The 52,117-nt window shown below is 64.1% G+C and carries 45 protein-coding genes; 23 read left to right on the plus strand and 22 right to left on the minus strand.

The genetic code is table 11. The annotated features are described in order from the left end of the window. On the minus strand, positions 1-1,667 hold a 1,667-nt coding region (locus K1X71_14280), incomplete at its 3' end, for a hypothetical protein (GenBank protein ID MBX7074309.1). Positions 1,668-1,781: 114 nt separating this feature from the next. Between K1X71_14280 and K1X71_14285 the strand changes: the two genes are divergently transcribed. Next, positions 1,782-2,546, plus strand: coding sequence for a YdjY domain-containing protein (locus tag K1X71_14285; protein ID MBX7074310.1), 765 nt, complete (start codon positions 1,782-1,784; stop codon positions 2,544-2,546). Positions 2,547-2,671: 125 nt separating this feature from the next. Here K1X71_14285 and K1X71_14290 read toward each other — a convergent pair whose 3' ends face one another. Beyond that, positions 2,672-3,874, minus strand: coding sequence for a DUF1559 domain-containing protein (locus K1X71_14290; protein ID MBX7074311.1), 1,203 nt, complete (start codon positions 3,872-3,874; stop codon positions 2,672-2,674). Between the two features lie 338 nt (positions 3,875-4,212). On the opposite strand from K1X71_14290, the gene K1X71_14295 reads away from it, so the two are divergent. The 5 genes from K1X71_14295 to K1X71_14315 all read left to right on the plus strand — a co-directional run bounded on the left by K1X71_14295 (position 4,213) and on the right by K1X71_14315 (position 13,209). Further along, positions 4,213-7,497 carry an exodeoxyribonuclease V subunit gamma gene (locus K1X71_14295; GenBank protein ID MBX7074312.1) on the plus strand — a complete coding sequence of 1,095 codons (3,285 nt, stop codon included), beginning with the start codon at positions 4,213-4,215 and terminating at the stop codon, positions 7,495-7,497. Continuing rightward, complete coding sequence (locus tag K1X71_14300) at positions 7,473-10,940, plus strand: UvrD-helicase domain-containing protein (protein MBX7074313.1); 3,468 nt, start codon at positions 7,473-7,475, stop codon at positions 10,938-10,940. Before K1X71_14295 ends, K1X71_14300 begins: the two co-directional genes overlap by 25 nt. A 73-nt stretch (positions 10,941-11,013) precedes the next feature. After that, positions 11,014-12,417 (plus strand): CCA tRNA nucleotidyltransferase, encoded by a 1,404-nt coding sequence (locus K1X71_14305; protein MBX7074314.1) that lies wholly within the window; start codon positions 11,014-11,016, stop codon positions 12,415-12,417. A 50-nt stretch (positions 12,418-12,467) separates the two neighbouring features. After that, entirely contained in the window at positions 12,468-12,977 is a 510-nt protein-coding gene (locus K1X71_14310) for a DUF4413 domain-containing protein (protein MBX7074315.1), read from the plus strand. Positions 12,978-13,035: 58 nt separating this feature from the next. Further along, positions 13,036-13,209 (plus strand): hypothetical protein, encoded by a 174-nt coding sequence (locus K1X71_14315; protein MBX7074316.1) that lies wholly within the window; start codon positions 13,036-13,038, stop codon positions 13,207-13,209. Positions 13,210-13,218: 9 nt separating this feature from the next. Here K1X71_14315 and K1X71_14320 read toward each other — a convergent pair whose 3' ends face one another. The 6 genes from K1X71_14320 to K1X71_14345 all read right to left on the minus strand — a co-directional run bounded on the left by K1X71_14320 (position 13,219) and on the right by K1X71_14345 (position 19,757). Continuing rightward, the gene (locus K1X71_14320; GenBank protein ID MBX7074317.1) at positions 13,219-14,232 is read right to left on the minus strand and encodes a hypothetical protein; all 1,014 of its coding nucleotides are present in this window, start codon (positions 14,230-14,232) and stop codon (positions 13,219-13,221) included. 31 nt (positions 14,233-14,263) lie between these two features. After that, on the minus strand, positions 14,264-15,142 hold the full coding sequence (gene murB, locus K1X71_14325) for a UDP-N-acetylmuramate dehydrogenase (protein ID MBX7074318.1): 879 nt from the start codon (positions 15,140-15,142) through the stop codon (positions 14,264-14,266). After that, positions 15,099-16,523, minus strand: a complete 1,425-nt coding sequence (locus K1X71_14330) for a hypothetical protein (GenBank protein ID MBX7074319.1) — start codon at positions 16,521-16,523, stop codon at positions 15,099-15,101. The genes murB and K1X71_14330 overlap by 44 nt, the downstream gene beginning before the upstream one ends. Before the next feature lie 146 nt (positions 16,524-16,669). Then, positions 16,670-17,587 carry a haloalkane dehalogenase gene (locus tag K1X71_14335; protein MBX7074320.1) on the minus strand — a complete coding sequence of 306 codons (918 nt, stop codon included), beginning with the start codon at positions 17,585-17,587 and terminating at the stop codon, positions 16,670-16,672. A 15-nt stretch (positions 17,588-17,602) separates the two neighbouring features. Continuing rightward, positions 17,603-18,769, minus strand: a complete 1,167-nt coding sequence (locus K1X71_14340; GenBank protein MBX7074321.1) for a DUF362 domain-containing protein — start codon at positions 18,767-18,769, stop codon at positions 17,603-17,605. A gap of 64 nt (positions 18,770-18,833) precedes the next feature. Beyond that, positions 18,834-19,757: a cytochrome c3 family protein gene (locus K1X71_14345; GenBank protein ID MBX7074322.1), complete on the minus strand. Its 924-nt coding sequence runs from the start codon at positions 19,755-19,757 to the stop codon at positions 18,834-18,836. 320 nt (positions 19,758-20,077) lie between these two features. Between K1X71_14345 and K1X71_14350 the strand changes: the two genes are divergently transcribed. From K1X71_14350 to K1X71_14365, 4 genes are all read left to right on the plus strand, one after another. Continuing rightward, the gene (locus K1X71_14350; protein ID MBX7074323.1) at positions 20,078-21,034 is read left to right on the plus strand and encodes an alpha/beta hydrolase; all 957 of its coding nucleotides are present in this window, start codon (positions 20,078-20,080) and stop codon (positions 21,032-21,034) included. Positions 21,035-21,100: 66 nt separating this feature from the next. Beyond that, positions 21,101-22,087, plus strand: a complete 987-nt coding sequence (locus K1X71_14355; protein MBX7074324.1) for an alpha/beta hydrolase — start codon at positions 21,101-21,103, stop codon at positions 22,085-22,087. Between the two features lie 78 nt (positions 22,088-22,165). Continuing rightward, on the plus strand, positions 22,166-23,050 hold the full coding sequence (locus tag K1X71_14360) for an SDR family NAD(P)-dependent oxidoreductase (protein MBX7074325.1): 885 nt from the start codon (positions 22,166-22,168) through the stop codon (positions 23,048-23,050). A gap of 15 nt (positions 23,051-23,065) precedes the next feature. Then, positions 23,066-23,641: a tRNA-(ms[2]io[6]A)-hydroxylase gene (locus K1X71_14365; protein MBX7074326.1), complete on the plus strand. Its 576-nt coding sequence runs from the start codon at positions 23,066-23,068 to the stop codon at positions 23,639-23,641. A 22-nt stretch (positions 23,642-23,663) separates the two neighbouring features. Here the strand turns inward: K1X71_14365 and K1X71_14370 are convergent, their stop codons facing one another. Next, entirely contained in the window at positions 23,664-24,314 is a 651-nt protein-coding gene (locus tag K1X71_14370; GenBank protein MBX7074327.1) for a DUF1080 domain-containing protein, read from the minus strand. A gap of 149 nt (positions 24,315-24,463) precedes the next feature. Here K1X71_14370 and K1X71_14375 point away from each other — a divergent pair, with 149 nt between their 5' ends. Together K1X71_14375 and K1X71_14380 are read left to right on the plus strand one after the other, a co-directional pair. Next, entirely contained in the window at positions 24,464-25,516 is a 1,053-nt protein-coding gene (locus K1X71_14375) for an Ldh family oxidoreductase (GenBank protein ID MBX7074328.1), read from the plus strand. Positions 25,517-25,743: 227 nt separating this feature from the next. Beyond that, positions 25,744-25,896, plus strand: a complete 153-nt coding sequence (locus tag K1X71_14380; GenBank protein ID MBX7074329.1) for a hypothetical protein — start codon at positions 25,744-25,746, stop codon at positions 25,894-25,896. A gap of 241 nt (positions 25,897-26,137) precedes the next feature. Here the strand turns inward: K1X71_14380 and K1X71_14385 are convergent, their stop codons facing one another. The 5 genes from K1X71_14385 to K1X71_14405 form a co-directional block, all read right to left on the minus strand. Then, the gene (locus K1X71_14385) at positions 26,138-27,562 is read right to left on the minus strand and encodes a DUF1501 domain-containing protein (GenBank protein MBX7074330.1); all 1,425 of its coding nucleotides are present in this window, start codon (positions 27,560-27,562) and stop codon (positions 26,138-26,140) included. Then, entirely contained in the window at positions 27,559-30,726 is a 3,168-nt protein-coding gene (locus tag K1X71_14390) for a DUF1553 domain-containing protein (protein ID MBX7074331.1), read from the minus strand. The genes K1X71_14385 and K1X71_14390 overlap by 4 nt, the downstream gene beginning before the upstream one ends. Positions 30,727-30,814: 88 nt before the next feature. Continuing rightward, positions 30,815-31,291 carry a glutathione peroxidase gene (locus tag K1X71_14395; protein ID MBX7074332.1) on the minus strand — a complete coding sequence of 159 codons (477 nt, stop codon included), beginning with the start codon at positions 31,289-31,291 and terminating at the stop codon, positions 30,815-30,817. A 300-nt stretch (positions 31,292-31,591) separates the two neighbouring features. Then, the gene (locus tag K1X71_14400; GenBank protein MBX7074333.1) at positions 31,592-32,929 is read right to left on the minus strand and encodes an oligopeptide:H+ symporter; all 1,338 of its coding nucleotides are present in this window, start codon (positions 32,927-32,929) and stop codon (positions 31,592-31,594) included. A gap of 95 nt (positions 32,930-33,024) precedes the next feature. Then, a complete protein-coding gene (locus K1X71_14405) occupies positions 33,025-33,906 on the minus strand; it encodes an SDR family oxidoreductase (protein MBX7074334.1) in 882 nt (293 codons plus the stop codon). Between the two features lie 200 nt (positions 33,907-34,106). On the opposite strand from K1X71_14405, the gene K1X71_14410 reads away from it, so the two are divergent. Both K1X71_14410 and K1X71_14415 read left to right on the plus strand, forming a co-directional pair. Then, complete coding sequence (locus tag K1X71_14410; protein MBX7074335.1) at positions 34,107-34,601, plus strand: hypothetical protein; 495 nt, start codon at positions 34,107-34,109, stop codon at positions 34,599-34,601. Between the two features lie 18 nt (positions 34,602-34,619). Beyond that, a complete protein-coding gene (locus K1X71_14415) occupies positions 34,620-34,970 on the plus strand; it encodes a Flp family type IVb pilin (protein ID MBX7074336.1) in 351 nt (116 codons plus the stop codon). 37 nt (positions 34,971-35,007) lie between these two features. On the opposite strand, the gene K1X71_14420 is transcribed toward K1X71_14415, so the two are convergent. Beyond that, positions 35,008-35,559 (minus strand): YqgE/AlgH family protein, encoded by a 552-nt coding sequence (locus K1X71_14420; protein MBX7074337.1) that lies wholly within the window; start codon positions 35,557-35,559, stop codon positions 35,008-35,010. Between the two features lie 97 nt (positions 35,560-35,656). Beyond that, positions 35,657-36,064: a VOC family protein gene (locus K1X71_14425; protein MBX7074338.1), complete on the minus strand. Its 408-nt coding sequence runs from the start codon at positions 36,062-36,064 to the stop codon at positions 35,657-35,659. Between the two features lie 73 nt (positions 36,065-36,137). On the opposite strand from K1X71_14425, the gene K1X71_14430 reads away from it, so the two are divergent. Continuing rightward, complete coding sequence (locus K1X71_14430) at positions 36,138-36,467, plus strand: YbjQ family protein (GenBank protein ID MBX7074339.1); 330 nt, start codon at positions 36,138-36,140, stop codon at positions 36,465-36,467. Between the two features lie 108 nt (positions 36,468-36,575). On the opposite strand, the gene K1X71_14435 is transcribed toward K1X71_14430, so the two are convergent. The 3 genes from K1X71_14435 to K1X71_14445 form a co-directional block, all read right to left on the minus strand. Then, complete coding sequence (locus tag K1X71_14435; protein MBX7074340.1) at positions 36,576-37,529, minus strand: mechanosensitive ion channel; 954 nt, start codon at positions 37,527-37,529, stop codon at positions 36,576-36,578. A gap of 478 nt (positions 37,530-38,007) precedes the next feature. After that, positions 38,008-38,247: a hypothetical protein gene (locus K1X71_14440; GenBank protein MBX7074341.1), complete on the minus strand. Its 240-nt coding sequence runs from the start codon at positions 38,245-38,247 to the stop codon at positions 38,008-38,010. Beyond that, on the minus strand, positions 38,247-38,819 hold the full coding sequence (locus K1X71_14445) for an RNA polymerase sigma factor (GenBank protein MBX7074342.1): 573 nt from the start codon (positions 38,817-38,819) through the stop codon (positions 38,247-38,249). Before K1X71_14445 ends, K1X71_14440 begins: the two co-directional genes overlap by 1 nt. Positions 38,820-39,197: 378 nt before the next feature. Here K1X71_14445 and K1X71_14450 point away from each other — a divergent pair, with 378 nt between their 5' ends. Further along, a complete protein-coding gene (locus K1X71_14450) occupies positions 39,198-41,072 on the plus strand; it encodes a tetratricopeptide repeat protein (GenBank protein MBX7074343.1) in 1,875 nt (624 codons plus the stop codon). A gap of 7 nt (positions 41,073-41,079) precedes the next feature. On the opposite strand, the gene K1X71_14455 is transcribed toward K1X71_14450, so the two are convergent. From K1X71_14455 to K1X71_14465, 3 genes are all read right to left on the minus strand, one after another. Then, a complete protein-coding gene (locus K1X71_14455; protein MBX7074344.1) occupies positions 41,080-42,039 on the minus strand; it encodes a fumarylacetoacetate hydrolase family protein in 960 nt (319 codons plus the stop codon). A 93-nt stretch (positions 42,040-42,132) separates the two neighbouring features. Continuing rightward, positions 42,133-42,690: a hypothetical protein gene (locus tag K1X71_14460; GenBank protein MBX7074345.1), complete on the minus strand. Its 558-nt coding sequence runs from the start codon at positions 42,688-42,690 to the stop codon at positions 42,133-42,135. A 65-nt stretch (positions 42,691-42,755) separates the two neighbouring features. After that, positions 42,756-43,169: a DUF4430 domain-containing protein gene (locus tag K1X71_14465; GenBank protein MBX7074346.1), complete on the minus strand. Its 414-nt coding sequence runs from the start codon at positions 43,167-43,169 to the stop codon at positions 42,756-42,758. Between the two features lie 200 nt (positions 43,170-43,369). Here K1X71_14465 and K1X71_14470 point away from each other — a divergent pair, with 200 nt between their 5' ends. The 7 genes from K1X71_14470 to K1X71_14500 all read left to right on the plus strand — a co-directional run bounded on the left by K1X71_14470 (position 43,370) and on the right by K1X71_14500 (position 51,313). Next, entirely contained in the window at positions 43,370-44,518 is a 1,149-nt protein-coding gene (locus K1X71_14470; protein MBX7074347.1) for an alanine--glyoxylate aminotransferase family protein, read from the plus strand. A 205-nt stretch (positions 44,519-44,723) separates the two neighbouring features. After that, entirely contained in the window at positions 44,724-45,461 is a 738-nt protein-coding gene (gene rpsB, locus K1X71_14475; GenBank protein ID MBX7074348.1) for a 30S ribosomal protein S2, read from the plus strand. A 218-nt stretch (positions 45,462-45,679) separates the two neighbouring features. Next, a complete protein-coding gene (tsf, locus tag K1X71_14480; GenBank protein ID MBX7074349.1) occupies positions 45,680-46,525 on the plus strand; it encodes a translation elongation factor Ts in 846 nt (281 codons plus the stop codon). 42 nt (positions 46,526-46,567) lie between these two features. Then, positions 46,568-47,332 carry a UMP kinase gene (gene pyrH, locus K1X71_14485; GenBank protein MBX7074350.1) on the plus strand — a complete coding sequence of 255 codons (765 nt, stop codon included), beginning with the start codon at positions 46,568-46,570 and terminating at the stop codon, positions 47,330-47,332. Between the two features lie 9 nt (positions 47,333-47,341). Next, the gene (gene frr, locus K1X71_14490) at positions 47,342-47,902 is read left to right on the plus strand and encodes a ribosome recycling factor (protein MBX7074351.1); all 561 of its coding nucleotides are present in this window, start codon (positions 47,342-47,344) and stop codon (positions 47,900-47,902) included. A 9-nt stretch (positions 47,903-47,911) separates the two neighbouring features. Beyond that, a complete protein-coding gene (locus K1X71_14495) occupies positions 47,912-48,496 on the plus strand; it encodes a hypothetical protein (protein ID MBX7074352.1) in 585 nt (194 codons plus the stop codon). Positions 48,497-49,552: 1,056 nt separating this feature from the next. Beyond that, positions 49,553-51,313, plus strand: coding sequence for a hypothetical protein (locus K1X71_14500; protein MBX7074353.1), 1,761 nt, complete (start codon positions 49,553-49,555; stop codon positions 51,311-51,313). Positions 51,314-52,117: the final 804 nt, after the last annotated feature.

The raw sequence follows: 52,117 nt of genomic DNA on the forward strand, positions 1-52,117 counted from the left end.
CGCACCCGAAAGCCCACCGCCTCGTCGCGCGCCAGCACCCGCCGATCCTCGGCAACTTCCAGTCGTCGCCAGGTCTGCGCCATCAATCGTTTGTGTTGCCGCAAGTCAATCCACAAGGGCGCCGCCACCCCGCGCGCTGTGGCGGATACGCTGTATTCCAGGTTTTCTCCCTTAGCGCAAAGGTCTCCGTCGCGCGTGTCGCCGCGCCACTCGCCCAGCGCCACCGGCAACACCATAGCGGTCGCCTTTGCCCCTTCCAATCGCACTTCGCGGTGTTCCACGTGCGGCTCAATCGCCACGCCGGCGGCAACAGGCAGCACCGATCGGTAGCGGATCGCTCCGCTGACTGGCGAAAACACCAGGTCGTTGAGCCACAAGAATTGGTCCTGCCGGGCCAGCAAGATTTGTCGCTGCGCGCGGTAGTTGCCCGCCAACTCGGCCTGTAGTTCCATGTACACCACATCTTCGTCGGAGGTCCAGCACACCGCTTCCCAGTCAGACACGGGCGTCGCCGGCGCTCCGTTGACCTGCGCCTCGAACTTCCAGACGCCGTCGAGCAACGTCTGCCTCGCCACCTTCAATTCGATCAACACATCCGACTGCGAATAGTCGACGGCCAGCACTGTGCTTTGGCGCTTCCAATCCACCCGCAGCACCGCGCAGTTTGCGGCGTCCGACTGGCTGGCCGCGTCGGGCAAACACTTCGCGTGCTTGCGGCTACCCGGTTGGCTCCAGCCAGCGATCAGCTTGCGCGATTTGCCACTGGCCGCCTCGTACAAAGCGCCCCGCAAAGAGGCCGGCCAGATGCCTTGATTGCTCCCGAGCAATTGCTTGCCTTCGCCGTCGAGCAAGCGCAGCGCTTGGCACGCCACGGCCTGATGCGAGGCCCGCATCTCCGCATCCCAACTGCCGTTCTTGACGCGGCCAGCCAGCCAGCGCGAACGGGACCAGGTGGCCAACAATCCGCGCAGGTGCGGCAACAAGCCGCCATGGGGTAGCCCCTCGGCGCTAGTCAACTCCGCAAAGCTCTGCCGCACGCAATCGCGCGCCCCGGCCGCCAACGCCCGGCATGCCTTCAATTCCGGAAACAAATACGCCAGCGTGGTTCGCAGTTCCCCGCGCAGCAGCAGGTGGCGCTCGCCATGCCGTTGCCAATCCGTCGGCTCGTCATCGTTGGTCAATTCAAAAATGCGCCCTAGCAAATCCCACCAACAGCCGGCGGTCAGCACACTGGCCAAGCGCGGTAGGGCATAGGCCCAGGACAACGCCTCAAGCGCCGGCTGCGCGCTGTGCGACAGCCAGGCCGGCGACGCCAACCAGGCGCTCGCGCTGTCTAGCACGCGACTTTGCCCTTTCTCGCTGAGTAGAGCGCTTTGGCGAGCACCGCATAGTTCCAGCGGCCGCAAAAAAGGAGAATCGTCCCCCTCTGCGTCGACCGACCAGCCAAGCCATTCCGCCAGCCGCGGATGCGCCAGATCGGGCGACCGCTCACCGCGCTTTTTCAAGTGTCGCGACCAAAGTTTCCAGCCCGGCGTGTCGTCGGTCCACTCGCCGGCGGCCACAATCGCCTGCGGGGTCGATTTGTGCCAAAGTTTGCGGCCGCGCAATTCGATCGGCAGATCGGCGAGCGGTCGCGATTCACAACGCAAGGCGCCAGGTGTAGCCATGGAGTTGAGTTGATCCAGAAGGAAATCCCCAGGGCGGCGCGCGTTGGCCGGCGCCGCGACAAGCCGGTATCTTATCAATATCGAGCTTGTGGCAAACAGGATGGAGCCCCGACGATGCGCGACAATCCAAAAACGCTGCGATCCGCGGCCCGACTCAGCCGCCGTCAATGGCTGTGGCTTGGCGGCTGTGGCCTCTTGGCGGGCGCCGCTCGAGCGCTGGCTGCCCCCGCCGATCCCTCTTCTAAACAGCCGCAAAGCAAACTTCGCCGGTTGGCGCCCGACTCCGAGGCCTGGCTCGACTTGCAGCATCAACGGGTTGTCTTGCGCGGCGAGGTCGTCTTTCGCGAAGGACCGTTGGAACTGTTGGCGTGTTGGAAAGGCACCAAGGAACACGAGGCGATCATCGCCTGCCCCGCCAAGGCCTACGTGGTGCATGCCGGTCTGATGGCGCTCGGCGCCGTGCCCGGCGCCCCGGTCGCCTTTCGCCCCAAGTACATTGCCGCCACCGGGCCCGAAGTCGATGTAACAATCTATTGGAAGGACGAAAAAGGAAATCAACAGCGGGCGCGCGGACAAGATTGGGTGCGCTCCGCCAAGACGGGCAAGCCGCTCGCCGAACCTTGGGTGTTTGGCGGCAGCGGATTTTGGAAAGACGAAACGACCGGCGAAGAGCACTACATGGCCGAAAGCGGCGACTTCATCTGCGTATCGAATTTCCCGAGCGCCATGCTCGACCTGCCGGTCGAAAGCTCACAATCGAACGAATCGCTGGCTTACGACTGCTTTACCGATCGCATCCCGCCCATTGGGACCAAGGTGACACTAACGCTGACTCCCAAGCTCAAGCCAGTTAGTGGCAAGGTCAGCCCGGGCAAGTGACGCGCTCAAGTTACTGAGCCAATCGCCTTGCGTTGGCAACCAAGCCGCGCATCTCAAAAAAACAGCCGCCGGCACGCGAGCGCCGGCGGCTGATCGGATCTGGATTGTCAACTGAGGCAGTTGGCTCAGCCGCCACCACCCAAGTTGGCGTCGGCCGGTTCCTTGCCCGATCGGGTCGACAACGCGTAGTAAACGTTCGCCGGCATCGTGTCGTTAAACGATTGCACGCTGCCGTCGGCCATCACATGGTTGACGACCCCCGGATGCTGGCTGCTGGGGCCCCACGACCAGGTGGCGGCGCCAAAGTTTCCCCAGCCAGTCAGATTGCCGCCCCCCATCTGCGCGAAGAAGACTTTGGGCTGCGTGGCGCCAGAGCGCGGATCCTTTTGGGCGCCGCCAAAGTTCAGGTTCGGCACCGGGGTCGGTGTCAGCGTCGTATTGATGACCGGATACGGGAAGGTGTTGGGCGCGATGTTGGCGCCGATCACCATCATCGGGTCCTGGCCATCGCAGTGCAGGGCCCACACGGCGCCCACGCTGCCATCGTACCACGACGAAAACCCTTGTTCGCGCGTTTCGGACACGGCAATCGTGTTGCTCAAGCCGTCCAGCACGTCGCGAAACTTCACCCCGCCCTGCCGTCCGGCGCCGGGGGGGGTCATCACGCCGTCCGGATTGAACGTCGAAGCGCCGCTGACCGTGCTGCCACCCAGCAACTTCATCTGCAAACTGGCGCCCATGCCCACATAATTGGAAATGGCCACCGAGTTCACATTGTCAAGCTGAGCGCCCGCCTGAGTACCACCGTACGCAAAGGCGTTCGAGGTGCGGTTCCCCTTGTACGAGGGGCATTGATAACCCGGAATCTGCTTGAGCCAGGCGTTGCCATTCCAAGGGGTCGTCTTGATGTTCACGCCCGACGGCGGCCAAGTCAGATTGCGGAAATTGATCTGCCGATAGATCGCCTCCTGCTCCATTTGTGGCAGGATCAGCGCCATCCAGCTATAGGTGTGGCCGCTGGCCGTCATCTGCTTGCGGCCATTAAAGGTGGGATAGGCGGCGACCAAGTCGCGCTTCCCGCTCTGGCTGGCCTGTGGTCCCGTCAGCCAATCGGTCGAAGAGGGGGGCAGGCTGCCATAGGTGTTGGCGTAGTTGTGCAGCGCCAGACCGATCTGCTTGAGGTTGTTCTTGCAGTTGTTGCGGCGGGCCGCCTCGCGCGCGGCCTGCACCGCGGGCAGCAACAGCGCGATCAAGATGCCGATGATCGCAATCACCACCAGCAACTCGACCAGCGTAAAGCCGCGCCTTTCCTTGCTGTGACTGATCATGAAAGACTCCTCGGAATGAGAAAAATAAGAAAGAAATGAGACACAAGCACGACGCCGATCGACGCCGCGGTTATCTCCAGGCGAGTAGAAACCTCTTCGTACGCAGGTGTGCAGACCACCGGGCTGTTCCGAACCCTTGATCTGATTTCGGAGTTTAATATTCGCGTAACTCCCTTGTCAAATGATTATTTGCGCCGCGGCGCCTTTTTTCCATCCCTGCCTTGCCTGCCGGTCGCAAGTGTGGCTAAATCAGGCGTCTAGTCCGCCAATTCACAATGTCTGGGCTCTGCTTTTCGGCTAGAGGGCAGATCGCGGTTTTCACGGAGGCGCCCCGTCCCATGGCTGCTCGGGTTGTTGTGGTCGCTGGACCCGCCGCCAGCGGAAAGACGCGTCAACTGCTCCAGGCCCATCGTGCGGCCCTGGCTAGCCGGCAGCCGGGCGTGGCGCTGTGGCTGGCTCCAACGGCCCGCGGCGCCGGCGCAATTCGCCAGCAGATCATTTCGCCGGACCTGCCGGCTTGCTTCAGCCCCGGCGTCTCCACCTTTGAGCAATTCGCCGAGTCGGTGGTGCGATTCGCCGCCACTCCGGTTCGCCCACTGACTCCCTTGTTAAAGCGGCGCCTGCTCGAGTCGATTGTCTCGGCCGCCGCCGAGCAAGGAGAGTTGCGCTACTTCGCCGCCATCGCCGACATGCCCGGCTTCATCGACCAACTGGACCAGTTCATCGCCGACCTGAAGCGGCAAGAAGTCTGGCCCGATGACTTTGCCAAGGCGTGCCGCGGCAAGCGCATGCGCGACAAGGATCGCGAGTTGGCCGCCATCTATGTCGCCTATCAGGAGCGTCTGCGCGATCATCAGCTTTATGACGCGCAGGGCCGTTTTTGGACCGCGCGCGAGTTGCTCCACGGCGGCCAACGCCGCCCCTACGATCGCTTGCGCCGAGTCACCGCCGACGGCTTCACCGATTTCACCCGCACCCAGCGCGAGATTCTTGACCTGCTCACACAGTGGATCGACGAGCTGTGGATCAGCTTGCCGCTGGAAGGCGAGTTGCGCCGCGCCGATTGCTTTCGCAAGTCGCACGACACGCTCGACCACTTGCGGACGCTCTTCCCCCAGCTTGAGGTCGTGTGGACCGAGCGCCGCGCCGAGCCTCTGCCGGCTGCTTTGCGCCGCCTCGAAGAACAGATTTTTCTTCCTCCCGCCGCGCAGTCGTCCATTGAACCTGGATCAGAAGTGGTTATCACCGCCGCCGCATCCGAAGTGCGCGAATTGGAATGCGTGGCGCGCGACGTCAAGCGATTGCTCTTGGGAGACGGCCAGCAGCCCCCCGTAGCGCCTGGCGATATCGCCGTGGTCTTTCGCCAGTTGCCGCCGGTGGCCGATCTGGCGCGTGAAATCTTCACGCGGATCGGAGTGCCGGTGGCCATCGACGCCCGTGAAACGCTCAATCGCTCCCCGGCCGTGCGCGCGCTACTGGGTCTGCTCCGGCTCGATTCGCAGGATTGGCCCTATCGACAAGTCATCGCGGCGCTGGGCAGTAGCTACTACCAATTGGCTAGCGACGAGCCCGCCAGCGACCGCTTGCTGGCCGACGTCGAATGGCTGATTCACGATCTGCAAGTTCTCTCCGGCCGCGCGGAATTGCTCGATCGCGTCGGTCGCCAGGCGCAGCGCGACATCGATGAGCTTCCGCCCCCCAGCGGCGACAATCCCGAAAGCGGCGCCCGCGTGCGGCGGCGCATTCTGACCGCGCGCCGCTGCGCCCCGGCGCTGATCGAACTGGCGCGGCGCATCGACGCCCTGCCGGCCGACGCCACCCCCAGCCAGTGGGCGAAAGCGCTCAACCACTTCGCCCGCGACATCGGTATGGACGCCAAGCTGCAAGACGCCGACGGGGCGCGCGACCGCGCGGCCTTGCGGCGGCTGTGCGAGGCGCTCGAAGACGAAGATCGCCTGGCGAACCAATTGGGGCAGGCCCCCCCTCGATTCGATCGCGCCGAACTGATCGATTGGCTGACCGAAACGGCCAGCCGCGAAGAAATTCCGCTTTCGATCGACGACACCGGCCGCGTGCGGGTGCTCGGCGCCGCCGCCGCCCGCGCGGTGCGAGTGCGTCATCTCTTCCTGGCCGGCATGTCGGAAGAGAGCTATCCGCATCGGCGCAGCTCTGGCATTTGCCAAGACGCCGACATCGATCGTTTGCGCGACGCCAAGATCCGCCTGCAAACCGCCGCCGAGTTCGACGACGAAGAGATGCTGCTCTTCTACGAGTTGGTCACCCGCGCCGACGAGTCGTTGCACTTGTCCTACGCGGCGCTCGACGATCGCGCGCGGCCGCTGCTGCCCAGTCCCTATCTGGACGAAGTCTCCCGACTGGTCGGGGCCGCCGCTCGGCGCGACGCCACCGATCCACGCCCGGTCTACGACCTCGATCAGCCCCCCTTGTGCGTGGCCGACGCGCGGTGCGCCTCAGTCCATCGACTGGTGGAAGATGGCGACGACCAATTGCTCGCCTCGGTTCTGCAAAGCGGCGCCGAATCGGGGATGGCCGCTGGGCTGGTTGCGGTGCAAAACCGCCGCGGGCGTGACTATGGTCCCTTTGAGGGCCTGTTCGACAGCGTTGCGATCGCGCGGCGCTTGGCGAGCCAGTTCGACGAGTCGCGCGTCTGGAGCGCCAGCCAGCTAGAGCAATACGCCACTTGCCCGTTTCAGTTCCTGCTGGATCGTGTCCTCAAACTGGAGCCTTTGCCCCCCCTCGGCATCGAAGTCGACTTGGCCCAGCGCGGCTTGTGGCTGCACGCTGCGTTGGCGCGGTTGCACTCCCGGCTGAACCAGGAGCACAACGGACCCTATCAGCCCACAGAGGCCGATGAAGAACGCATTGCCGAATACCTCCGCGATGCACTGCGCGACATCGCCGCCGCGGCCGATTATGGCGCCGAACTGGAAAAAGGCCTCCGCGACATCACCCTCGGCACGTTGCTCCGCTGGGCAGAACGTTATCCGCGGCAATGCATCGACTTGAAGTCATTCGGCATCGGCGACCAACCGGCGCCGGCCCACTTTGAAGTGTCGTTTGGCTTGGCGAAAAAGAGCGACGACCCCGCTTCGACCACCGAGCCGCTCATCTTGCGCCACGATGGTCAGTCGCTCAGCATCTCCGGGCGCATCGACCGCGTTGATCTGGGAGAGCACGCTGGCGTCCCAGTGTTCCGCATCATCGACTACAAGTCGGGCAATCCCCCCACCGCAAAAGATCACGCGGCCGTCGACGGCACGACATTGCAACTCGATCTGTACACGCTCGCCGCGCGGCAGATCTTTCCCGCGGCCCTCCCTGGCTCAATGGGTTATTGGCAGGTCAAGGGCAAGGGTTACCAGCAGATCGCCGAACTGGTCACGATCGAAGACGGCGACCTCGTGATCGATCCCGGTTGGATCGAGCAGATGGAACAGCTCACCCAAAAGTTGTTTGAGCTTGTGGCCGGGATCCGCAAAGGTCAATTTCCGGTCCACAGTCTGAACGACAAATGCACTTCGTACTGCGACTACCGCACGGTATGTCGCGTCGGTCAAACGCGCGCATTGGAAAAAGCATGGCCACCGACGCCCAAACCATAAATCCCACCCCCCAGCAGGTCGCCGCGATCGAAACACGCCATGTTTCGATCGGCCTTTCGGCCGGCGCCGGTTGCGGCAAGACCGCGGTTCTCACGCGGCGATTGTTGTCGCATCTGGGGCCAGACGGCGTCGACCTGCCGAACTTGATCGCCATCACCTTCACCGATCCTGCCGCGCGCGAAATGCGCGACCGCCTGCGCAAAGAGGTGACGCGCCGCCTGCGCGAGGCGACTACCCCAGCAGAATGCGACTACTGGCTGAAACTGCAGCGCCGCTTGCACACCGCGCGGATCAGCACCATCCACTCGTTCTGCGGCAACCTGCTCCGGGCGCATGCGCCCGAGGCGGGGCTCGATCCTAACTTCGTCATGTTCGACGAAGTGCAATCGCGCAGCCTGCTGGCCACCGCCGCCGAGACCGTGATCGAAGCTCGCCTGCGCGCGGACGACGCGGAGTTTCGCGATCTGGCCGTGCAGTTCGGACTCGTCGGACTGCGCCAAAAGGCGCAGGCGATGATCCGCGGACGCGGCCGCACCAGCATCGATCGGTTCATTCAATTTACGCCAGAGCAATTGGTCGCCTGCTGGGAAGACTATTTCAATCGGCACGGCCGCGCCGCCGTGATCCGTTCCCTGTTCCAATTGCCTTGTGCGCAGACGGCGCGGCGTATCCTGGCGCAGCAGACGCCAGACCACCAAGTCATGGCCCAGCGCTGCGCGATCCTCTTGAGCACGTTCGACCAACTGGCCCAGGGTCAGCTATCCGCCGATGCGCTCGACCTCATCGAAGAGAACGCGAAGGTGCAAGGCGGCGGGGGCGCCAAGGTCTGGTCTTCTCCCGAGGTGTACGAGTCGATCAAGAAAGCGTTCACGGAGCTTCGCAAATGGGTAAACGAAAACTGGAAACATTTTGCGTGGCATTCTCCCGCGGCGCTGCCGGCCGCTAAAAGCGGCCTGGCGGTGCTCCGCCTGGCCCAACAGGTCAAAGCCGAGTACGAGGCCCGCAAGGCGGAGGCGGGCGCCCTCGATTTCGATGATCTGCTCATTCACGCCTGGCGCTTGCTCCGCGACGACAACAGCGGCGAACTGCGCAAGCAACAAGCCGAGCGAACCCACCTCTTGTTGATCGACGAGTTTCAAGACACCGATCAAATGCAGGTCGAAATCGCCAAGGCGCTCTGCGACAACGAGTTTCAACTCGGCATGTTGTTCATCGTCGGCGACGCCAAGCAGTCGATCTATCGTTTTCGCGGCGCCGAGCCCGAGGTGTTTCGTCAACTGCGCGACGAACTACCCGCGGAAGGGCAGTTGCCGCTGACAGAGAACTTTCGCAGTCAGCCGGCCATCATCGACTTCGTCAACGCCCTGTTCGACCACGAGATCCAGCACTACGAGGCCTTGAGCGCCAAGCGCGAGCAGGTGGTTCAAGGACCGACGATCGAGTTCTTGTGGTCGCTCGCCGAGGATCCCAATGAGCCAGTCGCTGTTTCACGCCCGCGCGAGGCCGATTGCGTCGCGCGCCGCATCGCGGAACTGGTCGCGGAGCAGGCGCCGATTGTCGTCGGCAAGGACGCCAGCGGCGCGCCCTTGGCGCGCCCGGTTCGCTATGGCGACGTCGCCATGCTCTTTCGCGCCCTCCCCGATGTTCGCTATTACGAAGAGGCCCTACAGCGCCATGGCGTTCCGTATTACCTGGTCGGCGGACACGCCTTCTACTCTCAGCAAGAGGTCTTCGATCTCTTGAACGCGCTGCGCGCCATCGCCCATCCCGCCGACGAAGTGAGCCTGGCGGGCGCGTTGCGCAGTCCGTTCTTCGGCCTCAGCGACGAGGGACTCTACTGGCTGGCTCAGCCTCCCGCGGGCCTGAGCGCGAATTTGTTCGCGGCCGAACTCCCGCCAGAACTTAGCGCGGCCGACCGCCAGGTTGCGACCCGCGCCCGCGATCTGTTGCGCGAATTGCGCCAGCGCAAAGATCGCGACAGCATCGCCGGTCTCATCGCCGAGTTGCTCGACCAAACCGCCTACGACGCCGTGTTGCTCGGCGAGTTCCTTGGTCAGCGCAAGCTCGCCAATCTGCACAAGCTGATCGACATGGCCCGCCAGTTCGATGCCGCCGGCGTGCTGACCCTGTCGGACTACATCGCCGAAATCGCCGATTGCGTTGGCGACCCTCCCAAAGAAGCGCTGGCCGCCACGCAAGCCGAAAATAGCGACGTGGTTCGCCTGATGACGATTCATCAGGCCAAGGGTCTGGAGTTTCCGGTGGTTGTCGTTCCAGACCTCGCCCGCAAAGAGCCTCCTTCGCAGCCGCCGGCCATCTTGGATCGCGAGCTAGGACCCCTGGTCAAACTCGACGCGTTAGACCCCGACCGAGACGCCAACTGCGGCATCGATCTGTATCAACAGCGAGAGCGGCCGGCCGACGAGGAAGAATCGACGCGTCTCTTCTATGTGGCCACCACGCGCGCCGCCGATTACCTGATTCTCTCCGCCGGCCTCAAGAACCTGGACGAACAAAAGACGCATTGGATGAGGTTGCTGCAAGACCGGTTCAATCTCGTAAATGGCGATTATTGCGGCGCCGGAGCGGGGCCGATCCCACAGATTCGCGTCACTCAATCGCCACCCGATGCGAAAGGCGAGCACGCGCGGTCGCATCCGCCCAATTTCATTCAAGCCATCGCCGACGCGCGCGCGAAGCGCGGACGGCCACTGGCTGGCGTCGATCCCATCGCTCCCGATTTGTCCGCGCGGCGCCGGTTTTCCTTTTCGCAGATTTCCGGTTTGCTCCTGCCGCTGGAAGCGACCGAGTCCGAGGAAACCGATGCGCCTGAGGCCGGCGCTGATTCGCCCGAAGAGACCCGGCCGTGGAACGTCGATCCTCGCCGCTTTGGCACGATGGTCCATGCCGTGCTGGCCGAGTTCGACGCCGTGGCGCCGCTCGATGTGGCGGCCCGCGCTCGCCACCATGCCGAAATGCTGCGCGGCGCTGCGGCCGACGCCGACGAAGCGGCGCGACTCATCGAGCGCTTCTTGGACACCCCCCGCGCCCAGGCCATGCGCCAAGCGCGGCAAGTCTTCACCGAGCTGGAGTTTCTCTTGAGCTGGCCTCCGGCCGACGCCGGCGCTGGCGGGCCGCTGTTGCACGGTTTCATCGACTGTCTGTACCAGGACGATGCCGGCCGCTGGCATCTGCTCGACTACAAAACCAACCGGGTCGCTGCCGGCCAAGTGAAGACGGCCGCCGCCGCATACGAGTTGCAGATGCTGGTCTATGGAATCGCCGCCGAGCAGATTCTCGGCGAACCTCCGGCCAGCCTCGCGCTTCATTTCCTGTATCCCAATCGCGAACGAGAATTTTCCTTGGACGACGCCAGCCGCCAGCGAGCGCGGCAGTGGATCGACCAGGCCATGGCGACCATGCGTCAGCCGGCCTTGGCCTGACCGGCGCTTGGGAGCGGGTCGCGTTGCTCGTAAGATGGCTCCGGCCCTCGTTCAGCGCGCGCGAACCTTTGCAATGCAGTCCAACGACCTCACCCAGCCCGATCCCGCCAAGCAGCGCGAGTTCGCCACGCGCGTCGTCGAGCGTTTGCGCCAAGCCGGGCACATCGCCTATTGGGCCGGCGGTTGTGTGCGCGACCAGGTGTTGGGGCGCGTCCCCAAGGATTACGACGTCGCCACCAGCGCGCAGCCCGAGGCGGTGCGGCAACTCTTTGGGCCGCGCCGCACCTACGCCATCGGCGCCGCGTTCGGAGTGATTACCGTCGTCGGTTCCCCCGGCGCCGGGCAGGTCGAGGTCGCCACCTTCCGCCGCGATGTGGAGTATCGCGATGGCCGTCGCCCCGAGGCGGTGGTCTTCTCCGAACCGCGCGAGGACGCGCTGCGCCGCGACTTCACCATCAACGGCCTGTTCTACGACCCCGCGACCGGCGAGGTGATCGACTTTGTGGGCGGACAAGCCGACCTCGCGGCGCGCGTCGTGCGCGCCATTGGCGACCCGCGCGAGCGCTTTGCCGAGGACAAGCTGCGCATGCTGCGCGCCGTCCGTTTTGCCGCGACCTTCGATTTCGCCCTCGATCCCGCGGCGCTAACGGCCGTGCGCGACATGGCCCGCCAGATCGAAGTGGTCAGCGCCGAGCGCGTGGCCCACGAGATGCGCCTGATGCTGATCTCGCCCGGTCGCGTTCGCGCTCTGGAGCTGCTGGCCGAGAGCGGCCTGCAGGAGATGGTGCTGCCCGAGGTGGCGGCGATGCGTGGTATTCCGCAGCACAAACCGCTCTATCCGCAGCACGATCTCTGGGATCACACGCTCTTGGTGCTCGGCCTGCTCCGCGAGCCGACTTTCGAGCTGGCGCTGGCCGCGCTCTTGCACGACGCTGGCAAGCCGCGCGCCATGGCGAAATCTCGCGGCAAGCTCACGTTTTACGAACACGAAACCATCGGCGCGACGATCGCCGCCAGGCTTTGCCAGCGCTGGCGGCTTTCCACGCGCGAGCGGCAACAAGTCACTTGGCTGGTGCGCCATCACCAATATCTGAGCTGCGCCCGGCAGATGCGCTGGGCCAAGCTGCAGCGCACGCTCACCCACGCAGGCGCTTCCGAACTGCTCGACCTGCACGAGGCCGACGCGCTCGCCTCGACGGGCGACATCGCAGACGTCGAGTATTGCCGGCACTTGCTCCAAATGCCGCTCGCAGATTTCAACCCGCCGGCGCTCGTCACCGGGCACGATCTGATCCGACATGGGCTTTCGCCCGGCAAGCAGTTCCAGCGTCTGCTCGACCTGGTCCGCGACGCCCAGTTGGAAAAGCGGATTCGCAGCAAGCGCGACGCCTTGGCGCTGGTCGATGAGTTGCTGCGGGACGGTCTTCCGCCAACCGACGAAGCGCCCCCGGTGGACAAACTGGACCATGGCGCCTAGATTCAACGCGCGGCGATTAGCGCTTTAGTCCATCATTCGAGGAGTCCATCGTGGAGTTGATTCTGCCGATCCTGTTTCGCTGGATGCACATCCTGGCCGCGATCACCGCCGTGGGGGGCACGATCTTCATGCGCCGGGTGCTGCTCCCCACCGTGTCCGAGCTGCCGGCCGACACTCAACAAAAGGTGCACGACGGCGTCCGCGCTCACTGGGCGATTCCGGTGCACGCGTCGATTGGCTTTTTGCTACTCAGCGGATTGTTCAACTTTGTTGGCGCATTGCAGCATCATAAGGGCGACGGCGCCTATCACGGGTTTTTTGGCGTGAAGTTCTTGTTGGCGCTGGCCGTCTTTTTCATCGCCACCATGTTGGTGGGGCGCAGTCCGGCGGCCGAGCGCTTTCGTCAAAACCGCAAGTTCTGGCTCACGCTCAATATGTGGCTGGCCATCGCCGTGGTCTGCGTCTCGGGCGTGCTGCGTAACCTGCCAGAGAAAAACAAGCCCGCCGAAACCGCGCCCCCCGTTGTTGCGCCCCCTGCTGCCGAAGCGCCCGCCAGTTGATTCGCTGGCCAATTGTTTGCCCCGATCGGCAACCCACCTTGCGACAGGATCTCGCCGGATGGACAAGAAAGCGAAAAAACGCTGGGACGTGCTGACGCAAAAGCTTCAGAAGCTGCGTCAGCAGGTGGCCGGAGCGCGCAAGCAGAATGACGACCCGCAAGAACTGGCGCAGCTAGAGAAAGAAGTCGCCGCCACCGAAGCCGAGTTGGCCCGCATCAAGGCCGAGGGCTGACCAGCGACCTTACTTGGTCTTGGTCGCGGCGCTCTTCTTCGCCGTCCGCGGCGCCACGCTCACGCCCGTCTCGTAACGAATATCCAAATCGATCGCGGGGCTGGGGTTCGCCGATTCGGTCCCCCCTTGCGACAAGTGTTTGTGCAGCCGGCTCACTTTTTCCGTCGCCGACACTTCGTCGCCAAACGTGCTGGATGGCCGCTGCCCCCACACAATGCGCGTGCCATCGCGCGCAATGATGTCGTAGCTGTAGTCGTCGCTGGAGCCCCCCGACTGCGGCTGCTCGGAGGGCGCGATGCGGTGCAGTTTCAGGCGTTCCCAGTCGTTGGCTAGCGCCGCGGCGATCTCGGCGCCTCCCGCCACCCGCGCGTCTCCCCAGGCCGTGCCGACCGGTCCCAGCGGCAGCGTATGAATGTCCGATAGCCGCGGATAGCGCCGCGCCTGCGCGCGAGAAAAGTCAGCCGTCGGCAGCAGCACGCTCCCCGCGTCGACCGGATACAGCCCGCCGTGCCGCGCCGGACGCGCGTCGCCAGGAGCGAAGTTGGGGTCTTCCTCGTCGGGCAACTCATCCATCGCCAGCGGAACTTCCACCATGCACACTGGGCGGCGATAAATCACTTCGGCCCGCACGCGCGCCGGAAATTGCTTCTCCACGCGCACGACCTTGGCGATCCAAGGATGCACCGCCAGCGCCTGATACACGCGCTCGGGCAATCCCTCGTCGAGCACCGACACCGGTCCCCCCGCCGTCAATTGCCGCAGCACCTCATCGGCGATGTTGGTATGAATCCAACTCGGCAGCGGCGTCAGCTCCAAAGCGTCGCTCGTCAATTGATATTCCGTCCGCGCGGCGACGCGCGGGCCAACCTGCCGCCACAGCAGCGCCGTACCGCCGACCATCGCCGCCAGGCAGAGCGCCGGCAACGTGACGTAACGCAGCGGCCGGCTAAACAGCGGGCGGATCAAGGATGACAACCCGCCGGTCGCCTTCGGCTTGGGGGGCGGTTGTTTCGGGGGCTTCATGCGTTCAACCTTCCTTGGCTGAAATGCGTCGCTACCAGACTTCGATTTCCTGTTCGAGCTCCACGCCCAATCGCTCGGCGACCCGCGCGCGAATCAGGTCGATCAGCCGCAGCACGTCGTTGCTGCTGGCCCCTGGCTCGGCCACGATGAAGTTCGCGTGCCGGCCACTCACCTCAGCGCCGCCGACTTTGGCGCCTTTAAGCCCCGCTTGCTCGATCAACTCCCCCGCGCTCATGCCACGCGGACTCTTGAAGATGCAGCCCGAGTTCTGATGCCCTAGCGGCTGCTGCGCCTTCTTCACGATCCATTGCCGCTGCATGCGCTTGGTCAACTCGGTGGGATCGTCTGGCTCCAGTTCAAATCGCGCCGAGACAATGGCCAGTTCGTCCAGGCTGCTCTGCCGATAGGCGAACACCATGTCTTCGCGCTCGCGGGTGATCAGTTCGCCGGTGCGGGTCATCACCACCGCCTGCGAAGCCCATTGACCGATATCGCCGCCGCGGCTGCCCGCATTTCCATGCAGCGCGCCGCCGACCGTGCCCGGAATGCCCACCAACGTCTCCATGCCCCCCAGTCCTTCGCGCACTGCGACCGATATCACATGCCCCAGCTTGGCGCCGCTGCCCGCGGTCACCTGCCGACCGCTGGCGTGGATCGCGCTAAAGTCCCCCGCCGAGAGTCGAATGACGACCCCCGCAACCCCTTCGCTGCGCACCAACACATTCGAGCCGCCGCCGAGCATTCGCAACGGCAGGTTTTCCTCGCTGCAATGGCGCGCCAGCGCCTGCAACTCGTCCAGGTTACGCGGCTCGGCAAAATACTCGGCCGCTCCCCCCAGGCCCAGCCAGGTGTGCGGCGCCAACGGTTCAGCCTGGCGCAAGATCTCTTCGAAGCCGCTTAGCAAGGGCATGAGCAATGTTTCCTATGTCTCCCGCGCCGATCAGCGCCACCACGTCGCCCCCCACCGCTTCGCGCGCCAGCCGATCCACCAGTCCCAGCGGGCAAGGCTCGGCCACGGCGGCCGCATATGTGGGCAATCGCCGTACCAAGGCGTCGGTCGCCGCCAGGCGCTCGTCCGCGTCGCCACCGCCTGTGGCATCGGTCACCAGCACTCTGTCGGCATTGTGCAGGCTTGCGGCAAAGGCGTCCAGTCGGCTCATCATCGCCGCGGCGGAATCTGGCTCGAACACGCACCACAGCCGACGCCCCGGCAGCATTTCTCGAATCGTCGCCAGCGCCGCAGCGATCGACGCCGGATCTTGGGCATCGTCGCGCACCATGGCCACACCGCCAGACTCCGCGACAAGGTGCGCTCGATTCCGCAATCCCGCGTGCCGACTGGCGGCGGCCAGCATCGTTGCCGGTTCGATCTTGAGTTCGCCCGCCACGGCCAAGGCGGCTAGCGCGGCTTGCGCTTGATGCCGGCCAGCAACTCGCAATCGGCACTCTCCCAGCGGCTGATCGTGTCCCACGAGCGTAAACGAATAGCAGCCGCGCTCCCCGCGCAAGTTTTCCGCTCGCCACTGGCCACCAGCGCCAAACGTCGTCGTGCGGCATTGCGCCGCCTCCGCCGCCTGCAGCGCGGCCGGGCATTCGGCGTTGACCGCCAGCAGTCCCTCCGGCGCCACGCTGCGCGCTAGTCGCAGCGCGCCCGCGTAATCGTCGGCGTCCAACAGCGCCGCGGCCTGGGGTCTGGCCGTGCAGGTCTGCGCCAGTGGCGCCTCGACCACCAGCAAGGGCCCCGCGCCGTAGCGACCGCCGCTTTGCCAATCGAGCGGCGTGGCGCGCAGCAGCACGCAAGGATCGCGCTCGGCCTCGACCAAGATGTTTGCCAATATCGCCGCCGCTGCGCTCGCCGGGCGGCCGCTGGCGACGACGATCCCCGCGCGATCGTGCAGCAGTTGACTCACAAACTGCGAGTGGCTCAGCGTGGGCGCTCCGCGCTGCGCGGCGGCGCGCCGCATGCCATTGTCCCGCGATACGTCGTCGGCGTAGATCACACAATCGGCGCTGTGCGGCAAATGACGCGCCGAGTGACCGGCCACGATCCGCAGCCGCGCGCTGCGCAAATACTGCGCTCGATACAGGCTGGCGTCGGAGCCCGTCAAGCGCCAACCAAGTCCCGCAAGCACCACCGCCAGCGACTGCATCTCGGGCCGGCACGCCCCAATCAGATGTGCCTGCCCAATGTCGCCAAGCGGCAAGCGCTTGGGCGCTGCCCGTTGGTGTGGTCCGGCTAGGCGCACGTGCGCGCCGTCGATTCGTCGCAGGGTGCTCGTCGCGGGTGTCACTGTCTTGCCCTTTGCTGATTGGCCGCTGTGCTGCACTAGCCCGCCGTTCTCAGGCAGCTAGGGCTGGGGAGCATAGGCCAGCAAGGCAAAAAACGTCAATCGACGCTGGGCGGTTTGGGTGGTCTGCGAAAAGATGCGGCTTGCGCCTACCCGCGCGTGCGCTCCAGAAACGCCAGAATTTGCTCGGCGATTTCCTCCCCCTTGTCCTCTTGGAGGAAGTGACTGCCGCCGGCGATCTCGATCTCTGGTTGTTCCACTGCCGACGGGATCAACTTGCGGAAAAAGCGATCCCCCCCGCGCGTGATTGGGTCGCCATCGGAGAACATCACCAAGGCGGGCTTTCGCCACTCGGCCAGTCGCCGCCGCGCCGCGCGCATCGACTCCGATGCCGGGTCGTCGGGCGTCACGGGCACCAGCAACGGAAATTGCGCCGCCCCCGCCTTGTAGCTTGCGTCCGGAAACGGCGCCTCGTAAGCGGCGATAATGCGCGGGTCGAGCGCGTCCCCGCCCACCAAGGTCCGCAGCATGATGAAGCCAACTGGCAAGTCGTCGATGCTGGCGGCAAAGTCGCGCCAACGTTTGAAGCCCTCGCTCATCGGCTCGTCGCCCGTTGGCAAGCCGGTGTTCATGATGACCAGTCGGGCAAATCGCTCGTCCATCTCGGCCGCCAGCCGCAGACCGATCAATCCCCCCCAATCCTGGCAGACCAGCGTGATGTCGCGCAGATCGAGCGCCTCGACAAAGCCCGCCATCAGGTCGCGGTGCATTTGAAACGTGTACGCCGCGCGCTCGGCCGGCTTGTCGGAACGGCCAAAGCCAATCATATCGGGCGCCACCACGCGATGCCGGCGCGACAGCGCGGGGATCATCTTGCGATACAAAAACGACCAGGTTGGCTCGCCATGCAGGCAAAGAATCGTTGCGGCTGAGCCAGCGGCGCCCTCGTCCGCCGGCCCTTCGTCGACATAGTGCATCCGCAGGCCGCGCACCTCGACGTAACGCGGCGCGTATGGAAAATCGGGCAGGTCGGCAAACCGCTCGTCCGGCGTGCGCAGTACCGTCATCGCGCGGCGCCTTGCTTAGATAAGCATCTCGCGGATGCTGGCGATATCGTCGTCCAGGCCGTGATGCTTGAGGTTCAACTTGTCCAATCCATCGATCCCCAGGCCAATGGCGATCGCGTGCTGGATGAACGGCGCCTCCCACACGCTATGGCGCTGCAGGCGATACTCGGTGCCGTAATGTTTGAGCACCGCCACGCCGGTGGCGTCCGCGGCGATACGGTCGCGACTGGCAACGATCAACTTGGGGTCGACCGTGTCGCCGCTCGACGGACCGCCAAACACAAAGCTGCGCGTGCCGTCCAAGATGTTCATCGCAGGCGTGATGCCCAGGTTCAACTCCGCGACCCGATTCACCAGCGGCTTCACCTCCTCCACGTCCTTGCGTCGTCCTTCGGGGCCGCGCCGCCGCCGGCTGCCCGAGCGCTTCTGATCCATCAAGTCGTTGCCGCCGGCAAACGAATTGTGAAACTCGCGCCGCGCGCGGTGATGGCTCATGCCGACAAACGCCTTCATCGACATGGTGAACCACGCCTGAAAGTGCGTCTTGATCACCGGCACGTTGATCACGTGATCCACCGCGAACAACAACTCCGCCAGCTCAAACCCATCCGGCCAGTGCGTGGCCTTTTCGGGCTTGATGCGGCGCCAGTGCTGTGTGTCGCGCGGCAACCCCAATAGTTCAAACTCCGCCGCGCAGTCTTCCAAACCCACCGCCACCACCGGCGCCTTCACATCCGAAATCGCCTGGTTCACCGCGTCCACATGTCCCACGCGCTTCATCACGTCGATGGTCTTGGGCGTGCTGGTGTCGAAGATCGGAGAAAAGCTGCGGTCGGCCACAATGATCCGCTTGGGCCCCTTTTCGGCCACCAGCTTGATCACCGCGTAGAGCGTCTCCGGATTGGTTGTGGTGGGGTTCGGCGCGGCGCCGGTCACATTCGGCTTGATGAGGATCGTCTGATCCGGCTTGATGAAGTCCATGCCGCCCGCCAGTTCCACCGCTTTGCGAGTGGCGTCTTCCATGCTCGACGCGCGCGCGATGCCGACATCGGCCTTGCCCGATCCAGTCGCCGCCTCGCCGGCGTACAAGGTTGGCAGGGCGATGCGGTTCGACAGTCCCGCGGCGAACCCGGCGGCGCCCGCCTGGCGCAAGAATCGGCGTCGATTGCAAGGGTGGATCATGACTTCCTCCTGAGATGCGACGGTCGCAGCCGCCGAAACCTGGTGCGCGGAGATGTTATTCAATCTAAGATCGACCGGCCGCCCCTTTCAACCAATTTTGCAACTCTTTTTGCACGGCGTCGGTCCGCTCGCATAGCCCCTTGGCCTCAGCGGCCGTTATTTCCTTCGATTGGTGCATCACTTGCATCGTGTCGTGACGCAACGCATCGACTTTGGGCTGCAACTCTTTCGGCACGCGCTCGGTCGTTTGTCCCAGCTTTTCTTCCCGAATTTGCTGAATCGTTTGCCAAAGCCGGTCGTTGGCATGCACCACCGAGGCAAGCTGCGGGAATTCGCCATTCAGGTCGCGATGACAGTCTTCACATACCTGCGCCAGCGTGAAATCCCCCGGCGGGTTCCCCACGTCGTGATTGCCGTGGCAATCGATGCACATCGGGTACCGGGTGTTGATACGCTGCGAAAAATCCCAGTGATGTGGGCCGCCGGCCAGCATGTCGGCCTGCTCTTGATGGCACTCCGCGCACTTGGCCAGGTGCGCGCTGAGCTTGGTGCCGATAAAGCCAAACTCCTGTTCGTGCGCCTCCACGTTGTCCTTGGTGTTGCCGCCGTGGCAATCCACGCAAGAAAGCTCGTTGAGGTCATGCACGCTATGGGCAAAGTCGACCACCGCCGTCGTCAACTCGCGCCCCGCCGTCAGGTGGCAGCGCGCGCAGTTCGAGGCGACTTGCGGCAGCGGATGATCCTTGGGCCAGTTGGCCGGCCGCTCCAGCGGAATGCTCGGATCGACCGGAATCGCGCGCTTGGCCGCGTCTTCCGCCTCTTTGGCTTTTCGCTTTCGCTCCCGCAAGCTGCTCCGCCGCTCGGGCTTGGCCTGGCCGGCCGCCGGTTTCTCAGTTGGCTCGTCGGCATGCAGCCAGTAGTCGGCCATCCCCAACGAACAAATCGCCATCAGCACATAACCGAACCACGCGCGCCGCATATGCCGCATCGCGATATCCTCAAAGCCGCTGATTAAGAGAAGAAGCAAGACGAGCGCCGCGCCGCGTCATTCCACACCGCTGCGCGAACCGAACACCTACATTGTCGATTGCTAGTCGAGTGGGGACAGCCTGCTCGCCCCCTGTCGCCACAGCCCGAAAATGCGCCCGTCAGACTAGGAGCGAGCCGGCGCAAAGTCAAGCGCGCTCGCTGCTTGACGCCTGCTGCCAGCGCCGTTAGTCTCGCCTGTTCATCGCGCGTCAAATCAAATTCGGTCGCCCCGGCAGGCGGTTCTCCTTGCCGCGGGCGCTCAGCTTGGGAGTATCGGTCATGCGCTTCATGTTTCGCACTTTGCTGTGCGCGCTCGTCCTTGCTACTGCGGTCATCGGAGTCGCCACCATGTCGCACGCCGCCGATCAGACGCCGGCCGAAATCGAACCCACCGATCTCGGCGAACATGGATTCGCAGATTCGGACGGTGTGAAGATCCACTACGTCACCGCCGGCCAGGGGCCGCTGGTCGTGCTCATCCACGGCTTCCCCGACTATTGGTACTCGTGGCGCGAGCAGATGCCCGCGCTGGCCAAACACTTTCAAGTCGTGGCCGTCGACATGCGCGGCTACAACCAAAGCGACAAGCCGGCCGGGGTGGAAAATTACGCCGTCGACAAATTGGTGGGCGACATCGCCGCGGTCGTCAAACACTTCGAGCGCGACAAGGCGGTGATCGTCGGACACGATTGGGGTGGCATGGTCGCCTGGAGTTTCGCCATGCAGAAGCCCGATATGACCGAGCGGCTCATCATCTTGAACCTGCCGCACCCCAAGGGGCTGATGCGCGAACTGAAGAACAATCCCGAGCAGCAAAAGAACAGCCAATACGCGCGCAACTTCCAAAAGGCCGACGCCGCCAAGCAAGTGGCGCCCGCCATGCTTACCTTTTGGGTGAAGGACAAGGAAGCCCGCAAGAAGTATGTCGAGGCCTTCAAGCGGTCCGATATCGAGGCGATGCTCAACTACTACAAGGCCAATTATCCCAAGGAGCCCTACTCCGATCTGCCGGAGCAGGAGTTGCCCAAAATCAAATGCCCGGTCCTCATGTTCCACGGCCTCAAAGACAAGGCGCTACTCCCCGGCGCGCTAGACGGCACTTGGAATTGGATCGACAACGAACTGACCCTGATCACCATTCCCGAGGCCGATCACTTTGTGCAGCAGGACGCCGCCGAGAAGGTGACCAAGAACATGGTCCGCTGGCTCACCGAGTGCGAGCCGGTCAAGGAGTAGTCTGCCCGCCGTCGTCACTCGCCGACCACATTGGCCAACCCTCAACTCAAGCTGGAGATATTCCACATGAACCGCCGCACACTACTTCTCGTCGCGCTGGCCTTGTCGCTGGCGCCGGCGCGCCTCTGGGCCGACGAGGACAAACCCGCCGAAGCCGCCGCGCCCCTCTATACGCAACAGCAAAACGTCGTCTACTACGACAGTGACGATGGCGTGGCCCTGGTGATGGACATCTTCACCCCCACCGGCAAGAAGAACGGCCTCGGCGTGGTCGATGTCGTCAGCGGCAGTTGGTCGGCAGCGCGCGGCCGGCTCGAAGATCACAAAAAGGCCCGCATCTTCGACATCATCTGCGGCCGCGGTTACACCGTCTTCGCCATCCGGCCGGGCAGCATCAGCAAGTACACCGCCAAGGAGATGCTCGCCAACCTCAAGACCGGCATCCGCTGGGTGAAGGCCCACGCCGGCGATTACGACATCGACCCCAACAAGCTCACCATCTGCGGCGCGTCGGCCGGCGGCCATTTGGCGTCGCTCGCTATCGTCACCGCGGAAGACGCCGAGAAGAAGCCGAAGAACGAACTGGAAAAGTTCGACACTCGCCTGGCTGCGGCCGTGATCTTCTTCCCCCCCACCGACTTTCTGAATTGGGGTGGCGTCGAACTCAAGGAAGGCGAAACTAGCCCCGTCATGATGCTGATGGGCAAGCTGGTCTTTAACGACGGCACCAAGGGGCACTCAATCAAAGACATCAACAAACAACTCGAAAAGATCTCCCCCGCCCGCATGGTCACCGGCAAAGAGCCGCCGTGCCTCTTGATCCATGGCGACGCCGACCCCATCGTGCCGCTACAGCAGTCCGAGGCGCTGGTCGAAGCGCTCAAGGCCAAGAACGTGCCGGTCGAGTTGATTATCAAGCCCGGGGGCGGGCATCCCTGGCCCACCATCTATGAAGAAGTGGCCATCGCCGCCGATTGGATCGACAAGCGGATGAAGGGCGACACCAAACCCACGGAAACCAAAGCCGCCGCCGAACAGGCTTCGGCCAAGTAGCAACGCCTCGCGGCGACGCGCATCGGCCAGCGCATGCGCCCCGCGCGTCGCCGCCCAACGCAGGATCGGAGTCCACAGATGCCTGAGCGCCGCAACGCCGTCATCACCGGAGCCGCCAGCGGACTGGGGCGCGCCCTCGCGCTGCGCCTGGCCCGCGAAGGCTGGCACATCGCCATCTGCGATATCAACGACGCCGCCAGCGAAGAGACGTTGCGGCTGGTCAAAAGCGCAGGCGGCTCAGGGCAGGTGGAGCATCTCGATGTCACCGACGCAGCGGCCTGGCAGCGCCTCCGCGAGAAGCTCGGCCGCGAGTGGCCGCAAATCGACCTATTGGCCAACAACGCCGGCGTGGCGGGCGGCGGCAACATGGGAGAATACCCTCTCGAAGATTGGGATTGGATCATCAAGATCAATCTCTACAACGGCATCTACGGTTGCCATTACTTCGTGGATTGGCTCAAGCAAAACCCCCGCGGCAGCCACATCATCAACACCGCCTCCATGGCGGCCATCGCCAGCGCGCCTGGCATGGCGGCCTACAATGTCACCAAGGCGGGCATGCTCGCCCTCTCAGAGACTCTGTACGCCGAACTCATGCCGCACAACGTCGGCGTGACGGTCCTCTGCCCCTCGTTCTTCGCCACCAACCTGCTGACCACCGGCCGCTTCGCCAAGGACGATTGGCGCAAACTCGCGCAAAAGGCCTTCGACATTTCCAAGTTCACCGCCGACGATGTGGCGGCGCAAGCGATTAGCGCCATGCATGCCAAACGGCTATATGTGCTGGTGCCGTTCGACTCCAAGTTTCGCTGGTGGTTCAAACGGCTCATGCCGACCGTTTTTCTCAAGCAGGTCGCCAAGATGTTCAGTCGCGCCGGCAAGAGCATCGCGCAGGGCGAGCCCGCTTCCGCGCCGCGGCCTGCCGCCGAGCGACAGCAAGAAGTCGCCGGCAGCCCTCACTAAGCTGGTCTGTCGCCGATGCTCCACCTCAAATCGCCCAGCCCCCAGCGCTGGCTGGCCCTGGCCGACCAGCATCTCGATCAGCTCCTGATTGACCACGCGCACTGCGAAAAGAAGGCCGCTGGCGTGGCGATGAACCTGATCTTCGCCTACGTCGACAAGACCGACTTCACCCGCGCGCTGGCCGAGATCGTCAATGAAGAACTGGAGCACTTCCGCCTGGTGCTCGACCTCTTGGATCGCCGCGGCATCCCCTTTCGCCGCCTCACTCCCAGCAGCTACGGGCAAAGGCTGCACGCGCTGATCGACAAACAAGAGCCGCGCCGCGCAATCGACCGCTGCCTGGTCGCCGCGCTGATCGAGGCCCGCAGTTGCGAGCGCTTTGCCCTCTTGCGCGATCATCTGGCGGATCGCGAGCTGGCCGATTTTTACGGCAGCCTCTTCGAGAGCGAAGCCCGCCATTACAGCACGTACGTGCGCTTCGCGCAGCTCTTTGGCAGTGAGCAAACTGTCTACGCTCGGCTCGACGAGCTCAGCGCGGCCGAGGCCGACATCATCGCCGCCGGCGATCCCTTGCCGCGCATGCACAGCTAACCACTGTGGCGCCCGCGCTGGTCTACTCGGCCGGCAGTTCTTCGATCACCAGCTTTCGATACCACGCCTCGCTTGGCGGGCCGCCATGAATTTGCAAGGCGATCAGCCCACGCTGCTCGATCGACTCGTCGGGCTCGGTGTAGTCGACCGTTGGAAACTCGTTGATCCAAAGCTGAATCCGCCGCCCCTCGGCGCGAATCCGATACTGGTTCCAATCGTCGCGCTTCAACACCTTGGCCAGCTCCTTGGCGTTGGGCCGCGCCAGCACGCGGCTGCGGCGCGATTCGTCGTACAAGGCGCCCCACCAGCCATCCCCCAGATCGGCCTGATACCCCTTCATCTCGTGGTGGTCCGGGATCCGCCGGCTGCGAAACTGCACTCCCGCATTGGCGCCCTTGCCAATCACCTTGAACTCCAGCCGCAACTCAAAATCGCCAAATTCCTTGGTCGTCGCCAGAAACTCGTTGCGCGGTATCCGTTCCTTCAGCGTCCCCGCGACAATGGCGCCCTCCTCGACGCGAAACCACTTTTCCGCCCCTTCCCAGCCGGCGAGCGATGCGCCATCGAACAGCGGCGTCGGTTCCGCGCCGCGCGCCGCGTTCAATTCGCCCGCCGCGGCGACTATGACCAGCGCGAAGATCAACGACCAGCGGCAATCAGAGCGGCTTGACATCGGGGTGTCCTCAAAGCGATACGGCAATCTTGGGGGGATGAACGACTGTCTGGCGATTGTTATACTCGCGCCGCGATCCGAGTGTGAGTGGTTGGCCGTGTATCCCTAATCCGCTCTCCTCAGTCGCTGTACCCTAGCCACTCACCATCATGCCCAACATCTCGCCCGATCGGCTCACCCGCTTCGCTGCCGCGCTCTTTGCATCGGGCGGCGTCAGCGCCGCAGAAGCGGCGGTCGTCGCCAGCAGCCTCGTCGCCGCCAATCTGCGTGGGCACGACTCCCACGGCGTGATGCGCATCCCCTACTACCTCGACGGCGTCCGCAAGGGAGAAGTGACGCCCGGCGCCCCCTTCACCGTCTTGCGCGAAACCGACAGCCTGCTGATGGTCGATGGCCATTGGGGCTTTGGACAGACGCAGGCGACGCGCCTCACCCAGCGCCTGATCGACAAGGCAAAACGAGGCGGTGTGGCCGTCGGCACCATGATCCAGTCGACGCACATCGGCCGCCTCGGCGAATACTGCGAACTGGCCGCCGATCAGGGACTCGTCTCGATGGTCATGGTCAACACGCACGGCACGGCCCGCCGCGTGGCCCCGCCCGGCGGCACGGCCCCGCGACTGGGCACCAATCCCCTGGCGATCGGTGTCCCCAATCCGCCGGCGCACTTCATTCTCGATTTTGGCACCAGCGCCACCGCCGAAGGCAAAGTCCGCGTCCGCCGCATCGCCGGCCAGACGTGTCCCGAGGGGTGGCTGCTCGACAGCGCGGGCCGCCCCACCTGCGATCCGCATGCGCTCTACGCCGATCCTCCCGGCACCATTCGCCCCATGGGGGGCGATCAGGCCTACAAAGGGTTTGGCCTGGCCTTGGCGGTCGAAATCCTCTCCGGCGCCCTCTCGGGCGGAGCCTGCGCCCGCGAGGTTCCTCGCAATCAACTCGGCAATTGCGTCTTCATGCAGGTCTTCGACCCGGACGGCTTCGCCGGCGCTAGTTCCTTCGCCGCCGAGACCGGCGCCCTGATGGAATTTATCCGCGGTTGCCCGCCGGCCGCCGGGGCCGGCGAGATCACCCTCCCCGGCGATCCTGAGCGCCATTCGCTGGCCCAGCGCACGGCGCATGGCATCCCGCTCGACGACGGCAATTGGCGCGCGCTCGCAGAACTCGCCCAGCAGCTTGGCGTGCCGGTCCCAGCAATTTAATATCCCGCCTCCGCGTGGCAGCGCCTTCGCCAGCGCGGATGAACAAGCCGGGCCGCGGTGCAATCGCATCGCGTCACGCGCGAGCCCATCTCATCCTTCGCCCCCGCGCAGCGAAGCGCAGCAGGGGGAGAAGGTGGCCGATAGGCCGGTTGAGGGGGAGCCATTCGTGGCTAGTGGTGAATGGCTGGTGACCAGCGAAGAATTGATTTCGATTCACGCAGCGTGCCATGTCCACGCTTCGGCGTGGACATGCCGACCAACGCGCGAGCCGATTTCATCCTTCGCCCCCGCGCAGCGAAGCGCAGCAGGGGGAGAAGGTGGCCGATAGGCCGGATGAGGGGGGGCTTCTCTCCTATTCTCCTGCTCCACTGCTCACCTGATCCAACGCGTGTGCCACTCGCCTCCACCAGTGGGGAACAACGTGCGAGCTTGCCATGAAACAACACCGACCAACGCGCGAGCCGATTTCAGCCTTCGCCCCCGCGCAGCGAAGCGCAGCAGGGGGAGAAGGTGGCCGATAGGCCGGATGAGGGGATCGCCTCAACTCCGGGGCCGCAATCGCGCTCCCCCCGCCCACTCACCAGAAATCTTCCCACCGACGTTCGCTCCGCCCGCGCTCCGCTACGCCATGATGCCCGGCACTAGCTCGCCATGCACATCGGTCAGTCGGAAGTCGCGTCCCTGAAAGCGATAGGTCAGCTTGGTGTGCTCCAGGCCCAGCAGGTGGAGCAAAGTGGCGTGCAGATCGTGAACGTGTACCTTGTTCTCGGTCGCGTTGAAGCCCAACTCGTCGCTGGCGCCGTAGGTCAGGCCCGGCTTGGTCCCGCCGCCGGCCAGCCACATCGTGAAGGCGTTGGGGTGATGGTCGCGGCCGTCGTTACCCCCTTGTGTCATCGGCGTGCGGCCGAACTCGCCTCCCCAAATCACCAGCGTGTCGTTGAGCAAGCCGCGCTGTTTGAGGTCTTTGATCAGCGCCGCGCATGGCTTGTCGGTTAGACCGCACTGCTCCTTCAGACCGTGGGTCAGCCCGCCGTGATGGTCCCACGCCTCGTGAAACAACTGCACAAAGCGCACGCCGCGCTCCACCAGTCGCCGCGCGAGCAAACAGTTGTTGGCGAACGAAGGCTTGCCCGGCTCCGCGCCGTACATGGCCAAGGTGTCGGCGGTCTCCTGCGACAGGTCCATCAAATCGGGCGCGCTGGTCTGCATCTTGAACGCCATCTCGAACGCGCTGATCCGCGTGGCGATCTCCGGGTCCCCCACCTCGGCCAGTCGCCGCTCGTTCAGTCGCCGGAGCGTATCGAGCGAGTCGCGCTGCATCTCGGCGTCGACGCCGGGCGGGTTCGACAAGAACAAGATCGGGTCCCCCTGGCTGCGGAACGGCACACCTTGATACACCGTCGGCAAAAAGCCGCAGCCCCAATTCGAGGCGCCGCCGCTGGTCCCCTTCTTCGCCGAGTTCAGCACCACAAAGCCGGGCAAGTCCTGGCATTCGCTTCCCAGGCCGTAGTTGACCCAGGCGCCCATGCTGGGGCGGCCAAACTGCTGGCTCCCGGTGTTCATGAAGATCTGACCCGGCGCGTGGTTAAACGCGTCGGTCTGCATCGAGCGAATGATGCACAAGTCGTCGGCCACCCCCGCCAGGTGCGGCAACAGTTCCGAGATCTCCGCCCCACACTGGCCGTGCTTGGCGAACTTGAACTTGGGCCCCAACAGCGCGGAGTTGGGATTGATGAACGCGGCCCGATACCCCTTGAGCAAATCGGCGGGCGGCAATTGTCCGTTGTATTTTTCTAGCTGCGGTTTGTAGTCAAACAGTTCCAGGTGACTCGGCGCCCCGGCCATGAACAGGTAGATGACGTTCTTGGCCTTCGGCGCGTGGTGCGGCGCCGAAACGATGGCCGCATCGGCTGCCGTGGCCGCGCGCGACTGGTCCCCCAGCAGCGAACCCAGCGCCAGCGCGCCCAGCCCCATGCCGCACTCGTTCAAAAACCAGCGGCGGTTGACGGCGGCTTGCAGTTGCGACAGTTCGCGCCTCATCGTCATTCCTTGGTGATCGTTTCGTCCAGGTTCAACAGCACGCGCGACACTGCCGTGTACGCCGCCAGTTGCGTCGGCGTGACCCCTGCCGGCAGGTCGGCGGGTCGGGTCTCCTGGCCGGTCGCCAACTGCCACGGGCTGACCCAGCCAGCAGCCAGTCGCTGGCTTTGTCGCGCCAGAAAATCTTTCAGTTCCGCCAGTTCTTCGGGCTCAGGGCGCCGGCTGACGCAGCGTCGAAACGCGTAGGTCAATCGCTCGTCGTCGCTCGCGCCACCCCCCACCAGCGCTTGCCGCGCCAGCGCCTGGGCGCTCTCCATGAACACCACCTCGTTCAACGAGGTCAAGGCTTGCAGCGGCGTGTTCGACCGCACGCGCCGCACGCAGGCCGAGTCGCCGTTGGGCGTGTCGAAGTTTTGCAGCATCGGGAACGGTATCGATCGCCGCCGGAAGGTGTACAAGGCGCGCCGGTAGCGGTTGGGACCCGTCTCCGCGTTCCACGTCATCGGGCCATAACTCAAAGCCAGCACGCTCTCCGGCATCGGCGGAAACACGCTCGGCCCCCCCAGTTCGCGGTTCAACAGGCCGCTCGCCGCCAGCGCCACGTCGCGGACAATCTCTCCCTCGACGCGCGCCCGCGGACCACGCGACAAGAGCCGGTTCTGCGGGTCGCGTTCGTACAGGGCCGGCGTGGCGTGCGACGACTGCCGATACGTCGCCGACTCGGTAATTAACCGGTGCAGGCGCTTCACGCTCCAGCCCTGCTCCATGAACTCCACCGCCAGCCAATCGAGCAACTCCGGATGCGATGGCGGGCTGCTCTGCACGCCAAAATCTTCCGGGGTGCTTACCAACCCCTCGCCGAAGTACGCCTGCCAAACCCGATTGACGAACACCCGCGCCGTGGTCGGGCTTTGCCGATCGACCAGCCACTTGCCGAAAGTCAGTCGCGTGGGCGGCGCGCCCTCGGCGAGCGGATGTAAAAACGCCGGCACGCCTGCCGTCACCGTCTTGCCCGGCTTGAGAAAATCGCCCCGCCCCAGCATGTGCGTTTCGCGCGGAGTGTCGCGCGCGGCCAGCCCCAGCGAGGTCGAACCGGCCGGCCACTGGCGCCATAGCGCTTCGATCTGCTCGTTCGCCGCCTGTAACTCGGGCGACGATTTTCGCCAGTGACCAAACAGCGCCATCTGCTGCGGGGGGCTGCGCTGGTCGCGCGGCACGGCGAACAGTTCGCGCGCGTCGAGCGGCAGTGGCGGCGCCGCCGCCGGCGTCGCGCCATCGGTGACCGACAACCGAAACCGCCCCAACAGCGTGTTCTGATGATCGTCGCTATTCCATCCGCCGTGGTTCTGGACGATCGAGATGGTGAGGATCGCTTCTCCTTCCACCGACCACGGTTTCTCGAATTGAAACACCGCCGTGCGATCCTGGTTGCGCCGCCCCGATCCGGCGTCGATCCCCCAGGCCGTTTCATTCTTGCCGTCGATGGCAAAGCCAATCGGCCCCACAATCCGCTTTTTGCCGCTGCGATCGTCGAACTGGCTCTCTAGCGCTCCCTCCGGCTGCGAGTAGTCAGCCGCCGCCGCAGCCAGCTTAAGCTCGGTCTTCTTGTCGGGTTCGGCGGCGCTGGCCGCTTCGACCTTGATCTCGGTCAGGTAAAACGTCCCTTTGAACGACCGCCCCGGTCCGCGGCACGGCAAGTTGGGATCGGTCAACGCTTCCAGTCGCAGCGCGGTCAGGTTCTTGGCGCCGGTCTTGGCCACCACACGAAAGGTGCAATGTGTCGGCGCGTAGCCGCCGCAAAGCAGCGAATGGTCGTTCAATTGTTTGAGCTTGGCGCCCCCGCCCACATCGATATGCTCGGTCGGCTCGAGCAGCGTCCACGCCGGTTGCGCCGACGTCGACTGGGCCTCCCACTCCGCCAGCCGCGTCTCCCAATCGGGGTGCTCGGCCCGCGCTCGTTCTTCAATTGCCTGCATCTGCATCCGCAGATCGTTGATCTGCCGCGTCTCCTCGGGCGTATAAGCCACCATCTGCGGCTCGTGATCGTTGTTCAGAAACGCGAACAGCCGGTAATACTCTTCCTGCGTCAGCGGATCGAACTTGTGCGTGTGGCACTGCGCGCATTGAATCGTGAGCCCCAGCACCGACTTGCCCACGCAATCCATGCGGTCGAACATCGCCTCCATGCGAAACTGCTCGGGATCGACGCCCCCCTCCTCGTTGCACATCGAATTGCGCAAAAAGCCGGTCGCCACGCGCTGGTCTTGCGTCGCGCCGGGCAACAGATCGCCCGCGATTTGCTCGATGATGAACTGGTCGTACGGCAGGTCGCGATTGAAGGCGCCCACCACCCAGTCGCGATAGAACCACATATTGCGCGACTTGTCTTTTTCAAAGCCGTCGCTGTCAGCGTAGCGCGCCGCGTCAAGCCAATGCCGCCCCCAACGCTCGCCATAATGGGGCGACGCCAACAGCCGTTCGACCTGCTTGGCGTACGCGTCGTCGCTGGCGTCGGCCAATAGCGCGTCGACTTCTTCAATCGACGGCGGCAAACCGATCAGATCGAGACTTAATCGCCGCAACAGCGTCACGCGGTCGGCCTCCGGCGACGGATTCAGCCCTTCCTGTTCCAGCCGCGCCAGCACGAAATAATCGATCGCGTTGCGGCACCACTGCGCGTTGCGCACCGTGGGTAGCTCAGGTCGCACCGGCGCCTTGAAGGCCCAATGATTGGCGCCCTTGACGGCGGCTTCCGCCGGCGCGTCGTCCGGCCAGGTGGCGCCGGCGTCGATCCATGCCTTGAGCGTGGCGATTTGCTCCGCGCTGAGCGGATCCCCCTTGGGCGGCATGCGCTCCAGGTCGGCGTGCGTCCCCAGCACTGCCTGGAGCAACACGCTTTCGTCGCTCTTGCCCGGCACGATCGCCCGGCCGTATACCAATTCTTCCGTCAACAGCGCGCCGCGCCGATCGAGTCGTAGCCCCGATTCTTGCTTCTCGGCGCCGTGGCACTTGTAGCAGTGCGCGACCAAGATCGGTTGCACATCGCGGGCAAAATCAATCGCGCCGGCCGCTGTCGCCGGCGGGGATTCATCCGCGGCCAGCGCCGCGCTGCGCGCGTACGGCAAAAACAACGCAATCACGGCGATCGATGACAGCAAACGGTTCACCATCGCGCTGCGCGCTCCCGCACCATTCCAGCGGCCCGCGCCGCGCAGCAACACCGGCCACTGCGCGGCGATATACGAAGCGCCTCGCTTGTTACGAGGCCTTCTTTTCCAGTTCGGTCTCGATCTTCTTGATCACCTGCGGCGAGTCGGGCTTGATGGCCGACTTGTAGCGCCCCACGATGTCGCCATCGCGCGAGATGATGAACTTCTCAAAGTTCCACGCCACCGGCCCGCCATGTTTGGGGTTGGTTTCTTCCGAGGTCAAGTATTTGTACAACGCGCAGGTCTTGGGGCCGTTCACCACCACCTTGGCGAACATGTCGAAATCGACGCCGTAGTTTTCCTTGCAAAAGTTGGCGATCTCCACGTTCGAGCCCGGTTCCTGTCCGCCATATTCGTTAGCCGGAAAGCCGAGCACCGCCAACCCCTGATCGGCGTACTTCTCGTGCAGCTTTTGCAACGCCTCGTACTGCGGCGTATAGCCGCACTGGCTGGCCGTGTTGACGATCATCACCACCTTGCCGCGGTAATCGGCCAGGTCGACCTCTTCGCCCTTGATGTTCTTCATCTTGAATTGCAGCACTTCCGGAACCTCTCCTTTCGCGGCGGGCTTCTTGTCGGCTTCCGCCTGATTGTCATCGGCCAGGGCAGGAGCGGCGGCCAGCGCGGCGGCGCAAAGTACCAATGCGTATCGCATGATCGGGTGCCTCAGCGGGTTCGAGGGGACGGGGATTCGAAGCTATGCGGTGTGATTCGTGGCGGCAAGCAAAAGCGGGGCGCGGAACAGGCCACCAGATCACGCCATCAATGGCAGCGCGCCACCGGCCAGATTCCGCGCTGCTTATTATCGAACCCCGCGCCGGACTTGTCAAAAAGCCCGCGCCGCCTCGTCCTCTGGCGCCGGCTCGCCGGTGATCTCGCGCGGCGGCTCATGCCGGTTGAACGCCCGCGCCGCGAAGATGAAGGCAATCGTCACCGGAATCATCATCAGCGCCATCAGTCCGAAGTAGGCGCCGGGATCGTAGGCTTCGTAGAGCTCCACCACCTGCGCGTTGAGCATGTTGCCAATGAAAATCGGCAACAACCAGCAAGCGGAAACAAAGCTCTTCATCGACTTCGGCGCCGCGGCGAACGATAGCTCCAGTCCCACCACCGAAATGCAAATCTCCGCCACCGTGATCAGCAAATAAGCGACCACTTCCCAAAGCACCGAAACTCGCCCGTCTCCCGCCAGAAATCCGGCCGCGGACATGATCGCCATGCAAACACCGGTCAGCACAAATCCGACCAGCATCTTGCTCGTCGGTCTCAGTGGCAGCCCTAGCATCGCCAGCACGCGCCAACCAATCGTCACCAGCGGCAACAAAGTGACAATAAACAGCGGATTGAGCGATTGCAGTTGATCGGGCGCCAGTTGGTAGCCAAACAGATTCAAATCCAAATGCGATTTGGCGAAAAACGTCCAGGTGCTCGGCGATTGATCGAAGATGCACCAGAAAAACGTCACCGTGGCGAAAATCGCGCCCAGCCGCATGAGCAGTTCAAATTTCGCGGCGCGCTCCTCCGGCGTGCTTGCGCGATGCACTATCTCTTCCCTCGCGTAAAACCGCTTCCCCGCCGCGAAGAAGCCAAACGCCAGCACCATTAAGCCCGCAGGAAACAAAAACGCTGTCGCATAATCGTAGCGATTGCGGATCACCGGCATCGCCATCGACGATAGCGCTGCGCCGATGTTCACCGCTCCGTAAAACATTGCGAACGCGTCACTGCGCATTTGCTCTTGCCCCGGGCGCTCTTGATCGTACGTCATCCCCATGAGCGTCGAGATGTTCGGCTTGATCACGCCGCTCCCCATCGCCAACAGCGCCAGCGCGATATATAGGTAAGTCGTCGTCTCCACGCCAAGGATCACATGCCCCAAGATGTACGGCGCCGAGAAACCGACAATCGTCCAATACTTGCCCAACACGTTGTCGGCCACCCAGCCGCCCACCAGCGGCAAGAAGTAGCAAGCGGCGATGAAGTACGCCATCACCCGGCTTGCCGAGGTCTCGGAGAAACCCAACTTCTCGGTCATGTACAGCGCCAGAATCGCGCGCATGCCGTAATACGAACAGCGCTCCGCCAGTTCGCCCCAAAAGATGAACCAGAATCCAATCGGGTGGCTGCGAAAATAACCCCCCGCGCGCGAAAGTATCGAAGCCAAGTAGCCACTCCACAAGAAACCAAGAGGCGCGTGAATGCGTTCAGCACGCGCTAGAGTATTAAGGCCCTGCTCGCGGCGGGCAAGTTCAATCGCGCTCACTTCTTGGGCTTCATCGCCGCTTGCAGCAGATCCCACTCTCCTTGGCTCACCGCTTCCAGGCCGTTGAACTCGCCGGCGCCGCGCAGCCATTCTCCCCCGTCGATCGTCACCACGTCCCCCGTGATGTAGGCCGCAAAGTCCGACAACAGATAAGCCGCCAGATTGGCCAGTTCTTGATGTTCGCCATGCCGCCCCAGCGGGATCTTCACCTTGGGGTCGAACGTCTTGTCGAGCTGCGGCGGCATCAACCGCGACCACGCCCCCTCGGTCGGAAATGGTCCCGGCGCGATCGCGTTCAAGCGAATGCCGTACTTGCCCCACTCGCTGGCCAGCGAGCGCGTCATGATCAATACGCCCGCCTTGGCCACGGCGCTCGGCACCACATAGCCAGACCCGGTCCACGCGTAGGTGGTGCTGATCGATAGCATCGCCCCCGGCGTCTTGTCCGCGATCCAGCGCTTGCCAAAGGCCAGCGTGCAGTTGTAAGAACCCTTGAGCACGATGTCGACCACCGAGTTAAACGCGTTGTAGCTCAGGCGTTCGGTCGGACAAATAAAATTGCCCGCCGCGTTGTTCACCAGTCCCTGCACCGCTCCAAAGCGCTCATAGGCCGCGTCGGCCAGCGCCTCCACCTCCTCGGGCTTGCGCACGTCGCACGCGCGCCCCAGCACCTGCCCCCCCGTCTCGCCGGCCAACTCGCGCGCGGTCTCCACGATCACCGCTTCGCGCCGGCCGCAGATCACCAAATTGGCGCCCAGCTCCAGCAGGTACTTCGACATCGAGCGCCCCAGCCCCGTGCCGCCTCCGGTGATGACAATCGTGCGGTCCGCGAACGTGCCGGCGGGCAACATTCCCTGTGTGTGGCGGCTCTGCGACATGGCAATACTCCGGCGATGAAAAGGGGACCAGGCAGCGTGCGATTATCAAGCGACGGCGGCGCGTGTCAAGAAATCCGCTCGCCGCAATAACCGAATAACCAGCGCATCCAGAAATGCGGCCGATTTTTAGCGCCCGCCATACCTTCGCGAACTAGGGTTGAGCGAGTGAATTCTTCTTCATCTGTGCGAGGGAGCCGCGCATGGCGGAGCGCAGAAATCGGCAACACGTCGATCCGTTTCAAACCAGCATCTTCATTCGCATCGTCGCTTACGCGTTCATCTACCAGCTCACAGTCTGGAATCTGATGTTCGGCTGGCGACTGTTGCAATCCGGCGAGAGCGTCACCGTAGGCTATCGCCAGTTCTTCTACGAAAACTATCCCATGCTCCTGTGCGTGCTGTTGCTCGCGCCGGCCTTTGCGTGGGACGCCGTGAAATACTGCCATCGCGTGGCGGGACCGATCTACCGGTTTCGCTCGGTGATGCGGCAGATTACCGCCGGCGAGCCAGTGCGCCGCGTCAAGCTGCGCCAGGGCGATCAACTCCTCGGCATGCAAGACGACTTTAACGACATGCTCGACGCCGTCGCCGCGCGCGGCGGCGTGACGCTCATCGACGCCAGCGCCAAGCCCCCCGAGGCGTCGCCCAGCACGCTGCCGATGTTCGATGCGCCTCGCCAGGTCTCCGGTCAATAACACCCAGCGATTGTCGCGATGCTGTTCACCAACCGCCATCGAGAGCCTGCTCGTCGCCAGTCGCGCCGCAGACGCGGCGCCACGCTGGTCGAGTATTGCTTTGTGCTCTCGCTCATCTCGGTCGTCGGCATTGGCGGCGCACGCTCGCTGGGCACGATGGTCAATGGCACATTCAAGTCCCTGGGCGCGGCAGCCGGCAAACCGCCCGCCGGCGGAAATAAAGGCGGCAACAAGGGAGGGAACAAAGGCGGCAAGGGCAATCAAGGTGGCAACAAGGGGGGCAATAAAGGTGGCAGCAAGGGCGGTAAAGGCGGTGGCGCTAAAGGAGGCGGCGCCAAGGGGGGCGGCAGCAAAGGTCGCGGTCGATAACCTATCGCCACGCCCCTGCATGCATCGCGATCCCGCCTCAATTGAGCGACGGGTCGTCCGGCACGTGCTTGATTCCTAATAGCGACACCAGATTCGTGTCGGCCAACTCGCGGCTGATCTTTTCCCACAGATCAACCTCTTGCCCCAGCACTTGCTCCGGCCGCGCCGGGCCCACGAGCCAGGCGCCCTGCTCCAGTTCCCCCTCCAATTGCTCCGGTCCCCAGCCCGCGTAGCCCGCAATAAATCGCGCCGGCTCGTCACCTTGAGAAACCAGCTTCTCCAGCGAATCTGGCTGCACGGTGTAGTATAGCCCCGGCAGCACCTCGATGTCGGCCTGCTCGCTGCGCGCGTGCAGCGCCACCAGCGGCCCTTCGATCGGCCCCCCCAGGTACAGCGGCGCGTCGACCGCGCAAGGGCTGTGTTTCACTTGCTCCCACACCTTGCGCACCGTGGCATCGGTCGGCCGGTTGAGCACCAGTCCCATCGCTCCCATCTCGTCGTGCTGCACGATCAAGACCACCGTGCGCAAAAAATTGGGGTCGTTCAGTTCACTCGACGCCACCAAAAAATGACCGCGTAAAGAGTTCACGACGCTTCCCTGGGTTCCTTGGCCTTGCGCGGGCTGGCTTGCCGCTTGGCGTCTAATATACCGCAGCCGGCAACTCCGCTGAACGAACCCGCGCCGCTCACCAACCAGACGGCAATCCCCACAAGCCGGGCGTGACCAGCTCGACAGCGTTCCCCGCCGGGTCGCGAAAATAGATCGATCGCGCGCCCGGCGGCCAGGTCACCTCCTGCTCGATTGGCACGCCCTGCTCCGCCAGCCGGCGTTTCCAATCGTCGTAGGTGTCGGCGTCGATCCCCAAGGCAAAATGCCCCGGTCCTCGTGGGCCGTGCGCGGGCAGCACATCGCCCTTCAAGGTCGCATCGGGACGAAACACCAGCAACATCCGATCGCCGGCGTAAAAGAACACATGATGCCCCGCTTCGCGATGCACCAACTCTAGCCCCAGCACGTCGCGATAAAACGCCTCGGCGGCCTCCAGGTCGTCGGCATAAACTCCCGTCTCCACGACGGTGCGAACTTTCGTCATGTGGTTCCCTTCAATGACTGGCAGACTGCTAGACTATCGCAGTCGGCCGTTCACGCCAAACCGGGGGGAAACCATGAATCCGGCTCTCACCACCACCGCGTTCGAGTTGCCAGGCTTTCGTGTCGTGCAAAACCACGGCGTCGTCCGCGGCATCATCGTCCGCTCGCGCTCCATTCTCGGCACGCTCGGCGGCTCGCTGCAAACGATCCTGGGCGGCAATATCAGCCTCTTCACTTCGCTCTGCGAAAAGACCCGCTCCGACGCCTTCGCCATGATGACCGAGCACGCCGAGCAACTCGGCGCCAACGCCATCATTGGCGTCCGCTACGACGCCACCGAACTGATGCAAGGCGTTACCGAAGTACTCTGCTACGGCACCGCCGTCGTCGTTGAGCCGGAATAAGCCGAGCCAGAGCAGCAAGTCCCAACACAAAAAAAAGAGGCCCGCGGATCGCTCCACGGGCCTCGCAATGCTTGCGTTGTTGGTCCTGTCAGCGTCGCAGCGCGGCGGTTACCGCACTGCCTCAGCCAGCATTCGCGTGTTCGGAATGCTGTGCCGATTCAACAGGCCCTCCTCTTCCGTCTCGATCGTGGTGGCCACGGGGCCCACTTCGCGCACGCGCCCTTCCATGCCCGCCACGCGGACATAGTCGCCGGCGTGCAATCGTTGCCGCGTGTAGTACCCGGCCAGGATGCCTCCCATCACGTCGCGGCCTCCCAGACCGAACGCCAGGCCAAAGCCGAGCGCCACGGCGCCGAAGGCGATCAGAATCAACTCGCGCAACAATTCGAACTTGATGCCGAGCTGGTCGAACGCGGCGATGAAGGTCATCAGGGCCAGTACGTAGTAGCAGCCGTTGGCCAAGGTCTCCGCGTAGTTAATGCCCACGCGGTCCGCGCTGGTCGCCACCACACCACGCAAGAAGCCCGCCACCAGCAGCCCGATCACCACCAACACGGTCGCCACCAGCAACCGCGGAATATAGGCCACGATCTGCGCCATGGCGTCGGATACGGTTTCCAAACCCAGCAGGTTGAAGGCTGCCGTCAGAAATACCGCCATCGTCAGCCAGAAGACGATGCTGCCGACAATCCACGGCACGCTGCGGGCAATGCCCACCTGCTTCATCGATGTGGCCAGGCCGCTGCGGTCGGCGGCGGTTTGCAGGCCAATCGCTTCGGCGACCGTGGTCGCCACGCGGGCCAGCAGTCGAGCCGCGATGTAGCCCACCACCAGCACGACCAACATCGCCAGGATGTTCGGCAGGAGTTGCAGGATTTGGCGAAACGCGTCCTGAAAGCTCGTCACGAAGACGTCGCTCCACGTCTCCACCCGAGTGAAATCGAGTTGCGGCACGGCGTGTGTCGCCTGCACGGGCATGGTGAGCGGCGTGGTAATGACCGGAGTCGATTCAGCCACCGGCGTCGCTTGGCCCACTGCGGCCCACAAGAGATTGGTCAACATGGCGGTGCTCCTATTCGTGAATGCGTGTGTTGCGGTTGCTTACTTGTCCCGTCCTGGCTGGCGACTCTTGGCCGACGTCGTTCGCTTCTGCTGAGTCCCGGCCGTTTGGATCGGGCAAGTTGTCTAATGTTGTGTGGTCGCAAATCGATCAGTGGTCACACTCGGCACAAGATTCTTTTGCGTAACAGATCGGTTGGAAGTCGAACTTACACGTCGTAGTAGTTGTGAGCGTGCGGCGCACGGAGCGGACGTCGGTCTTCTGCGGGGGGCCGCTCCGCCCCCGCCCCTCGCCCGCGCGCAGCAATGCCTGGGGAAGCCGCAGGCCGAGTGAACTGCGTGCTTCGACCTTCGCCCCGCTTGCGGGGAGAAGGTGGCCGAAGGCCGGATGAGGGGCCTGCCTCGCGCCCGCGCGCAAAGCTCGCTTTGAAGAAAGCAATTCTTCTCCTCGTTGGCGCCTTGGCGTGAGCTTCATCCGTCCTCACCTCCCGCTCGGCCCGCGCTGGTCCTTCTTCGGCGGGATCGCCAAGGTCTGTCGCAGCAGGTCGCCAAGCGGCCGACCAAACTCAGTCATGGCGTGCGGCAGCGCTAGCCCCACGAACTCGACTAGGTGCGTGATCGCCAGCGAGGTGTTGAGTCGCTGATGCACCTGCTCGTCGATGCCGGCAGGCGCTTCGGGCACTTCCACGTCGCGCAGCTTTTCCAATAGATCGAAGCTCATCACGGCGCCTCCAAAGGGCCAAATTTGTCTTGTAGTTTTTCGCGCGCTCGACTCATGCGCATCTTGCAAGCGCTGGGGGTCAAATCGAAGATCTGCGCCAACTCTTCAAAGGTGTAGCTCTCGGCGTATTTCAAAATCAACATGGCCCGATCCTCTTCGTCGAGCGAGTCGAGCATCTGATAGACGTCCATCGCCATGCCTTGTTGATCGGCGCGGTCGCCGCGCTCGGCGCTGTTCTCCAGCGTTCCCTCTCCGGCCACTTGCTCGCGGCGCAAGCGCCTGCCGCGCCCGCGGCGCATGGTCAGGCAAACGCGCACGGCAATGCCATGCACCCAGGTGGAGAACTTCGATCGGCCCGCGAACTTCGTCCGGTGAAAGAACATGCGGACAAAGACTTCTTGCGCCGCGTCGTGAGCGTCGGCTTCGTTGCCCAACAGGCGATAACACACCTGCCACACGCGCCGACGAAAGCGCTCGACCAGCGCCTGAAACGCCAGCCCATCCGAGCCTTCGCGCGCCGCTTCGGCCGCTAGCTCTTCGTCAGTTCGCGCCGTGATGTCCAAAACCGCCACCAAGCCGCTCCCAGACCCGAATGGGTCCATCGGGTCGCCTGACAATCATTGAGTCGCCGACTGCGGCAAGCTGGTCACATTGCCGTAAAAAGGGCGAAACCAGCCAACTCTCCGGCGCGCCCCTCGGCACAATCGCTATAAGCGTGGCCGATGGCGCAGGCTCGGCAAAGAGCAATCGCGCCGGCGCCGTTTTGCTGGCGCTGGCGCCAGCGCGGGTTTGCTGGCGACCGCGCGGCTTTTCCCACCCGCATAACCGGCGCCGCCGACTCTAGCGGCGCTTGGTTCGCGGACGATGAAACCCAACGGAGGCGACCGCGCGCCGGTCGACTCCCGCGCCGCGCTGTTCGTGAAGCTGCAAGGGGTGTCAGGAGGTAAAGGATGCCGCCGCGCCGCAACCTGTCGTTACCGGTCGTGCTCGCCACGACGATCGCCTGCGCGCTGGTCGCCGCGGCGCCGGCGCGCGCGCAGCTCATTGCCACCGACGGCGCCGGCGACGAGCCTTCGTTCTTCGACAAGATGACGCAAAAGTTCAAAGCGACCTTCAAGAAAAAAGAGCCCGATCCGCCCCCCGACCACGCCAAAATTCCCGATCCCTGGACCAACTCCAAAAAGGCCAAGGATCCCGACGCCGATCTGTTCATTTCGTTCGCCGACGTGCAGATGCGCGGCGAAAACTACAAGGCCGCCGAGTCGAACTATCGCCGCGCCTTGGAAAAAGAACCAAACAACCCCGCCGCGCTCGCCGGCATGGCCCATGTCCAAGAGGGCAAGGGGGAGCCCGAGAAGGCGGTGGAGTTTTACCGCCAGGCCATCGCCGCCGCCCCGCGCGACGCCGCGCTGTTCAACGATCTGGGACTCTGCCTCATGCAACAAGGCAAGTTCAACGACGCCGTGGCCGCTTTCGAACAGGCCATCGCCCTCGATCCCGCCAAAAAGCTCTATCGCAACAACATTGCCCGCGCGCTCGTCGCGCTCGGCCGCCTGCCGGGCGCCTATCAGCACCTGTCCGCCGTCAACGATCCTTCCATCGCCTACTACAACCTCGGCTACCTGCTGAACGAACGGGGCGATCACCGCCGCGCGATGATTCACTTCGGCAAAGCGCTGGAGATCAATCCGCAGTTCGTCCAGGCGCGACAGTGGTACACCTCGCTCGGCGGTGTCGAGGCGCCTCCCCCCATGCTGGCGCAGCGCCCCGTGATGCCTCGGCATCCCGCGCCGCGCCAACCGATGCCACAGGCGCCGCAGCAGCAACTGCCACCAGCGGTGCAGCAACCAGTGCCGCAACAGCCTTTGCCCCCCGCGCTGCAACAATCAGCGCCGCCGCCGGCCAATACAACGACCTCCGTGCCCATCGCGCCCGCTTATGTTCCGCAGCCAGCGGCCCAGCCATCGTCAGACGCCAGCGCGCTCGCCCCGCAATCGGTCGCCATCGGCACGCAAGCGCCCACCGCCGCGCCGCCATCTCAAGCGGCTCCCACTGTCGAGTCGGCCGTCGCCGCAGATCCGCAACTCGCCGACCAGCAATCCGCCGCGCCGGCCATGCAATCAAGCCTTGCGATTGTCCCCACCAGCGCGCCCCCAGCGGCGCCGCAATTGTCGCCAGCGGCGCACAGCGGCCCCGAAACATCAACCACCATTGAGCCCGCTCCGGCGCAAACCGAGCTGGCAACGACGGCGCCGGTCGAATCACTCGCGCCGCTGCCGGCGCAGCCAAGCGCCGAGACGACCGCACTGCCGACTGCGCCGGCAATTGCGCCGACCGCGGCGCCGGCGATTACCGCTAGCCAAGCTCCGCCCCTCCCGCCACCATTGATCCGCGCGCCTGGCTTGGACGTTGCCCCCCACATGAATAGTACGGCCAGCGCCGACGCTCCCCCCCTCGTCCCGCAAACCAGCGCGGTGGAGATCGCCGGCGGCGACCAGCCTGTCTTTGTCGAAGCGCCCGTGCCAACGACGAATGTCGCCAGCGCCCCGCCGATCGATGTGGCCCCCAGCGATGTTGTCCCCGGCGATTCCATCGCGCCCTCTGACGAGTCGTTAGCGGCGGAGTCCATCGAGCCAACCGCCGAACCGGAGTCCGCGCCCCGTATCCAGCGCTGGGTCTTGTCGCGCGTCGCTCGCAAACAGGGGCAGCGTGTCCCCACGGCGCCGGCGTCTCAACTGGAAAACCCACAATCCACCGCCGCCAAAGCCGAGCCGGCCGAGCAAGTCACCGATCAACGAGCGTATCGCCCGCCGTCGCGCTATTAATGGGCCGCTAGGCCTCGGCTGCGATCGGCGAGACCAATTCCCCGATCGAACTGATGCTCGCCACCACCCGATCGCCCGGCTTGAGAAACGTGCCGGTCGCCTTGCCCACCCCGGCCGGTGTGCCGGTCGAGATGATGTCTCCCGGCTCCAGCGTCACGAAGCTGGAGATGAACTCGATCACTGCCGCCACCGGAAATATCTGCTGCGCGCTCGACGCGTCTTGCCGCGTCTCGCCGTTCAAGGTCAGCTTCAAGTGGAGCTTTTGCGGGTCGGGGATCGCGTCGGCGCTGGTCACGCACGGCCCGCAAGGGCAAAAGCTGTCGGCCCATTTGCCGTGCAGCCAGTCGAAGAAATCATCGTTCTTGCGCGGCTTGCGCCCCGGATTCGGCTTGAAGTGTCGATCCGAGATGTCGTTCACCACCGTATAGCCGGCAACATACTCCAGCGCGTCCGCCTCCTTGGCGTGCTTCACGCGCTTGCCGATCACCACCGCCAGTTCGCACTCCCAATCGATCTGCTGGGGAGAGACTTTGGGTATGTAAACCGGCTTGCCCGGATCGTTGAGCGTCGTGCTGGCCGGCTTCAAAAAGACGTACGGAAACGTCTCTGCTCGCTCCGCCGCCTGGCCGCCCCCCTCCTGAATGTGCGCCGCGTAGTTGCCCGCCAGCAGCAGCAACTTGTTCGGCCGCGGGATCGGCGCCAGCAGTTCCACCGCGCTGGTCGGCGTCGTCCCCTCAGGCAGCGACTTGCCCGCCAGATTCTCCACCCAGCGCGCCACCTTTTGCGCGGCGGCAAAGTGCTCTCCGTGCGGCAAATAGTCGAGCAGGTTCTCGCTCGCCGGTAGCTTGAGATTTTCGTGCGTGGCGTCGGCGTAGGCCTTCGCTCCGCCGGCCAGCGGCACAATGTGCTGCTCGTCGTACAGCCCGGCAAGAATCTGATCGCGATGGCGATAGCGGCAAAGTCGCATGACGGCTGACTCCCGGCGGTTGCTGGCAGGCGCCTCGCTCCGTCAACAAATCACATGCGACTGGCTCCGCCCGACGCCAACGTCAACTCGCCGTTAGCGCTTGGGCGCCCGCGCGTAGGCCAGCCGGCCAAAGCGGTATCCCGTGCCGCGCGTCGCCAAGGCGTAGCCGCCAAACAACACGGCCGACCACAGCGCGTCGCCTGCGAGCGTTAACTTGAAGAACGGCATGGCCGACACATAGCACTCCACCAGTCCAGACAAGCTGTGCGAATAGAGCGAGCCGAAGTACCACACCGCCAGATTGGTGGTCGAAAAGAAGATGATCGACGACGCCAGGGTGGCGCCGGCCACTCGCGCTAGCGATAGTTCGCGTCCCACCAGCGCCGACAGCGCGACCGGCAAAGCCAGCGCGGCGTACACCACCGCCATCACGCGCCAGTCGTAGGTTCCGATCAACAGGTCGCCCAGCAGCATGGCCGACAACGGAATGAGCATCGTCGTCGCCCGCTGGCCAAACATGTAACCCGCGAACAACGCGATTGCCGCGATCGGCACAAAGTTGGGCGGGTGCGGCAACACCCTGGCGGCCAATCCAAACGCCGCCAACAACAGCACCAAGAGCACCGATTTGATTCGCGAGTTCGTCGTCATAGGTCCATCTCGTTCAGAAAGGAGTTAGCAGAGTGAATTCTTGATGCCGATCTCAACCGGCGCCGTCACGGCTCAAACACCTCAAAGCGCCACTTGACCTGGTCCCCCGCCTTCAGTTCGTGCGCGCCGCAACTCTTGTTGCCTTTGCGATCGTTGACGTAGTAGACCCAATTTTTGCCGTCCGTGCCCCCTTCGTTCTCCATTCCGTCGATCGCACCCACAAACAGCGTGGCGCCGCGCCCCGTGCTGGCGTGCTTGACGCCATGCGGGTGCTTGGCGGCATAGGTCAGGCAATCGGCCACGGTCATGCCCGCCGTGTGTGGTATGGCGGTAAAGTGCTTCTCCACCCCGTCATGATAGTCGATCACCATCTGGACTGTGGGTTGAGCCGACGCTTTGCCCACTTCCGCGGCGCGCAGCGGCAACAGCGCGCAGCAGGCGCAGGCGGCGATCCATAACAAGGTGCGGCGTCGATTCATGCGACCCCTCTCGCTTCACCACAAACCCAACCCGGCATGGCTTTTAGAATACCGGCGCTGGTCGTCGGGTCAACTCCGCCGCCGGACTGGCCGCTTGCATTTCGCCGCGCGGTCACGATAAAAGTCGGCACGCGCCGCACGGTTTAACGCCCTGCGGCCGGTAGCGCGAACATCCCCCACCCCCGCTTCGTCCTGCCGCTATGTCGCTTCGTAAAAACCGCCTGCTCACTCCCGGTCCCACGCAAGTCCCCGAGTCGGCGCGCCTGGCGATGGCCCGCGACGTCGTCCACCATCGCACGCCGCAGTTTCGCGCGCTCTTCGCCGAGGTCCTCGCCGGCCTCAAAGAAGTGCTCCAAACCCAGGACGATGTGCTGGTGCTGGCCTCGTCGGGCACCGGCGCCATGGAGGCCGCCGTCACCAATCTGGCGCCGCGCGGCGGCAAGGTCATCGTGCTAGACGCCGGTCGCTTCGCCCAGCGCTGGGCGGAAATCGCCACCGCCTTCGGCATCGAAGTCGTCCGGCATCAAGTGACTTGGGGCCAAGCTGTTGATCCTGCCGACGTCGCCCGCTTGCTCGTCGAGCATCCAGACGCCGTCGCCGTTTACGGCACGCTGATGGAGTCGAGCACCGGCGTGGCCCACGATGTCGAGGCCATCGCCCGCGTCGTCCGCCCCACGCGCGCGGTCTTTGTGGTCGATGGCATATCGGGCGCCGGCTGCGTCGAGTGCCGCACCAGCCAGTGGGGCATCGACATGCTGGTGGTCGGCTCGCAAAAGGCGCTGATGTGTCCCCCCGGTCTGGCCTTCGTCACGGTGAGCGACAAGGCCCGCCGCCAGATCGAGTCGATCCAGCCGCAGTCGTTCTACTTCAACCTGCGCCTGCATCTCGAAAAACTGCGTGGCGACGCCGACACCCCTTGGACCCCCGCCATTACGCTCATCAGCGGATTGGCCGAGAGCCTGCGGCTGATTCGTGGCGCAGGGATGGAAAACGTCTGGCGCCGCTCGCGCCGTCTGGCCGGCGCCATGCGCGCCGGCGCCAGCGCGATCGGCCTGGAGGTGTTTGCCCAGCGCCCCGCCGACGGCATGACCGCCATCCGCGTCCCCGACGCCATCGGCGCCGCGCGGTTGCTCCAGCGACTGGAAGAGCGCTTCGGCCTCAAGCTGGCGGGCGGACAGGGACCGCTCAAGGGCAAGATATTCCGCATCGCCCACTTTGGGCTGGTCGACGAGCTTGACCTGCTCGCCACGCTCGCCGCCTTGGAACTGGTGCTGCTTGAGCTTGGCGCGCCAGTCGCGCTCGGCGCCGGCGTCGCGGCGGCAAGTGGAGTATTAGCGGGGGGAAAGTGATTGTCACTCCTGATCTCGCGCCGCTCGCGCCCTTCCCATAAAGCCTAGGCGCCGCTACACTTACTCCCTTCCGCTAGCGGCAACGGCCGCCGCCGCGGCGAGCATCGGCTCGATCTGGCCGATACCTATCAGAGAACGCCGGTTGCCCCGCGCCTCCCAGCCGAGGACGGTGGGGACATAGCCCGGTGTGCCAAGGAGTTTTACTTTGTCCACAGTGCTTGTTCAGCAGCTTATTGAAGCCGGGGTCCACTTTGGCCATCGCGCCAGTCGTTGGAACCCCAAGATGCGGCCGTATATCTACGCCCGCCGCAACCTCATCCACATCATCGACGTCCGCGAAACCATTCGCGGCATGCTCCGCGCCAAAAAGTACCTCGGCCAGGTGGCGTCGGGCGGCAGCCTGGTGCTGTTTGTCGGCACCAAGAAGCAGGCCGCCGAGAGCGTCGAGCGCGAAGCCGCCCGCTGCAAAATGCCCTACGTCAGCGAGCGCTGGCTCGGCGGCAGCTTGACCAACTTTCGCACCATTCGCAGCCGGCTCACCCGCCTGGAAGAGCTGGATAAGCTCATGGCTGGCGAAGAGCTGCACACCTACTCCAAAAAGATGCAGTCGGCCCTCAAACGCGAGTATCGCAAGATGCTCCGCAACCTCAACGGCATCCGGCAGCTCAACCGCCTGCCCGAGTGCCTGGTGGTGGTCGACCCCAAAAAGGAGCACAACGCCGTCGACGAGGCCCGCAAGCTCGGCATCACGGTGGTGGCGCTGATCGACACCGACAGCGATCCCGATCTGGTCGACCTGCCGATCCCGTGCAACGACGATAGCGTGCGCTCGATCGAACTGGTGCTCAAGCAACTCGCCGACGCCATCATCGAAGGCAACGCCTCCAGCGAGGCCTTTGCCGGGCAAGGCGCCGCCAAAGACGCCGAGCCCGCCAAGGTCTAGCGGCCTGCTGCGTGATGCAACCGGTCCTTGCCGTCTATCGCGATGGATCGCGGCGGCAATGCTCGACTAGGAACGCGGCAAAGCGTACCTTCGTGGGCAGATGGCCCCCGGGTTTCGCCGCGGACCAGCGATCGGCGTATCCATCCCAATTCAATTGCAACTGCCGCAAGGGCTAGCTTCCGCCCGCGGCCCACACCACATAACCGGAGAGGACTGACATGGCGGATATTTCGGCCAGCGCCGTCAAATCGCTGCGAGACAAGACCGGCCTGCCGATGATGGAGTGCAAGCAGGCCTTGCAATCCACCGGCGGCGATGAGGCCGCGGCCATCGATATGCTGCGCAAGCAAGGCAAAAAGACCATGGCCAACCGCGCCGACCGCGAGACCAGCTTTGGCCGCTTTGGCGTCTATGCCGATGTGGCCAGCGGCGTCGGCGCCCTGGTCGAACTGCGCTGCGAAAGCGCCCCGGTCGTCGGCAGCAACGACTTCATCCAACTCGCCAACGACTTGGCCAAGCAGTTGGCCACCGGCCCCGGCGCCGCCACTGGCGACGAGTTGCTCAGCCAACCCTCCCCCAGTCGCCCCGGCCAAACCTTGGCCGATCAAAAAGACGATCTGGTCAACCGCATTCGCGAGGTCTTCAACATCGGCCGCATGGTCCGCATCGACGGCCCCTGCGGCGGTTATGCCCACCACACCGGCACGCATGGCGCCTTGGTCGAGGTCCGCGCCACCTGCGCCAAAGCCATCGATCAGTCCATCGCCAACGAACTGGCCATGCACGTCACCGCCATGCGCCCCAAAGCCACCACCAAGGACGATCTCGACCCCGCGCTCATCGACAAAGAACGCGAAATCCTCTCCGAGGCCTCGCGCAAAGAGGGCAAGCCCGAGAACATCATCGCCAAGATGGTCGAAGGCCGTCTGCGCAACTTCTTTGCCGAGCATGTGCTGGCCGAGCAGCCCTTCATCAAGGACGAAAAGAAAACCGTCGGCGCCTACGCCAACGATCACGGCATGCAGGTGGTCCGCTTCGTCGGCTGGGAGCTGGGCAAAGAATAGCCCGTCGCCGGCGACAACTTCCCTAACGAGAGTAAAAACTCCATGACCGATACCCCCGCCCGCCGCGTGCTGCTCAAGGTCTCTGGCGAAAGCTTCACGCGTGCCGGAGAACGCGGCATCAACATGGACGAAGTGCTGCACCTGGCGCAGCAAACGGCCCGCGCCGCCCGCCAAGGGGCGCAAATCGCCATCGTCATGGGGGGCGGCAACATCCTCCGTGGCGCCCAGTTCCGTTCCGGCGCCACCGGCATCGAGGAGGCCACCGCCCACTACATGGGCATGCTGGCCACCGTGATGAACGGCCTGGCGCTGCAAGACGCGCTAGAGTCGCTCGGCTGCGAAACCCGCCTGCTCACCGCCATCCGCATGGAGGCCGTGGCCGAGCCGTATATTCGCCGCCGCGCCCGCCGCCATCTGGAAAAAGGGCGCATCGTGCTGTTGGCCGCCGGCACCGGCAGCCCGTTTGTCACCACCGACACCGCCGCCGCGCAGCGGGCTTTGGAGCTGGAGGCCAACATCCTGCTCAAGGCCACTCGTGTCGATGGCGTCTACAGCGACGACCCCGAAAAGAACGCCCACGCCGTGCTCTATAGCGAGTTGAGCTACCACACCGTGCAGCAGCAAAATCTGCGGGTCATGGACTCCACCGCCATCGCCCAGTGCATGGAACACGACATGCCGATCTTGGTGTTCAACTACAAAAAAGAAGGCAACATCGAGCGAGCGGTCGAAGGCCAAAAGGTCGGCACGCTCATCGCCAGCGAAGCCTACATCAGCCAACAAAAGCAAGCGCTAGCGCGCCAGTAGAGGTCTGCCATGAGCTCCGATACCATCCTGCTCGACGTCGAAGAACGCATGGAAAAAGGGGTCGCGGTCCTCAAGCAGGCCTTGGCCGGCATCCGCACCGGCCGCGCCAACCCGGGGCTGGTCGACTCCATCCGCGTCGACGCCTACGGCTCTCCCACCCCGCTCAAGCAACTCGCCACCATCGGCGCCCCCGAACCTAATCAGATCGTCATTCGCCCCTTCGACCCCAGCACGCTCAAAGACATCGAAAAGGCGATTCAGGCCAGCGACCTGGGCTTCAACCCCATGAACGATGGCCGCGTGGTGCGCATCAGCATCCCGCCCCTCTCGACCGAAACGCGCAAAAAGCTGGTCGCGCGGATCAAGGAATTGTCCGAGGAGGCCAAGGTCGCCATCCGCAATGTCCGCCGCGACGGCAACAAACTTGCCGATCAGGAGCAGAAAGACAAGATCCTGACCGAGGACGATCGCGACTCGGTCAAAGAAGAAGTGCAAGAACTGACCAAGACCTACGAGGGCCAGGTCGACGCGCTGGCCAAGGCCAAAGAAACCGAGGTCATGGAGCAGTAGGAGCGGGACGTGCCCAGCGTCGAGCCGAATCCCTACGCCGCGCCCGACCCGATGGATGCCGCCAAGCACGCCGAATCGCGCTGGCGGCGCGTTCGCGCCTCCCTCTCGCTGGCGCTCTTCTTTTTCGGGCTGATTCTACTAGCCATGTCGTACGTGGTGTGGCTTTTGTTGGTCGCCCGAGCGGATGCGACTGATTTCTTCCCTAATCTCCGGGGCGTTGGGACCGCCTATCTGGTAGGCATAACCGCGATGGTGATCGCCGGCTTCCTGTTGCCCAGAGAGCCGATGCCCAAGCGACCCCGCTGGCTGCGGTTTTTGAATTACGAGCGGCCCGGCGAATCGCGACTGCGGCTCTCGCTGCGTGTAATATTGTTCTTTTTTGGCGCGGTCACTGTTGCCAAGGGTTTGTCAGGTGTGGTGTGGTTTTCCTTGCTGGTCGTCCTGACCCGCGACGCCCAGCAGCGCAACAATTGGATCACCAAACTGCCCGAGGCGGCTGTCGCCATCGCGATTGGCGCGGCGCTATTGTTTTTCGCCTATCTGTTGTGGCCGCCGGCCCCAGTCGAACCACCAGATAATCCGACGCCAGATTAGCAGTCTCCACCTTCTCACCTGCTCCACTGTTCACCTGCTCAAAACTGTCCGATCCCGCCTCTCTCCCGTTCGCGCGCTACGCTTTGACTCAGCGCTTGACACCCCAGCCCCCCCAGCGTGGAATAGAATGCTGCGGCGGTTCGCTCGGCGGTTGAAGCCGGCCAGTCTTGCGGCCCCTCGGCCGCCGCGCACTTTTCAACCCGACTCGTCATGCGGGCCAGCCGCACGCGGGGGAATGCACGGTCGCCGTGAGCGAAGCGACAATTCGCTCGCGGCCCAGTCGTGCGCGCGAGCCACGCTCGCCGCCACGGTACACTAAAGAGGCGCCAAATCGAGATGAACCAACACTTCCCCGCCGACGATGCGCAAATTCGTTCCACCGCCGAGGCGCAGAGACGCGGAGAAATTCAGAGACGAAGGATCAGCGACTCGGGACCGGGGATTGTCGATTCGATCGTTCGCCTGTTCCACTGCTCACCTGTTCCACTGCTCGCGCTCATCACTCGTTCCGCCAGCGCTGCTTCTTCCCTTCGCCCCCGCGCAGCAGGGGGAGAAGGTGGCCGCAGGCCGGATGAGGGGGGCGTCTCCCCAAGCAACCGTGGCTCTTCTTCGAATTCCTACTCCCTAATCCCTGACCCCCAGTCGCTTTCTCCCTCCGCGTCTCTGCGTCTCTGCGATTCACATACTTCTCCTCCGCATGCCAGCGCTCCTACTTCCCTTCGCCCCCGCGCAGCAGGGGGAGAAGGTGGCCGCAGGCCGGATGAGGGGGAGCCAGTAGTGGCTAGTGGTCAGTGGCTAGTGACCAGTGAAGATTTGATCGCAACTCACGCGCAATCCTCCGCGTCTCCGCGTCTCTGCGGTTCACATACTTCTCCTCCGCATGCCAGCGCTCCTACTTCCCTTCGCCCCCGCGCAGCAGGGGGAGAAGGTGGCCGCAGGCCGGATGAGGGGGGCGTCTCCCCAAGCAACCGTGGCTCTTCTTCCTTTTCCTACTCCCTAATCCCTAACCCCCAGTCCCTTCGCCCCTCCCCCCGTGGCGGCTTCACCCTCATCGAGATGCTCGTCGCCGTCGGCCTGACCCTGCTGCTGATGACCATGGTCGTCACCGTCATGAGCCAGGTGATGGAAAACATCTCCGGCAGCCGCGCCACCATCGAAATGACCGACCGCCTCCGCTACGCCCGCGAGCGCGTCCAAAAAGACCTGGCGGGCGTGACCGTCTTTCCCAATCCGCCCATCCGTCCCGAGTCGGGCCAAGGCTATCTGGAGATCATCGAAGGCTCGATGGGCGTGCAGCCCTCCCCCGGCAGCGTGGCCTTCAACACCGACGAGACTGGGACCACCAGCCCGCCCGGCATGGACTTCATGCTCAAGGTGAATACCGGAAACTTCCCCGCCGACACCACCGTGGGCGACCTCGACGACATCGTGATGTTCACCGCTCGCAGCCAGGATGAGCCGTTCACCGGCCGCTTCACCAGCTACAACCCGGCCGGCGTCATTCTCGACACCAACGGCAACCCGTACGATCCCAGCGACCCGAACGCGCGCATGCAGATCAACATGGTTGAATCGCATGTGGCGGAGATCGCCTACTTCGTCCGTGGAACCACACTGTATCGCCGCGTGTTGCTGGTGCTTCCTGGCGGCGCGCTGCTCCCCGGCGCGACCCAGCCTGTTCCGATTCCCGCCAGGCCGCTGGTCGATACCGCCGGCGCCAGCTACAGCTATTACGGTCTGTTCGACATCTCGGCCCGCATGGACGATGGCCCCTACGCCTTGAGCACAAACGCGGGCGCAGGCACTGGCCGCCTGGTGGCCAATTCGCTGGGCGACCTCACCAAGCGCGAGCATCGCTACGCCCATCAGCCGTATCGTTTTCCGCACGACGCCCGCCACTGGCACGTGCTCGGCCTGCCGACGCTTGCCGAATGTTCGTCGCGGCTGTGGCCGTTTCCCTTCCACGATCCACTGCCCAGCGGCGCCGCCTATACCACCAATGGCCGGGCCGAAATCACCCCGCTGGGAGACACCACCAATTTGTGGATGGCCGATGGCGAGTATCCACCCTCCACGCTCATGCCGTCGCCGGCGAGCCACTTCGACGCCTGGCGCAATCCGTATCCCAGTCAAATCCTCGATCGCAGCACGGGCATGCTCAGGGCCTACCAGGCCACCGCGATACGCAGCGCCGAGGATGTGATCTTGACCAACGTCCTCAGCTTCGACGTCAAGCTGTGGGATCCCGGCGCGCCGCAACTTTCCAAAGGTACTTCGGTCTACCTACCGGGCGACGCGGTCTATTTGCAGCAATTTTCCAGCAACCCAACCATTGTCGGCTTTGGCGCCTTTGTCGATCTGTTCGGCATGCGCGAGTTGGAATCGTCGTCCGGAAGTCCCGACGGCCAAATCGCGGGCCACAATCCCGCGCCAGGTGTGACGTATGAATTCGATCCCGCCGCGGCGCCGTACAATATCGCGACCGCGCCGTTGCCGCATTTTATGAATGGGCCGAATCAGTTGTCTGGCATCGCGGCTGGTTTCACCGCCCAATGGCCCTCCGTTTCGGTTTATGACACCTGGTCGACGCACTACGAGCAGGACGGCATCGATCAACATGGCGACATGAAAATTGACTTGGGCACCAACGGCCTCGACGATGATGGAGTGAACGGCGTCGACGACCCCAGCGAACAGGAGGCTCCGCCGCCGTACGCCCATCCCTTGCGGGCAGTCCAGATCAAGATCCGCACCTTCGACCCCGACAGCCGCCAGGTGCGCGAAACCACCATCGTGCACGAATTCCTGCCGCAATAGTGGTGAGCCGTGGCTAGCGATTAGAGAAAGAAAGAGTCGCCAAGATGTAATGGTGTGACGCAAGCAAGTAGTAGCTCCCGCTCTCCTGCTCACATTCTCTCCTTCTCTTCCGCCTCGCCCCCACGCAGCGAAGCGTAGTAGGCGCCAGAGGCAGCGGTCGCAGACCGCGGTGAGGGGGTCTTGCTTTCTGCTTTCGTCCTCCCTCCTCGCGCCCTCGCGTTTTTTCTTCTTTCTTCCCTAACCACTAACTACTCGCCACTAACCACTATTCCCCCTCCGTGTCTCTGCGGTTCTCTTCCTCCACGCGCCACGAATCGCCTCTCCATTCCGAAAACTCCGAAAACCCTCCCGCCGCTCCCGCGCGGCCGCCACGGCGCAAGCCGTGACGCGCCAAGCGTTTTGAAAAACAGAATCCCGATTCGCGTTCGTAGTCGGACGGGGGTTTTCGGAGTTCACCCCCCTGATTTCATGTTTTCGTTGCGATTCGATTCTTCCCTCCCTGCGGCCCCACATGCGGCCCCACGGGCCGCCTCACCTGCTCCACTGCTCACCTGATCCCGCAGTGTGCCTCCCCTCCGTGTGCCGCTGGCTCCGCCAGTGGGAAGCATTGTGCGAGACTCCCCCGCGCGGCCCCCTTCTTCCGCCTCGCCCCCACGCAGCGAAGCGCAGTAGGCGCCAGAGGCAGCGACCGCAGGTCGCGGTGAGGGGGGCATTTTTTCTTCCCTCGCCGCGTGCCATGTCCACGCTTCGGCGTGGACATGCCGAACTACGCGCGAGCCGACTTCGGCCTTCGCCCCCGCGCAG

The sequence above is a fragment of the Pirellulales bacterium genome (assembly GCA_019694455.1).
Classification (GTDB): domain Bacteria; phylum Planctomycetota; class Planctomycetia; order Pirellulales; family JAEUIK01; genus JAIBBY01.

Coding starts and splice junctions, on each gene's coding strand:
- K1X71_14285 (MBX7074310.1), top strand. CDS start 1,782: ATGCGCGACAATCCAAAAACGCTGCGATCCGCGGCCCGACTCAGCCGC.
- K1X71_14290 (MBX7074311.1), bottom strand. CDS start 3,874: ATGATCAGTCACAGCAAGGAAAGGCGCGGCTTTACGCTGGTCGAGTTG.
- K1X71_14295 (MBX7074312.1), top strand. CDS start 4,213: ATGGCTGCTCGGGTTGTTGTGGTCGCTGGACCCGCCGCCAGCGGAAAG.
- K1X71_14300 (MBX7074313.1), top strand. CDS start 7,473: ATGGCCACCGACGCCCAAACCATAAATCCCACCCCCCAGCAGGTCGCC.
- K1X71_14305 (MBX7074314.1), top strand. CDS start 11,014: ATGCAGTCCAACGACCTCACCCAGCCCGATCCCGCCAAGCAGCGCGAG.
- K1X71_14315 (MBX7074316.1), top strand. CDS start 13,036: ATGGACAAGAAAGCGAAAAAACGCTGGGACGTGCTGACGCAAAAGCTT.
- K1X71_14320 (MBX7074317.1), bottom strand. CDS start 14,232: ATGAAGCCCCCGAAACAACCGCCCCCCAAGCCGAAGGCGACCGGCGGG.
- murB (MBX7074318.1), bottom strand. CDS start 15,142: ATGCCCTTGCTAAGCGGCTTCGAAGAGATCTTGCGCCAGGCTGAACCG.
- K1X71_14335 (MBX7074320.1), bottom strand. CDS start 17,587: ATGACGGTACTGCGCACGCCGGACGAGCGGTTTGCCGACCTGCCCGAT.
- K1X71_14340 (MBX7074321.1), bottom strand. CDS start 18,769: ATGATCCACCCTTGCAATCGACGCCGATTCTTGCGCCAGGCGGGCGCC.
- K1X71_14345 (MBX7074322.1), bottom strand. CDS start 19,757: ATGCGGCATATGCGGCGCGCGTGGTTCGGTTATGTGCTGATGGCGATT.
- K1X71_14350 (MBX7074323.1), top strand. CDS start 20,078: ATGCGCTTCATGTTTCGCACTTTGCTGTGCGCGCTCGTCCTTGCTACT.
- K1X71_14355 (MBX7074324.1), top strand. CDS start 21,101: ATGAACCGCCGCACACTACTTCTCGTCGCGCTGGCCTTGTCGCTGGCG.
- K1X71_14360 (MBX7074325.1), top strand. CDS start 22,166: ATGCCTGAGCGCCGCAACGCCGTCATCACCGGAGCCGCCAGCGGACTG.
- K1X71_14365 (MBX7074326.1), top strand. CDS start 23,066: ATGCTCCACCTCAAATCGCCCAGCCCCCAGCGCTGGCTGGCCCTGGCC.
- K1X71_14370 (MBX7074327.1), bottom strand. CDS start 24,314: ATGTCAAGCCGCTCTGATTGCCGCTGGTCGTTGATCTTCGCGCTGGTC.
- K1X71_14375 (MBX7074328.1), top strand. CDS start 24,464: ATGCCCAACATCTCGCCCGATCGGCTCACCCGCTTCGCTGCCGCGCTC.
- K1X71_14380 (MBX7074329.1), top strand. CDS start 25,744: ATGTCCACGCTTCGGCGTGGACATGCCGACCAACGCGCGAGCCGATTT.
- K1X71_14385 (MBX7074330.1), bottom strand. CDS start 27,562: ATGACGATGAGGCGCGAACTGTCGCAACTGCAAGCCGCCGTCAACCGC.
- K1X71_14390 (MBX7074331.1), bottom strand. CDS start 30,726: ATGGTGAACCGTTTGCTGTCATCGATCGCCGTGATTGCGTTGTTTTTG.
- K1X71_14395 (MBX7074332.1), bottom strand. CDS start 31,291: ATGAAGAACATCAAGGGCGAAGAGGTCGACCTGGCCGATTACCGCGGC.
- K1X71_14405 (MBX7074334.1), bottom strand. CDS start 33,906: ATGTCGCAGAGCCGCCACACACAGGGAATGTTGCCCGCCGGCACGTTC.
- K1X71_14410 (MBX7074335.1), top strand. CDS start 34,107: ATGGCGGAGCGCAGAAATCGGCAACACGTCGATCCGTTTCAAACCAGC.
- K1X71_14415 (MBX7074336.1), top strand. CDS start 34,620: ATGCTGTTCACCAACCGCCATCGAGAGCCTGCTCGTCGCCAGTCGCGC.
- K1X71_14425 (MBX7074338.1), bottom strand. CDS start 36,064: ATGACGAAAGTTCGCACCGTCGTGGAGACGGGAGTTTATGCCGACGAC.
- K1X71_14430 (MBX7074339.1), top strand. CDS start 36,138: ATGAATCCGGCTCTCACCACCACCGCGTTCGAGTTGCCAGGCTTTCGT.
- K1X71_14435 (MBX7074340.1), bottom strand. CDS start 37,529: ATGTTGACCAATCTCTTGTGGGCCGCAGTGGGCCAAGCGACGCCGGTG.
- K1X71_14440 (MBX7074341.1), bottom strand. CDS start 38,247: ATGAGCTTCGATCTATTGGAAAAGCTGCGCGACGTGGAAGTGCCCGAA.
- K1X71_14450 (MBX7074343.1), top strand. CDS start 39,198: ATGCCGCCGCGCCGCAACCTGTCGTTACCGGTCGTGCTCGCCACGACG.
- K1X71_14455 (MBX7074344.1), bottom strand. CDS start 42,039: ATGCGACTTTGCCGCTATCGCCATCGCGATCAGATTCTTGCCGGGCTG.
- K1X71_14460 (MBX7074345.1), bottom strand. CDS start 42,690: ATGACGACGAACTCGCGAATCAAATCGGTGCTCTTGGTGCTGTTGTTG.
- K1X71_14465 (MBX7074346.1), bottom strand. CDS start 43,169: ATGAATCGACGCCGCACCTTGTTATGGATCGCCGCCTGCGCCTGCTGC.
- K1X71_14470 (MBX7074347.1), top strand. CDS start 43,370: ATGTCGCTTCGTAAAAACCGCCTGCTCACTCCCGGTCCCACGCAAGTC.
- tsf (MBX7074349.1), top strand. CDS start 45,680: ATGGCGGATATTTCGGCCAGCGCCGTCAAATCGCTGCGAGACAAGACC.
- pyrH (MBX7074350.1), top strand. CDS start 46,568: ATGACCGATACCCCCGCCCGCCGCGTGCTGCTCAAGGTCTCTGGCGAA.
- frr (MBX7074351.1), top strand. CDS start 47,342: ATGAGCTCCGATACCATCCTGCTCGACGTCGAAGAACGCATGGAAAAA.
- K1X71_14500 (MBX7074353.1), top strand. CDS start 49,553: ATGCTCGTCGCCGTCGGCCTGACCCTGCTGCTGATGACCATGGTCGTC.